Annotated in this window: 64 protein-coding genes and 1 tRNA gene (2 of these 65 cut by a window edge); 49 read left to right on the top strand and 16 right to left on the bottom strand. The window is 49.8% G+C overall.

The genetic code is table 11. The features are described 5' to 3' along the window. The 38 genes from rplA to rplQ form a co-directional block, all read left to right on the top strand. Positions 1–281, top strand: partial view of a 50S ribosomal protein L1 gene (gene rplA, locus ACT53G_RS08035; protein WP_194748742.1) — the 3' portion only. It extends 406 nt beyond the left edge of the window; 281 of the gene's 687 nt are visible here — the last part of the coding sequence; its start codon lies off the left edge, out of view; the stop codon is at positions 279–281. 276 nt (positions 282–557) lie between these two features. Next, complete coding sequence (gene rplJ / locus ACT53G_RS08040; RefSeq protein WP_194748741.1) at positions 558–1,055, top strand: 50S ribosomal protein L10; 498 nt, start codon at positions 558–560, stop codon at positions 1,053–1,055. A gap of 33 nt (positions 1,056–1,088) precedes the next feature. Then, the gene (rplL, locus tag ACT53G_RS08045; RefSeq protein ID WP_194748740.1) at positions 1,089–1,466 is read left to right on the top strand and encodes a 50S ribosomal protein L7/L12; all 378 of its coding nucleotides are present in this window, start codon (positions 1,089–1,091) and stop codon (positions 1,464–1,466) included. A gap of 243 nt (positions 1,467–1,709) precedes the next feature. Then, positions 1,710–5,882 (top strand): DNA-directed RNA polymerase subunit beta, encoded by a 4,173-nt coding sequence (gene rpoB, locus ACT53G_RS08050; RefSeq protein ID WP_313985441.1) that lies wholly within the window; start codon positions 1,710–1,712, stop codon positions 5,880–5,882. 23 nt (positions 5,883–5,905) lie between these two features. Further along, positions 5,906–10,165: a DNA-directed RNA polymerase subunit beta' gene (rpoC, locus tag ACT53G_RS08055; protein WP_194748738.1), complete on the top strand. Its 4,260-nt coding sequence runs from the start codon at positions 5,906–5,908 to the stop codon at positions 10,163–10,165. A 207-nt stretch (positions 10,166–10,372) separates the two neighbouring features. After that, positions 10,373–10,756 (top strand): 30S ribosomal protein S12, encoded by a 384-nt coding sequence (gene rpsL / locus ACT53G_RS08060; protein ID WP_194748737.1) that lies wholly within the window; start codon positions 10,373–10,375, stop codon positions 10,754–10,756. Between the two features lie 98 nt (positions 10,757–10,854). Further along, complete coding sequence (gene rpsG / locus ACT53G_RS08065) at positions 10,855–11,325, top strand: 30S ribosomal protein S7 (RefSeq protein ID WP_194748736.1); 471 nt, start codon at positions 10,855–10,857, stop codon at positions 11,323–11,325. 55 nt (positions 11,326–11,380) lie between these two features. After that, positions 11,381–13,474, top strand: coding sequence for an elongation factor G (gene fusA, locus ACT53G_RS08070; protein ID WP_476169136.1), 2,094 nt, complete (start codon positions 11,381–11,383; stop codon positions 13,472–13,474). A gap of 36 nt (positions 13,475–13,510) precedes the next feature. Then, positions 13,511–14,701 (top strand): elongation factor Tu, encoded by a 1,191-nt coding sequence (gene tuf, locus ACT53G_RS08075; protein WP_194748734.1) that lies wholly within the window; start codon positions 13,511–13,513, stop codon positions 14,699–14,701. A 58-nt stretch (positions 14,702–14,759) separates the two neighbouring features. After that, positions 14,760–15,068, top strand: coding sequence for a 30S ribosomal protein S10 (rpsJ, locus tag ACT53G_RS08080; RefSeq protein WP_018986280.1), 309 nt, complete (start codon positions 14,760–14,762; stop codon positions 15,066–15,068). Positions 15,069–15,205: 137 nt separating this feature from the next. Then, positions 15,206–15,856 carry a 50S ribosomal protein L3 gene (gene rplC, locus ACT53G_RS08085; protein WP_049637763.1) on the top strand — a complete coding sequence of 217 codons (651 nt, stop codon included), beginning with the start codon at positions 15,206–15,208 and terminating at the stop codon, positions 15,854–15,856. After that, the gene (rplD, locus tag ACT53G_RS08090) at positions 15,856–16,482 is read left to right on the top strand and encodes a 50S ribosomal protein L4 (protein ID WP_194748733.1); all 627 of its coding nucleotides are present in this window, start codon (positions 15,856–15,858) and stop codon (positions 16,480–16,482) included. The genes rplC and rplD overlap by 1 nt, the downstream gene beginning before the upstream one ends. Next, on the top strand, positions 16,479–16,793 hold the full coding sequence (rplW, locus tag ACT53G_RS08095; protein WP_018986277.1) for a 50S ribosomal protein L23: 315 nt from the start codon (positions 16,479–16,481) through the stop codon (positions 16,791–16,793). Before rplD ends, rplW begins: the two co-directional genes overlap by 4 nt. A gap of 11 nt (positions 16,794–16,804) precedes the next feature. Further along, complete coding sequence (rplB, locus tag ACT53G_RS08100) at positions 16,805–17,638, top strand: 50S ribosomal protein L2 (protein ID WP_194748732.1); 834 nt, start codon at positions 16,805–16,807, stop codon at positions 17,636–17,638. 5 nt (positions 17,639–17,643) lie between these two features. Then, positions 17,644–17,919: a 30S ribosomal protein S19 gene (rpsS, locus tag ACT53G_RS08105; RefSeq protein ID WP_018986275.1), complete on the top strand. Its 276-nt coding sequence runs from the start codon at positions 17,644–17,646 to the stop codon at positions 17,917–17,919. A 10-nt stretch (positions 17,920–17,929) separates the two neighbouring features. Beyond that, positions 17,930–18,268, top strand: a complete 339-nt coding sequence (rplV, locus tag ACT53G_RS08110; protein ID WP_194748731.1) for a 50S ribosomal protein L22 — start codon at positions 17,930–17,932, stop codon at positions 18,266–18,268. Position 18,269: 1 nt separating this feature from the next. After that, positions 18,270–18,986 (top strand): 30S ribosomal protein S3, encoded by a 717-nt coding sequence (rpsC, locus tag ACT53G_RS08115; RefSeq protein WP_194748730.1) that lies wholly within the window; start codon positions 18,270–18,272, stop codon positions 18,984–18,986. Continuing rightward, entirely contained in the window at positions 18,970–19,386 is a 417-nt protein-coding gene (rplP, locus tag ACT53G_RS08120) for a 50S ribosomal protein L16 (protein WP_055827127.1), read from the top strand. Before rpsC ends, rplP begins: the two co-directional genes overlap by 17 nt. A gap of 11 nt (positions 19,387–19,397) precedes the next feature. Beyond that, entirely contained in the window at positions 19,398–19,592 is a 195-nt protein-coding gene (gene rpmC / locus ACT53G_RS08125; protein ID WP_194748729.1) for a 50S ribosomal protein L29, read from the top strand. Further along, a complete protein-coding gene (gene rpsQ / locus ACT53G_RS08130) occupies positions 19,589–19,846 on the top strand; it encodes a 30S ribosomal protein S17 (RefSeq protein WP_275356359.1) in 258 nt (85 codons plus the stop codon). The genes rpmC and rpsQ overlap by 4 nt, the downstream gene beginning before the upstream one ends. A gap of 211 nt (positions 19,847–20,057) precedes the next feature. Then, positions 20,058–20,426: a 50S ribosomal protein L14 gene (gene rplN / locus ACT53G_RS08135; RefSeq protein WP_018986269.1), complete on the top strand. Its 369-nt coding sequence runs from the start codon at positions 20,058–20,060 to the stop codon at positions 20,424–20,426. A gap of 17 nt (positions 20,427–20,443) precedes the next feature. After that, complete coding sequence (rplX, locus tag ACT53G_RS08140) at positions 20,444–20,761, top strand: 50S ribosomal protein L24 (protein WP_194748728.1); 318 nt, start codon at positions 20,444–20,446, stop codon at positions 20,759–20,761. 8 nt (positions 20,762–20,769) lie between these two features. Further along, positions 20,770–21,309: a 50S ribosomal protein L5 gene (gene rplE, locus ACT53G_RS08145; RefSeq protein WP_194748727.1), complete on the top strand. Its 540-nt coding sequence runs from the start codon at positions 20,770–20,772 to the stop codon at positions 21,307–21,309. A 3-nt stretch (positions 21,310–21,312) separates the two neighbouring features. Continuing rightward, entirely contained in the window at positions 21,313–21,618 is a 306-nt protein-coding gene (rpsN, locus tag ACT53G_RS08150) for a 30S ribosomal protein S14 (RefSeq protein ID WP_194748726.1), read from the top strand. Positions 21,619–21,632: 14 nt separating this feature from the next. Next, positions 21,633–22,028: a 30S ribosomal protein S8 gene (gene rpsH, locus ACT53G_RS08155; protein WP_194748725.1), complete on the top strand. Its 396-nt coding sequence runs from the start codon at positions 21,633–21,635 to the stop codon at positions 22,026–22,028. An 11-nt stretch (positions 22,029–22,039) separates the two neighbouring features. Beyond that, positions 22,040–22,573: a 50S ribosomal protein L6 gene (rplF, locus tag ACT53G_RS08160; RefSeq protein WP_194748724.1), complete on the top strand. Its 534-nt coding sequence runs from the start codon at positions 22,040–22,042 to the stop codon at positions 22,571–22,573. A gap of 74 nt (positions 22,574–22,647) precedes the next feature. Then, positions 22,648–23,001 (top strand): 50S ribosomal protein L18, encoded by a 354-nt coding sequence (rplR, locus tag ACT53G_RS08165; RefSeq protein WP_194748723.1) that lies wholly within the window; start codon positions 22,648–22,650, stop codon positions 22,999–23,001. A 14-nt stretch (positions 23,002–23,015) separates the two neighbouring features. Then, complete coding sequence (rpsE, locus tag ACT53G_RS08170) at positions 23,016–23,525, top strand: 30S ribosomal protein S5 (protein WP_018986262.1); 510 nt, start codon at positions 23,016–23,018, stop codon at positions 23,523–23,525. Positions 23,526–23,527: 2 nt separating this feature from the next. Next, entirely contained in the window at positions 23,528–23,722 is a 195-nt protein-coding gene (gene rpmD / locus ACT53G_RS08175) for a 50S ribosomal protein L30 (RefSeq protein WP_019881237.1), read from the top strand. A gap of 2 nt (positions 23,723–23,724) precedes the next feature. Beyond that, positions 23,725–24,162, top strand: a complete 438-nt coding sequence (rplO, locus tag ACT53G_RS08180) for a 50S ribosomal protein L15 (protein ID WP_275356358.1) — start codon at positions 23,725–23,727, stop codon at positions 24,160–24,162. A 24-nt stretch (positions 24,163–24,186) separates the two neighbouring features. Then, complete coding sequence (gene secY / locus ACT53G_RS08185) at positions 24,187–25,500, top strand: preprotein translocase subunit SecY (RefSeq protein WP_018986259.1); 1,314 nt, start codon at positions 24,187–24,189, stop codon at positions 25,498–25,500. A gap of 3 nt (positions 25,501–25,503) precedes the next feature. Next, positions 25,504–25,722 carry a translation initiation factor IF-1 gene (infA, locus tag ACT53G_RS08190; RefSeq protein WP_194748721.1) on the top strand — a complete coding sequence of 73 codons (219 nt, stop codon included), beginning with the start codon at positions 25,504–25,506 and terminating at the stop codon, positions 25,720–25,722. Between the two features lie 24 nt (positions 25,723–25,746). Next, positions 25,747–25,860, top strand: coding sequence for a 50S ribosomal protein L36 (rpmJ, locus tag ACT53G_RS08195; RefSeq protein WP_081620790.1), 114 nt, complete (start codon positions 25,747–25,749; stop codon positions 25,858–25,860). Between the two features lie 108 nt (positions 25,861–25,968). Next, the gene (rpsM, locus tag ACT53G_RS08200) at positions 25,969–26,331 is read left to right on the top strand and encodes a 30S ribosomal protein S13 (protein ID WP_194748720.1); all 363 of its coding nucleotides are present in this window, start codon (positions 25,969–25,971) and stop codon (positions 26,329–26,331) included. 39 nt (positions 26,332–26,370) lie between these two features. Beyond that, a complete protein-coding gene (gene rpsK / locus ACT53G_RS08205) occupies positions 26,371–26,760 on the top strand; it encodes a 30S ribosomal protein S11 (RefSeq protein WP_018986256.1) in 390 nt (129 codons plus the stop codon). 47 nt (positions 26,761–26,807) lie between these two features. Further along, positions 26,808–27,437 (top strand): 30S ribosomal protein S4, encoded by a 630-nt coding sequence (gene rpsD / locus ACT53G_RS08210; RefSeq protein ID WP_194748719.1) that lies wholly within the window; start codon positions 26,808–26,810, stop codon positions 27,435–27,437. 56 nt (positions 27,438–27,493) lie between these two features. Beyond that, positions 27,494–28,480 (top strand): DNA-directed RNA polymerase subunit alpha, encoded by a 987-nt coding sequence (locus ACT53G_RS08215; RefSeq protein WP_194748718.1) that lies wholly within the window; start codon positions 27,494–27,496, stop codon positions 28,478–28,480. Between the two features lie 33 nt (positions 28,481–28,513). Then, complete coding sequence (gene rplQ / locus ACT53G_RS08220; RefSeq protein ID WP_476169137.1) at positions 28,514–28,900, top strand: 50S ribosomal protein L17; 387 nt, start codon at positions 28,514–28,516, stop codon at positions 28,898–28,900. A 42-nt stretch (positions 28,901–28,942) separates the two neighbouring features. Here the strand turns inward: rplQ and ACT53G_RS08225 are convergent, their stop codons facing one another. Continuing rightward, entirely contained in the window at positions 28,943–29,191 is a 249-nt protein-coding gene (locus ACT53G_RS08225; protein WP_338655395.1) for a glutaredoxin family protein, read from the bottom strand. A 78-nt stretch (positions 29,192–29,269) separates the two neighbouring features. On the opposite strand from ACT53G_RS08225, the gene mgtE reads away from it, so the two are divergent. Continuing rightward, positions 29,270–30,727 carry a magnesium transporter gene (gene mgtE, locus ACT53G_RS08230; RefSeq protein WP_194748715.1) on the top strand — a complete coding sequence of 486 codons (1,458 nt, stop codon included), beginning with the start codon at positions 29,270–29,272 and terminating at the stop codon, positions 30,725–30,727. 10 nt (positions 30,728–30,737) lie between these two features. Further along, complete coding sequence (locus ACT53G_RS08235) at positions 30,738–32,030, top strand: mechanosensitive ion channel family protein (RefSeq protein WP_476169138.1); 1,293 nt, start codon at positions 30,738–30,740, stop codon at positions 32,028–32,030. A gap of 68 nt (positions 32,031–32,098) precedes the next feature. On the opposite strand, the gene rpmG is transcribed toward ACT53G_RS08235, so the two are convergent. The 5 genes from rpmG to coaBC form a co-directional block, all read right to left on the bottom strand. Beyond that, a complete protein-coding gene (gene rpmG / locus ACT53G_RS08240) occupies positions 32,099–32,254 on the bottom strand; it encodes a 50S ribosomal protein L33 (RefSeq protein ID WP_013441158.1) in 156 nt (51 codons plus the stop codon). A 31-nt stretch (positions 32,255–32,285) separates the two neighbouring features. Next, positions 32,286–32,522 (bottom strand): 50S ribosomal protein L28, encoded by a 237-nt coding sequence (gene rpmB, locus ACT53G_RS08245; RefSeq protein WP_018986249.1) that lies wholly within the window; start codon positions 32,520–32,522, stop codon positions 32,286–32,288. A 95-nt stretch (positions 32,523–32,617) separates the two neighbouring features. Beyond that, a complete protein-coding gene (gene dut / locus ACT53G_RS08250) occupies positions 32,618–33,070 on the bottom strand; it encodes a dUTP diphosphatase (protein ID WP_194748713.1) in 453 nt (150 codons plus the stop codon). Positions 33,071–33,194: 124 nt separating this feature from the next. Further along, a complete protein-coding gene (locus ACT53G_RS08255; protein WP_476169139.1) occupies positions 33,195–35,375 on the bottom strand; it encodes a TonB-dependent receptor family protein in 2,181 nt (726 codons plus the stop codon). A 102-nt stretch (positions 35,376–35,477) separates the two neighbouring features. Then, positions 35,478–36,674, bottom strand: coding sequence for a bifunctional phosphopantothenoylcysteine decarboxylase/phosphopantothenate--cysteine ligase CoaBC (gene coaBC, locus ACT53G_RS08260; RefSeq protein WP_379074633.1), 1,197 nt, complete (start codon positions 36,672–36,674; stop codon positions 35,478–35,480). A gap of 100 nt (positions 36,675–36,774) precedes the next feature. On the opposite strand from coaBC, the gene ACT53G_RS08265 reads away from it, so the two are divergent. After that, on the top strand, positions 36,775–37,542 hold the full coding sequence (locus ACT53G_RS08265) for a hypothetical protein (protein ID WP_275356353.1): 768 nt from the start codon (positions 36,775–36,777) through the stop codon (positions 37,540–37,542). Between the two features lie 18 nt (positions 37,543–37,560). After that, positions 37,561–38,235, top strand: a complete 675-nt coding sequence (gene radC / locus ACT53G_RS08270; protein ID WP_338655367.1) for a RadC family protein — start codon at positions 37,561–37,563, stop codon at positions 38,233–38,235. A 24-nt stretch (positions 38,236–38,259) separates the two neighbouring features. Here the strand turns inward: radC and ACT53G_RS08275 are convergent. Further along, positions 38,260–38,335: transfer RNA gene (locus ACT53G_RS08275), tRNA-Val, on the bottom strand. A gap of 147 nt (positions 38,336–38,482) precedes the next feature. After that, the gene (locus ACT53G_RS08280) at positions 38,483–38,683 is read right to left on the bottom strand and encodes an ANTAR domain-containing protein (protein WP_228518840.1); all 201 of its coding nucleotides are present in this window, start codon (positions 38,681–38,683) and stop codon (positions 38,483–38,485) included. A 286-nt stretch (positions 38,684–38,969) separates the two neighbouring features. Here ACT53G_RS08280 and ACT53G_RS08285 point away from each other — a divergent pair, with 286 nt between their 5' ends. The 6 genes from ACT53G_RS08285 to ACT53G_RS08310 all read left to right on the top strand — a co-directional run bounded on the left by ACT53G_RS08285 (position 38,970) and on the right by ACT53G_RS08310 (position 44,905). Then, positions 38,970–41,024, top strand: a complete 2,055-nt coding sequence (locus tag ACT53G_RS08285) for a carbon starvation CstA family protein (protein ID WP_379074637.1) — start codon at positions 38,970–38,972, stop codon at positions 41,022–41,024. Between the two features lie 12 nt (positions 41,025–41,036). Beyond that, the gene (locus ACT53G_RS08290; protein WP_379074640.1) at positions 41,037–41,225 is read left to right on the top strand and encodes a YbdD/YjiX family protein; all 189 of its coding nucleotides are present in this window, start codon (positions 41,037–41,039) and stop codon (positions 41,223–41,225) included. After that, entirely contained in the window at positions 41,198–41,482 is a 285-nt protein-coding gene (locus ACT53G_RS08295) for a TIGR03643 family protein (RefSeq protein WP_228518839.1), read from the top strand. The genes ACT53G_RS08290 and ACT53G_RS08295 overlap by 28 nt, the downstream gene beginning before the upstream one ends. 103 nt (positions 41,483–41,585) lie before the next feature. Continuing rightward, on the top strand, positions 41,586–43,442 hold the full coding sequence (gene ilvD, locus ACT53G_RS08300) for a dihydroxy-acid dehydratase (protein WP_194748706.1): 1,857 nt from the start codon (positions 41,586–41,588) through the stop codon (positions 43,440–43,442). Next, positions 43,442–44,377 (top strand): D-hexose-6-phosphate mutarotase, encoded by a 936-nt coding sequence (locus ACT53G_RS08305; protein ID WP_194748705.1) that lies wholly within the window; start codon positions 43,442–43,444, stop codon positions 44,375–44,377. The genes ilvD and ACT53G_RS08305 overlap by 1 nt, the downstream gene beginning before the upstream one ends. A gap of 204 nt (positions 44,378–44,581) precedes the next feature. Further along, on the top strand, positions 44,582–44,905 hold the full coding sequence (locus ACT53G_RS08310) for a c-type cytochrome (RefSeq protein WP_194748704.1): 324 nt from the start codon (positions 44,582–44,584) through the stop codon (positions 44,903–44,905). Between the two features lie 75 nt (positions 44,906–44,980). On the opposite strand, the gene ACT53G_RS08315 is transcribed toward ACT53G_RS08310, so the two are convergent. From ACT53G_RS08315 to ACT53G_RS08350, 8 genes are all read right to left on the bottom strand, one after another. Then, on the bottom strand, positions 44,981–46,375 hold the full coding sequence (locus ACT53G_RS08315; RefSeq protein WP_275356348.1) for an amino acid permease: 1,395 nt from the start codon (positions 46,373–46,375) through the stop codon (positions 44,981–44,983). A 68-nt stretch (positions 46,376–46,443) separates the two neighbouring features. Beyond that, positions 46,444–47,748: a M18 family aminopeptidase gene (locus ACT53G_RS08320; RefSeq protein ID WP_313985528.1), complete on the bottom strand. Its 1,305-nt coding sequence runs from the start codon at positions 47,746–47,748 to the stop codon at positions 46,444–46,446. A gap of 1 nt (position 47,749) precedes the next feature. Further along, complete coding sequence (gene hemF / locus ACT53G_RS08325) at positions 47,750–48,664, bottom strand: oxygen-dependent coproporphyrinogen oxidase (RefSeq protein ID WP_194748701.1); 915 nt, start codon at positions 48,662–48,664, stop codon at positions 47,750–47,752. Between the two features lie 6 nt (positions 48,665–48,670). Further along, the gene (gene purD, locus ACT53G_RS08330; RefSeq protein WP_194748700.1) at positions 48,671–49,939 is read right to left on the bottom strand and encodes a phosphoribosylamine--glycine ligase; all 1,269 of its coding nucleotides are present in this window, start codon (positions 49,937–49,939) and stop codon (positions 48,671–48,673) included. A 110-nt stretch (positions 49,940–50,049) separates the two neighbouring features. Continuing rightward, positions 50,050–51,654, bottom strand: coding sequence for a bifunctional phosphoribosylaminoimidazolecarboxamide formyltransferase/IMP cyclohydrolase (purH, locus tag ACT53G_RS08335; RefSeq protein WP_476169140.1), 1,605 nt, complete (start codon positions 51,652–51,654; stop codon positions 50,050–50,052). A gap of 92 nt (positions 51,655–51,746) precedes the next feature. Further along, entirely contained in the window at positions 51,747–51,983 is a 237-nt protein-coding gene (locus ACT53G_RS08340) for a helix-turn-helix domain-containing protein (protein ID WP_194748698.1), read from the bottom strand. Next, positions 51,983–53,026 (bottom strand): tRNA dihydrouridine synthase DusB, encoded by a 1,044-nt coding sequence (gene dusB, locus ACT53G_RS08345; protein ID WP_275356345.1) that lies wholly within the window; start codon positions 53,024–53,026, stop codon positions 51,983–51,985. Before dusB ends, ACT53G_RS08340 begins: the two co-directional genes overlap by 1 nt. Positions 53,027–53,105: 79 nt before the next feature. Then, positions 53,106–53,732 carry a TetR family transcriptional regulator gene (locus tag ACT53G_RS08350; protein WP_194748696.1) on the bottom strand — a complete coding sequence of 209 codons (627 nt, stop codon included), beginning with the start codon at positions 53,730–53,732 and terminating at the stop codon, positions 53,106–53,108. Positions 53,733–53,930: 198 nt separating this feature from the next. On the opposite strand from ACT53G_RS08350, the gene ACT53G_RS08355 reads away from it, so the two are divergent. After that, on the top strand, positions 53,931–54,716 hold the 5' portion of the coding sequence (locus ACT53G_RS08355) for an efflux RND transporter periplasmic adaptor subunit (RefSeq protein WP_275356344.1). It continues 393 nt past the right edge of the window; 786 of the gene's 1,179 nt are visible here — the first part of the coding sequence; the start codon lies at positions 53,931–53,933; its stop codon lies beyond the right edge, outside the window.

The following is a 54,716-nucleotide window of genomic DNA, read 5'->3' on the forward strand; positions in this document are numbered from 1 at the left end:
ACCCAAAAGTGGGTACCGTGACACCAGACGCAGCGACTGCAGTTAAAAATGCTAAAGCTGGTCAAGTGCAATACCGTACTGATAAAGGCGGTATCGTTCACTGCACCATCGGCCGTGCTTCATTTACTGTTGAGCAACTGCAAGGCAACCTGTCTGCTTTGATCGAAGCATTGAACAAAGCCAAGCCAGCCAGCTCCAAAGGCGTATACCTGAAGAAATTGTCCGTCTCCAGCACCATGGGTCCTGGCGTACGTGTTGACCAAGCTTCAGTCGCTGCTTAAGCATTGAATCAAGTCCCGGTCCGTTAATGGATCGGGCAAGTACTTTGGGCTTGAGTGTTTATGCAATTTTGTAAGCACTCAAGAACATCAAAGACCGTTGGTGTTTTACTTAATTGAAAATTGAATGCAAATGGGTGAGCAATCCTCTGTTTGCAGCAGTTTGAAACCAACGCAGATGGCGATCCCCAACACAGGATATATCCATGCCCTGCACAAGGACGCCGTGAGTGGCCCGGTGATTTAACCGGGCTTTCATTAACGGAAGGAGAACAGACCTTGAGTCTTAATCTTACAGAGAAAAAAGAAGTCGTTGCCGAGGTTGCTGCGCAAGTAGCAAACGCACAAGCAATCGTACTTGCTGAGTATCGTGGTATTGGCGTAGCCAATATGACGAAACTGCGTGCTGATGCACGTAATGCAGGTGTGTATCTGCGTGTGTTGAAAAACACCTTGGTTCGTCGTGCAGTAGAAGGTACGCCTTTTGCCGCATTGGCTGACGACATGGTTGGGCCACTGGTGTACGGTATTTCTACCGATCCAGTTGCAGCCGCCAAAGTCATGAACAATTTCGCAAAAGATAACGAATTGTTCGTACTGAAAGCGGGCGCGATGCCTAATGAGCGTCTTGATGTGGCTGGCGTACAAGCGTTGGCATCTACATTGAGCCGTGATGAGTTGCTGTCCAAATTGGCTGGCACACTCAACGAAGTCCCAACCAAGTTTGCTCGAGCCGTTGCTGCAATACGCGACGAAAAAGAAAAGCAAGCGGCTTAATTTTTAATCAAATTATTTTAGGAAATTTATATCATGGCAATTTCTAATGCTGACATCTTAGATGCAATCGGTGGCATGACCGTATTGGAACTGACTGCGTTCATCAAAGAAATCGAAGAGAAGTTTGGTGTTTCTGCTGCTGCTGTTGCAGTGGCTGCTGGCGGCGCTGCTGCTGGTGCTGCTCCAGCTGCTGCTGAGCAAACTGAGTTCAACGTCATCTTGAACGGCGCTGGCGACAACAAAGTGAGCGTGATTAAAGCAGTTCGTGAACTGACAGGTTTGGGCTTGAAAGAAGCTAAAGACCTGGTAGACGGCGCACCTAAAGCGGTTAAAGAAGGCGTAAGCAAAGCTGACGCTGAAGCCGCTGTGAAAAAATTGATCGAAGCGGGCGCTACTGCTGAGATGAAATAATTCACAATTGTGAATCTGGCTGGGCTGACGGGAGACCGTCGGCCTTCGCCATTTCTGGCGTTGCAGATTGTAAATAAACTGTAATTGTCTGAAAGACTGTTGTAAAAGCGGTATTGTGGCCACATATAGATAAGCTAACCGGCTAATTTAAGTGGCTGATTTTAAATGCGAAGTTAGATGTCAAAACATTGCAGTGGATGAAAAGTGTTTTGTCTTCTACCCTCAAAAATTTCAGGAGACGCTATGAGCTATTCCTTTACCGAAAAGAAACGCCTTCGCAAAAGCTTTGCCAAGCGTGACAGCGTTCAAGAGGTACCTTATCTGCTGGCCATGCAGCTGGAGTCCTATAAATCATTCCTGCAGGAAAATGTACCAGCGGACCAACGTAAAAACGAAGGTCTAGAGTCGACTTTCCGTTCCATTTTCCCGATTGTGAGTCATTCAGAGAATGCCCGTCTGGACTATGTGAGCTACCAACTAGGCGCAGAGCCATTTGACGTGAAAGAATGTCAGCAACGTGGGCTGACTTACGCCGTGCCACTGCGTGTCAAGGTGCGTCTGACCATTATGGACCGTGAAGCGTCCAAACCAACCGTCAAAGAAGTCAAAGAACAAGAAGTCTACATGGGTGAATTGCCGCTCATGACCGAAAATGGCTCTTTCGTGATTAATGGTACCGAGCGTGTCATTGTGTCCCAATTGCACCGTAGCCCTGGCGTATTCTTTGAGCACGATCGTGGTAAAACCCACAGCTCCGGTAAGTTGTTGTTCTCTGCACGGATTATTCCTTACCGTGGCTCCTGGTTAGACTTTGAGTTTGACCCTAAAGATTATCTGTACTTCCGTGTGGATCGTCGCCGCAAGATGCCAGTGACCATCCTGCTGAAGGCATTGGGCTACACCCCAGAACAAATTCTGGAAACCTTCCACGACACCGACACTTTCCACATCGGCCCGAAAGGCGTGGAGTTTGAGTTGGTGGCAGACCGCCTGCGTGGTGAAGTTGCCAAATTCGACATTACTGACAAAGACGGTAATGTGCTGGTTGCCAAAGACAAACGTATCACCGTTAAACATATCCGTGACATCGAAAAAGCAGGCGTAACCACCATGGCGGTACCGACCGACTTTATGATGGGTCGCGCAGTTGCCAAAAACATTATTGATACTGAAACCGGTGAGCTGATTGCTAACGCCAATGATGAAGTGACACCATCATTGCTTGAAAAATTGGTCGCGGCAAAGATTTCAGAAATCGACACCATTTACACCAACGACTTGGATCATGGTAATTTCATTTCGCAAACATTGCGCAGTGATGAGATTCCTGACCAGTACAGTGCACGTGTAGCGATTTACCGCATGATGCGCCCAGGCGAGCCGCCAACCGAAGAGGCTGTAGAGGCCTTGTTTAATGGTTTGTTCTTCTCTGAAGATCGCTATGACCTGTCCGTAGTGGGGCGTATGAAATTCAACCGCCGTGCTTATCCAAGCAAGCTGGAAGAACGTTCAGCAACCTGGATGCGTCGTTTCTACGAAAAAGTCGGCCCACAAGGCGATACCGGTAGCAATGTGCTATCCAATGAAGATATCCTCGCTGTCATTGGCGTGCTGATTGAGTTGCGCAATGGCCGTGGCGAGATTGACGATATTGACCACTTGGGTAACCGTCGTATCCGTTCCGTGGGTGAATTGGCCGAGAACCAGTTCCGTGCCGGTCTGGTCCGTGTTGAGCGTGCCGTCAAAGAGCGTCTGTCACAGGCTGAGTCCGAGAATCTGATGCCGCATGACTTGATCAACGCCAAGCCAGTCTCCAGTGCGATTCGTGAGTTTTTCGGTTCTAGCCAGTTGTCGCAGTTTATGGACCAGACTAACCCATTGTCCGAGATTACGCACAAACGCCGTATCTCCGCTTTGGGCCCAGGTGGCTTGACCCGTGAGCGTGCCGGCTTCGAGGTGCGTGACGTACACACCACCCATTATGGCCGAGTTTGTCCAATTGAAACGCCTGAAGGTCCAAACATTGGTTTGATCAACTCACTGGCGCTGTATGCCCGTACCAACGAATATGGTTTCCTGGAAACCCCCTATCGTCTGGTTGAAGGCAACAAGGTGTCAGGCAAGATTGATTTCCTGTCAGCCATTGAAGAAAGCCAGTATGTGATTGCACAGGCTAACACCGAACTGTCTACAGACGGTGGCTTCAAGGAGGAATTGGTCTCTGCGCGTTTCCACAACGAATTTACCATGACGCAACCTGAGCGCGTGCAGTATATGGACGTCGCACCAGGCCAGATCGTGTCTGTTGCGGCTTCATTGATTCCTTTCCTGGAACACGATGACGCGAACCGTGCCTTGATGGGTGCCAACATGCAACGTCAAGCCGTGCCTTGTCTGCGTGCTGAAAAAGCCGTGGTCGGTACAGGCATTGAGCGTACAGTCGCGGTGGACTCCGGGACTGTCGTGACTGCCCGTCGTGGTGGCGTGGTCGATTACGTCGACTCAGGCCGTATTGTGATTCGTGTCCACGATGCTGAAGCGCAAGCCGGCGAAGTGGGTGTGGATATCTACAACCTGACCAAGTACACCCGTTCTAACCAGAACACCAATATTAACCAGCGTCCGCTGGTTAAAGTAGGCGATATCATTAGCCGCGGCGACGTGGTGGCGGATGGTGCTTCTACGGATATGGGTGAGTTGGCGCTGGGTCAGAACATGCTGGTTGGCTTTATGCCTTGGAACGGTTACAACTACGAAGACTCGATTCTGATCTCCGAGCGCGTAGTGGCTGATGACCGTTACACCTCCATCCACATTGAAGAGCTGTCAGTGGTGGCACGTGATACCAAACTGGGACCTGAAGAGATTACCCGCGATATTTCCAATCTGTCCGAGCGCATGCTGGGCCGTCTGGATGACTCCGGGATTATCTATATTGGTGCCGAGGTGGAAGCGGGTGACGTGCTGGTCGGTAAAGTGACCCCTAAAGGTGAAACCACTTTAACGCCAGAAGAAAAGCTGCTGCGTGCGATTTTCGGTGAAAAAGCGTCTGACGTGAAAGACACTTCACTGCGCGTGCCTTCTGGCATGACCGGTACTGTGATCGACGTACAAGTGTTCACACGCGAAGGTATCGACCGTGATGCCCGTGCGCAACAAATTATTGATGATCAGTTATCTCACTACAAGAAAGATCTGGGCGACCAGATGCGTATTGTAGAAGACGATACTTTTGGCCGCATCAGCCGTCTGTTGACGGGTAAAGTGGCCACAGGTGGTCCGAACAAGCTGAAAAAAGGCGACACCCTGACTCAGGAATATCTGGAGAGCGTGGGTCGTTATGACTGGTTTGACATCCGTTTGAGCGATGAAGAGGCTGCCCGTCAACTTGAGCAGTTGAAAGACAGCTTGAGCCAGGCCCGCATCGAATTCGATAACAAATTCGAAGAGAAGAAGCGTAAACTGACACAAGGTGACGAACTGCCACCAGGTGTACAAAAAATGGTCAAAGTCTATCTGGCCGTGAAACGTCGTATTCAGCCTGGTGACAAGATGGCCGGTCGTCACGGTAACAAGGGTGTGATTTCAAAAATCTGCCCGGTCGAAGACATGCCATACATGGCTGATGGTACACCGCTGGATATCGTGTTGAACCCGCTGGGCGTGCCTTCACGGATGAACATCGGTCAGATTCTGGAAACCCACCTGGGTTGGGCTGCCAAAGGTCTGGGCAAACGCATTGGCGATATGCTGCAAGCAGAAGCCAAAGTGGCCGAAATCCGAGGCTTCCTGGACAAGATCTATAACAGCAGCACTGGCAAGAAAGAAGACATTGCTGGTCTGACAGATGTGGAAGTGATTGACCTTGCGCAGAACCTGAAACACGGCGTGCCGTTCGCGACACCAGTGTTTGACGGTGCCGCTGAGTCTGACATTAAAGCCATGCTGGATCTGGCTTTCCCTGATGATGACGAGCACACCAAGAAATTGCAGTTCCACGCTGGCAAAACACAGGTCAAACTGTTTGATGGCCGTACCGGTGATGCGTTCGAGCGTCCAGTGACTGTCGGTTACATGCACGTGCTGAAACTGCACCACTTGGTCGACGACAAGATGCACGCACGTTCTACCGGTCCTTACAGCCTGGTGACACAGCAGCCGCTGGGTGGTAAAGCCCAGTTCGGTGGCCAGCGCTTCGGTGAGATGGAAGTGTGGGCACTGGAAGCCTATGGTGCGTCATACACCTTGCAAGAGATGTTGACCGTGAAATCAGATGACGTGAATGGCCGTACCAAAGTGTACGAAAACATCGTCAAAGGTGAGCACAAAATTGATGCGGGTATGCCTGAATCATTCAACGTGCTGGTGAAAGAAATCCGTTCACTGGCCATTGATATTGATTTGGACCGTAACTAAGCCCCGCCATTAGGAGAGTCTCTATGAAAGCGTTATTAGATTTATTTAAACAGGTTACGCAAGAAGAAGAGTTCGACGCGATCAAGATCGCGCTGGCTTCACCTGAAAAAATCCGTTCATGGTCCTATGGCGAAGTGAAAAAGCCAGAAACCATCAACTACCGTACCTTCAAACCTGAGCGGGACGGTTTGTTCTGCTCCAAAATCTTTGGCCCGATCAAAGATTACGAGTGCTTGTGCGGTAAATACAAGCGTTTGAAACACCGCGGTGTGATTTGTGAAAAATGTGGCGTTGAAGTCACACTGAGCAAAGTGCGTCGTGAACGCATGGGTCACATCGAGCTGGCTTCACCCGTGGCCCACATCTGGTTCCTGAAATCCTTGCCTAGCCGTTTGGGTATGGTGCTGGATATCGCTTTGCGCGACATCGAACGTGTGCTGTACTTTGAAGCATTCATCGTGATTGACCCAGGCATGACGCCGCTGACCCGTGGTCAGTTGCTGACTGAAGATGACTATCTGGCCAAGGTGGAAGAATACGGTGACGAATTCAACGCCGTGATGGGTGCTGAAGCCGTGCGTGAATTGTTGCGCACCATGGACATTGAGCGCGAGATTGAAACATTGCGTAGCGAACTGTCCGCGACCAGCTCTGAAGCCAAGATCAAGAAGATCGCCAAGCGTCTGAAAGTGCTGGAAGCGTTCCAGAAATCCGGCATCAAGCCAGAGTGGATGATCCTGGAAATCTTGCCAGTGTTGCCACCAGAGCTGCGTCCATTGGTCCCATTGGATGGCGGCCGCTTTGCGACCTCAGATCTGAACGACCTGTATCGCCGTGTGATCAACCGTAACAACCGCTTGAAGCGTTTGTTAGAGCTGAAAGCGCCTGAAATCATCGTCCGTAACGAAAAACGTATGTTGCAAGAGGCTGTTGACTCTCTGCTGGATAACGGCCGTCGCGGTAAAGTCATGACCGGTGCTAACAAGCGTCCGCTCAAATCGCTGGCAGACATGATCAAAGGTAAGGGCGGTCGTTTCCGTCAAAACCTGTTGGGTAAACGTGTGGACTACTCCGGCCGTTCCGTGATCGTGGTCGGTCCGCAGTTGAAACTGCATCAGTGCGGTTTGCCTAAGAAAATGGCGCTGGAATTGTTCAAGCCTTTCATTTTCCACAAGCTGGAAGTGTTAGGTCTGGCAACCACCATTAAAGCGGCCAAGAAGAAAGTGGAAGAGGAAGGACCAGAAGTCTGGGATATCCTCGAGGACGTGATCCGTGAGCATCCGGTGTTGTTGAACCGTGCGCCTACGTTGCACCGTTTGGGTATCCAGGCATTTGAGCCAGTATTGATCGAAGGTAAAGCGATCCAGTTGCACCCATTGGTGTGTTCAGCCTTTAACGCCGACTTTGACGGTGACCAGATGGCGGTACACGTGCCATTGAGTCTGGAAGCACAGATGGAAGCCCGCACGTTGATGCTGGCCTCCAACAACGTACTGTCTCCAGCCAACGGCGAGCCTATCATTGTGCCTTCGCAGGATATCGTGTTGGGTCTGTACTACATGACTCGCGAAAAAGTGGCTGCACGTGGCGAAGGCATGATCTTCAGTGACATCAAGGAAGTACAACGTGTGTACGACCAGGGGCTGATCGATTTGCACGCCAAGATTACGGTGCGTATCCGTGAGTTCGAGATGGATGTGACCGGTCACAAAACCGAGAAATTCAATCGGTATAACACTACCGTTGGCCGTGCTTTGCTGTCTGAAATTCTGCCACCAGGCATGCCATACAGCTACATTGACAAGGCACTGAAGAAAAAAGAAATTTCACGCCTGATCAACGCCAGCTTCCGTAAGGTAGGCATCCGTGAAACCGTGATCTTCGCGGATAAACTGATGTACACCGGTTACTCATACGCAACCAAAGCCGGTATCTCTATCAGCATCAATGACATGTTGGTGCCACCAGAGAAAGAGCAATTGATTGCGGCTGCCGATGCTGAAGTGAAAGAGATCGAAGACCAGTATGTCTCTGGTCTGGTGACACAGGGTGAGCGTTACAACAAGGTGGTCGACATCTGGGGTCGTGCTGGAGACAAAGTGGCTGAGGCCATGATGAAGCAGTTGCGCGAAGAAGATGTCAAGGACGCTGACGGCAACGTGGTCACCAAAGACGGTAAAGCTGTCCGTCAGGAATCCTTTAACGCGATTTACATGATGGCTGACTCTGGTGCGCGGGGTTCCGCAGCGCAGGTGCGTCAGCTGGCTGGTATGCGTGGCCTGATGGCGAAACCAGATGGTTCCATTATTGAAACGCCGATCAAGGCGAACTTCCGTGATGGCTTGAATGTGTTGCAATACTTTATTTCAACCCACGGTGCGCGTAAGGGTCTGGCCGATACGGCGCTGAAAACAGCGAACTCCGGTTACCTGACACGCCGTCTGGTAGACGTGACACAAGACTTGGTTGTGACCGAGACGGATTGTGGCACCACCGAAGGCTTGGTCACCAAGGCGCTGGTTAAAGGCGGTGAAGTGGTTGAGCCCTTGCATGACCGTATCCTAGGCCGTACCTCTGCTCTGGATATCTTGCATCCTGAAACACAGGAAGTGGTATTCGCAGCCGGTACTTTGCTGGGTGAAGACGAAGTCGAGAAAATTGATGCCCTGGGCATTGATGAAGTCAAAGTGCGTACTGCCCTGACTTGCGACACGCGTTACGGTATCTGCGCTAAGTGCTATGGTCGTGACCTGGGTCGTGGCAAGCTGATCAGTATCGGCGAGTCTGTCGGCGTGATTGCGGCACAGTCCATCGGTGAGCCTGGTACACAGTTGACCATGCGTACATTCCACATTGGTGGTGCGGTATCCCGTGCAGCTTCTGTGTCACAAGTAGAGAGCAAGTCTAACGGTACTGCTGGCTTCACTTCTACCATGCGTTACGTGACCAACTCACGTGGTGAGCAGATCGTGATTTCCCGTAACGGTGAGGTTGTGATTTCTGACGACAATGGCCGTGAGCGTGAGCGTCATAAAGTGCCTTACGGTGCGACGCTGACCATCAATGATGGTAAGACGGTTAAAGCGGGTCAGGCCTTGGCGACTTGGGATCCACATACTCGTCCGATTATTACCGAGTATGCGGGGCGCGTGAAGTTCGAGAACGTTGAAGAAGGCGTCACGGTTGCCAAGCAGGTGGATGAAGTCACTGGCTTGTCCTCACTGGTGGTGATTGATCCTAAACAAAGAGCGGGCTCGACTAAAGGCTTGCGTCCACAGGTGAAATTGCTGGATGCAAATGGTGTGGAAGTGAAAATTGCCGGTACTGAAACGCCGGTAAACGTCACCTTCCAGCTGGGTTGTATCATTACCGTGAAAGATGGTCAGGAAGTTGGTGTGGGTGAAGTGCTGGCACGTATCCCTCAAGAATCCTCCAAAACACGGGATATTACCGGGGGTCTGCCACGTGTGGCTGAGCTGTTCGAAGCACGTTCACCCAAAGATGCCGGCATGCTGGCAGAAGTGACCGGTACTGTGTCATTTGGTAAGGACACCAAGGGTAAGCAGCGTCTGGTCATTACTGACCTGGACGGTATTACCAGCGAGTTCCTGATTGCCAAGGACAAGCACGTGACCGCGCACGATGGTCAAGTGGTCACCAAGGGTGAAACGATTGTCGACGGCCCGGCAGATCCGCAAGACATCTTGCGTCTGCAAGGTCGTGAGGCACTGGCACGTTATATCATTGACGAAGTGCAAGACGTGTATCGTTTGCAGGGCGTGAAGATTAACGACAAGCACATTGAAGTCATTGTGCGTCAGATGTTGCGCCGTGTGAAAGTGCAAGATGCCGGTGATACCAGCTTCATCCCGGGTGAGCAGGTAGAACGTGCAGACTTGTTGACTGAAAACGAACGCGTCATTGCCGAAAACAAACGTCCGGCAACATTCGAGTACGTATTGCTGGGGATTACCAAGGCATCGCTGTCTACGGACTCCTTCATCTCTGCCGCCTCCTTCCAGGAAACGACAAGAGTGTTGACCGAGGCTGCGATCTTGGGCAAACGCGACGATCTGCGTGGCTTGAAAGAAAACGTGATTGTCGGCCGTCTGATTCCAGCCGGTACCGGTTTGGCGTATCACGAGTCTCGCAAGCGTGCAGCAATTGCGTCGTTGACGCCAAATGTCGCTGAGCCTTCAGAAGCGATGTTGGCCGCTGAAGCGATGTTTGCACCAGAAGAAGTGGTTGAAGAAACCGCAACGGACGACAACGCGACCGAGTAATTTTAGGCTTTTCCGGTCGTCAGGCCGGGTAATAAAACAAGGGGTGTTCAAGTGTGAATAATGCTTGACACCCCTTGACTCGTTTATTAAAATGCTGGGTTTCTCAGAATAGCCTTATTGTCTCAATAAGGTGTTATTGTTGATATGCTGCCAGTCCTGAGTTTCCTGCTCAGTTGGTGGATTTTTTAAGGTGAAGAGGTTAAGGCAATGCCAACCATTAATCAGTTAGTACGTAAACCACGCGTTAAAGTGGTAACCAAGAGCAAGGTTCCAGCCCTGGAATCTTGCCCACAAAAGCGTGGTGTATGTACCCGTGTGTACACCACTACTCCTAAAAAGCCAAACTCCGCGTTGCGTAAGGTTGCCAAAGTGCGCCTGACTAACGGTTACGAAGTTATTAGCTACATCGGCGGTGAAGGCCATAACCTGCAAGAGCACTCTGTGGTGCTGATTCGCGGTGGTCGTGTAAAAGACTTGCCAGGTGTGCGTTACCACATGGTGCGCGGTAGCTTGGATACGGCTGGTGTGAAAGATCGTAAACAGTCACGTTCCAAATACGGTGCTAAACGTCCTAAAGAAGCCAAAGCTTAATTTGTTAAGTTGGTTTCGGACATTGGTCCAATTTTTAATAGCGGCTGAAATGCCTTGCAGTGTTGTAGCTAGCAAAATTTAATTGAAAGAGAATAGTTATGCCTAGACGTAGAGAAGTCCCCAAACGTAATATCTTGCCGGATCCAAAATTTGGTAGCCAGGAAGTATCCAAATTCGTAAACGTACTGATGACAGGTGGTAAGAAATCTGTTGCTGAGCGTATTGTTTACGGTGCATTTGATCAAGTAGCCAGCAAGAGTGGCAAAGATCCGCTGGAATTATTCACCACAGCGTTGAACAATCTGCGCCCTATCGTTGAAGTGAAAAGCCGTCGCGTCGGTGGTGCTAACTATCAGGTGCCTGTTGAAGTGCGTCCTAGCCGTCGTAGCGCCTTGGCAATGCGTTGGTTGCGTGATGCAGCGCGCAAGCGTGGCGAAAAGTCCATGGGCTTGCGTCTGGCTGCTGAGTTGCTTGAAGCCTCAGAAGGCCGCGGCGCCGCAATGAAGAAGCGTGAAGAAGTTCATCGTATGGCAGAAGCCAACAAGGCTTTCTCACACTTCCGTTTTTAATTAAACGACCTCGTTCTTTAATAATTAGTTGAATTGATAGCAAAGGTAAAGCATCGTGGCACGTAAAACCCCTATTGAACGCTACCGTAATATTGGTATTTCTGCGCACATTGACGCAGGTAAAACAACCACGACAGAACGTATTCTGTTCTACACTGGTGTGAACCATAAAATTGGTGAGGTGCACGATGGTGCAGCGACCATGGACTGGATGGAGCAAGAGCAGGAGCGTGGGATTACCATTACTTCCGCTGCGACCACCTGTTTCTGGAAAGGCATGGACCTGTCTTTGCCTGAGCATCGATTCAATATTATTGATACCCCTGGGCACGTAGACTTCACGATTGAAGTTGAGCGTTCCATGCGTGTGCTGGATGGCGCCTGCATGGTGTACTGTGCGGTAGGTGGTGTGCAACCACAATCTGAAACTGTTTGGCGTCAGGCCAACAAATACAAAGTGCCTCGCTTGGCCTTTGTGAACAAAATGGACCGTTCTGGTGCCGACTTCTTCAAAGTGGTTGAGCAGATGAAAACGCGTCTGCGCGCAAGCCCAGTGCCTGTGGTGATCCCAATTGGCCGTGAAGATACTTTCACTGGCGTCGTTGATCTCATGAAAATGAAAGCCATCATCTGGGATGAGGCTTCTCAAGGCATGAAATTTACTTACGGTGAGATTCCGGTTGATCTGGTTGAGACTGCTAAAAAATGGCGCGAGCAGATGGTTGAATCTGCGGCTGAAGCCAGCGAAGATCTGATGAACAAATACCTGGAAAACGGTGATCTGGAAGAGAAAGACATCGTGTTTGGTCTGCGTACGCGTACCATTGCGGGTGAAATTCAGCCGATGCTGTGCGGTTCTGCCTTTAAAAACAAAGGCGTGCAACGTATGCTGGATGCGGTGATTCAGTTCCTGCCATCTCCAGTAGATATTCCTGATGTGACCGGTGAAGACGATGATGGCAAACCAGCCAGCCGTAAAGCCGATGACAAAGAAGGGTTCTCTGCACTGGCATTTAAATTGATGACAGACCCGTTTGTCGGTCAGTTGACCTTTATCCGTGTTTACTCTGGTGTGTTGAACAAGGGTGATACCGTGCTCAACTCTGTGAAGGGTAAAAAAGAGCGTATTGGTCGTATCGTGCAGATGCACGCGAATAACCGTGAAGAAGTGGATGAAGTGTTGGCAGGCGACATTGCAGCCTGTATCGGTTTGAAAGAAGTGACCACAGGTGAATCTCTGTGCTCTCCAGACAAGCCTATCATCCTTGAGCGCATGGTATTCCCTGAGCCAGTGATTCACGTGGCTGTTGAGCCAAAAACCAAGAGCGATCAGGAAAAAATGGGCTTGGCCTTGGGTCGTTTGGCACAAGAAGACCCTTCTTTCCGCGTGCGTTCTGACGAAGAGTCTGGCCAGACCATTATTTCCGGTATGGGCGAATTGCACCTGGAAATTCTGGTTGACCGTATGAAGCGTGAATTCAATGTTGAAGCCAACGTAGGTGCGCCACAAGTGGCTTACCGTGAAGCGATCCGTAAAGCGGTTGAGGTTGAAGGTAAATTCGTTAAACAGTCCGGTGGTAAAGGTCAGTACGGTCACGTATGGCTCAAAATGGAGCCAAATGAGGCTGGTAAAGGTTACGAGTTTGTGGATGCCATTAAAGGCGGTACTGTGCCACGTGAATTTATCCCTGCAGTGGATAAAGGGTTGCGTGAAACGATTCCAGCAGGTGTTCTGGCAGGCTTCCCAGTGGTCGACGTAAAAGTGACCTTGTTTGATGGTTCCTACCATGACGTTGACTCGAACGAAAACGCGTTCAAGATGGCTGCTTCTATCGGTTTCAAAGATGGTATGCGTAAAGCAGATCCAGTCTTGCTGGAGCCAATGATGGCGGTTGAAGTTGAGACGCCTGAAGAGTACATGGGTGATGTGATGGGTGACTTGTCATCTCGTCGTGGCATCATTCAGGGCATGGATGATATGCCTGGTGGCGGTAAAGCGATTAAAGCTGAAGTGCCGCTGTCAGAGATGTTTGGTTACTCCACTGTCGTGCGTTCCTTGTCACAAGGTCGTGCAACCTATAGCATGGAATTCAAACATTACGCAGATGCGCCGAAAAACGTTGCTGATGCAATCATCAACAAAAAATAATTGATTTTTAAAGTATTGAATTAAAGGAAAAACATCATGGCAAAAGGCAAATTTGAACGTACCAAGCCACACGTGAACGTTGGTACGATTGGTCACGTTGACCACGGTAAGACAACATTGACAGCTGCGATCACCACAGTGTTGACCAAGAAATTTGGTGGCGAAGCAAAAGCTTACGACCAAATTGACGCGGCACCAGAAGAAAAAGCACGTGGTATTACCATCAACACAGCACACGTTGAGTACGAGACTGCAAGCCGTCACTACGCACACGTTGACTGCCCAGGCCACGCCGACTACGTTAAAAACATGATTACCGGTGCTGCCCAGATGGACGGCGCGATTCTGGTATGTTCAGCAGCTGACGGCCCTATGCCACAAACACGTGAGCACATCCTGTTGGCACGTCAAGTTGGCGTACCATACATCGTTGTGTTCCTGAACAAAGCCGACATGGTTGACGACGCTGAGTTGTTGGAACTGGTTGAAATGGAAGTGCGTGACTTGCTGAGCAAGTATGACTTCCCAGGTGATGACACCCCAATCATCAAAGGTTCTGCTAAATTGGCCCTTGAAGGCGACCAATCAGAAATCGGCGAACCAGCGATCTTCGCATTGGCTGACGCATTGGACAGCTACATCCCAACCCCAGAGCGTGCCATTGACGGTACCTTCCTGATGCCAGTAGAAGACGTATTCTCTATCTCTGGTCGTGGTACTGTAGTAACAGGCCGTGTTGAGCGTGGTATCGTTAAAGTCGGCGACGAAATCGAAATCGTTGGTCTGAAGCCAACCTTGAAAACCACCTGTACTGGTGTTGAAATGTTCCGCAAACTGCTGGACCAAGGTCAAGCGGGTGACAACGTAGGCGTACTGCTGCGCGGTACCAAGCGTGAAGAGGTTGAGCGTGGTCAAGTGCTGGCTAAATCCGGTTCTATCAAACCACACACCAAGTTCACCGCTGAGATCTACGTGTTGGGTAAAGATGAAGGTGGTCGTCATACACCATTCTTCAACGGCTACCGTCCACAGTTCTACTTCCGTACCACTGACGTGACTGGTGCAGTTGAATTGCCAGCAGGTACCGAAATGGTGATGCCAGGTGATAACGTATCTATCACTGTGACATTGATCGCGCCTATCGCGATGGAAGATGGTCTGCGCTTCGCGATTCGTGAAGGTGGTCGTACCGTTGGTGCTGGCGTCGTTGCCAAAATCATCGAGTAATTCTTTTTATGAGCGGCAGGAGTATCCTGCCGCTTTTTGCTCTTTTTAAGGAAAAAACATGGCAGCTCAAAAAATTCGTATCCGTCTGAAAGCATTTGACTATCGTTTGATCGACCAATCTGCTTTGGAAATTGTGGATACTGCGAAACGTACTGGTGCAGTTGTAAAAGGTCCAGTGCCATTGCCAACACGTATCGAACGCTTTGACATTCTGCGTTCCCCACACGTGAACAAAACCTCCCGTGACCAGTTTGAAATCCGTACCCATCAGCGTTTGATGGATATCGTTGATCCTACAGACAAGACTGTAGATGCATTGATGAAATTGGATTTGCCAGCTGGCGTAGATGTAGAAATCAAGCTTTAATTTTTAAAGTTGTCATTAGAAATAACCTTTTCGAAAGAAAAGGTTATTGTCAAATCAAGAATAGTTCGGTATAATCCGCGCTCTTCGGTGGACGGTCAATTGTAATCGTTCACTTTAACTATTATAAGGAACTGATCATGAGCTTAGGGCTTATTGGTCGCAAGGTGGGCATGACCCGCATTTTTACAGAAGAAGGCGCAAGCGTTCCTGTGACAGTGCTGGAAGTGATTCCTAACCGCGTGACACAAGTAAAGACAGTCGCAACTGATGGTTATACTGGCCTTCAGGTTGCTTATGGTGAGCGTCGTGCTAGCCGTATCAACAAAGCGTTGACTGGTCATTATGCCAAGGCTGGCGTTGCTGCCGGTGCTGGTATTAAAGAATTCAATGTGGCTGAAGATGTATTGGCTAACTTCCAGGTGGGTGGCAATGTCACTGTAGACATTTTCTCCGTTGGTCAGTTGGTTGATGTGACGGGTACTTCCATCGGTAAAGGTTTTGCCGGTGCGATCAAGCGTCACAACTTCTCCTCTAACCGTGCATCTCACGGTAACTCACGTTCGCACAATGTACCGGGTTCTATCGGTATGGCGCAGGATCCAGGTCGAGTATTCCCTGGTAAGCGCATGCCTGGTCATTTGGGGGATGCTAAAGTCACAACCCAAAACCTGGAAATCGTCCGTGTAGACGTAGAGCGTAACCTGTTGTTGATTAAAGGTTCCGTGCCTGGCTCCAAAGGTGGCAATGTCGTTGTACGTCCAGCCATCAAAGCGAAAGGGGCTAAATAATGGAACTGAAACTTATCGATCAAAACGGCAAGGTTGCTAAAAAAGGCGTAGATGCCTCTGATGTGACGTTCGGTCGTGAATTTAATGAGTCATTGGTGCATGAGGTGGTGGTTGCTTATATGGCAAATGCCCGTACTGCAACCCGTGCTCAAAAAACACGTGCTACTGTTGCTCACACGACACACAAGCCATATGCACAAAAAGGTACTGGTAACGCCCGTGCCGGTATGGCATCCAGCCCGATTTGGCGTGGAGGCGGTCGTGCATTCCCAAATAGCCCTAACGAAAACTATAGCCACAAGGTGAACCGTAAGGCTTACCGTGCTGGTATGCAGACGATTTTGTCTGAACTGGTGCGTCAGGACCGTTTGAAAGTGGTAGACAGTTTCACTGTTGATACGCCAAAAACTAAACAATTCGTACAGAAAATCAATGCTCTGGGCATCGATGGCGGTGTTTTGCTGTTGACTGATGGTTTTGATGAGAATTTGTACTTGTCTTCCCGTAACCTGCCAAACGTATTGGTGGTTGAAGCGCAATATGCTGACCCAGTAAGTCTGGTGCGTTTCCCTAACGTTTTGGTCACAGCCGGTGCTGTGAAGAAACTTGAGGAGATCTTGGCATGATTACCGCAGCTACAAAAACACAAGATCGTTTGTTGCAAGTGATTTTGGCTCCACAAATTACTGAAAAAGCAACATTCATTGCTGACAAGCATCAGCAAATTGCTTTTAAAGTGCGTACTGATGCGACCAAGCCAGAAATTAAGGCGGCTGTTGAATTGGTGTTCAAGGTCGAAGTCGCTTCTGTGTCTGTGATTAATGTCGCAGGTAAAGTGAAGCGCGCTGGTCGTCGCATGGGTAAGCGTAGTGACTGGAAAAAAGCTTATGTGAGCTTGAAGCCAGGTCAAGAAATTAACTTCGCAGCTGGCGAATAAGGAGAGAAGACATGGCATTAGTTAAAGTCAAACCAACTTCCCCCGGTCGTCGCGGTGTATTGAAAGTCATTACACCAGATTTGCATAAAGGCAAGCCTTACGCGCCGCTGTTGGAAAGTCAAAGCAAGAACGCAGGTCGTAACAATAACGGCCGTATTACCACTCGTCATCAAGGTGGTGGTCATAAGCAGCATTACCGTATTGTCGACTTCCGTCGCAACAAAGATGGTATTCCTGCAACTGTTGAGCGTATCGAATACGATCCAAACCGTACAGCAAACATTGCTTTGTTGTGCTACGCGGATGGTGAGCGTCGTTACATCATTGCGCCACGTGGCATCGCTGCCGGTGCGCAACTGTTGAGCGGCTCTGAAGCGCCTATCCGTGCTGGTAATGCTTTGCCACTGCGCAATATTCCAGTTGGTAGCACGATTCACTGCATCGAGATTCAGCCAGGTAAAGGTGCCCAAATCGCCCGTTCAGCCGGTACTTCTGTACAGCTGTTGGCACGTGAAGGTTCTTATGCTCAGTTACGTTTGCGCTCTGGTGAAGTTCGCCGTGTGCACGTGGATTGCAAGGCAACCCTGGGTGAAGTGGGTAACGAAGAGCATTCATTGCGCTCTATCGGTAAAGCTGGTGCGATGCGTTGGCGTGGTATCCGTCCAACCGTACGTGGTGTGGTGATGAACCCGGTTGATCACCCGCACGGTGGTGGTGAAGGCCGTACTGCTGCCGGTATGAACCCTGTGTCACCATGGGGTCAGAAAACTAAGGGTTATCGTACTCGTAAGAATAAGCGTACCGATAACATGCGCGTAAGTCGTCGTCCGAGAAATGTAAGGTAATCGCTATGGCACGTTCTATTAAAAAAGGTCCATTTGTGGATGCACATTTGGCGAAGAAAGTCGAAACCGCTGTTGCGGGTCGCGATCGCAAACCAATCAAAACTTGGTCACGTCGCTCGACAGTTTTGCCAAATTTCATTGGTTTAACCATCGCAGTGCACAACGGCAGGCAGCATGTGCCTGTGTTGATTTCTGAAAACATGGTTGGTCACAAGCTCGGTGAATTTGCGTTGACACGCACATTCAAGGGTCACGCGGCTGATAAAAAAGCGAAGAAGTAAGGGGCTGATAATGCAAGTGACTGCAGTTTTAAAAGGCGTACACCTTTCTCCGCAAAAAGCGCGTTTGGTGGCTGACCTTGTGCGTGGCAAAAAAGTTGATCAAGCACTGAATATCCTGGCATTCACGCCCAAGCGTGGTGCTGAGATCATCAAAAAAGTGGTTGAGTCAGCCATTGCTAACGCTGAACATAACAATGGTGCTGATATCGATACGTTGAAGGTGACTTCAATTTATGTCGATAAAGGCTTGGTGATGAAGCGTATCCGTGCACGTGCAAAAGGTCGCGCTGGTCGTATTACGAAGCCAACCTGTCATATTCATGTGACAGTCGGTGACTCAAAGGAATAATATGGGACAGAAAATTCATCCAATTGGGTTCCGTTTGAGCGTTCAGAAAAACTGGGCCTCACGTTGGTACTCTAACAGCCAGAACTTCCCTGCGATGTTGCAAGGCGACATCAAAGTGCGTGAGTTCTTGAACAAGAAACTGGCAAGCGCTGCTGTAAGCAAAATTATTATCGAGCGTCCGGCTAAAAACGCAAAAATTACAATTCACAGTGCCCGTCCAGGTGTTGTGATTGGTAAAAAAGGTGAAGACATCGAGTCTTTACGTTCTACTCTGCAAGGGTTGATGGGCGTGCCTGTTCACCTGAACATTGAAGAAGTGCGTAAGCCAGAGTTAGATGCTACATTGATCGCACAGTCGATTGCTCAGCAATTGGAAAAGCGTGTGATGTTCCGTCGTGCCATGAAACGCGCCATGCAAAATGCAATGCGTTTGGGTGCACAAGGCATCAAGATTATGAGTTCCGGTCGTTTGAACGGTATCGAAATTGCACGTACAGAGTGGTATCGCGAAGGTCGTGTGCCTCTCCATACACTGCGTGCTGATATCGACTATGGTGTGGCAGAAGCTTCTACCACCTACGGTATTATCGGGATTAAAGTTTGGGTATTCAAAGGCGAGATTTTCGGTGACAACGCTGCTGCTAATGCTGCGGTTGCCGATGCTGAGCCAGAGAAAAAAGTAAGAAAGCCGAGGGCTAAAGATGCTGCAACCAGCTAGACAGAAATACCGCAAGATGCAAAAGGGTCGTAATAAAGGCATTGCGACTACTGGTAACAAGGTAAGCTTTGGTGAATTTGGTTTAAAAGCGATTGGTCGTGGTCGTTTGACCGCACGCCAGATTGAAGCTGCCCGTCGTGTGATGACTCGTCACATTAAACGTGGTGGTCGCGTTTGGATCCGTGTGTTTCCTGACCAACCAATCTCTAAAAAACCAGCTGAAGTGCGTATGGGTAATGGTAAAGGTAGTGTTGATTACTACATCGCTCAAATTCAGCCAGGCAAAATGTTGTACGAGATGGATGGCGTGAGCGAAGAGTTGGCTCGCGAAGCTTTCAAATTGGCTGCTGCTAAGTTGCCAATTGAAACTACATTCATGACCCGTCAAATTGGCAGTTAAGGAGTAGTTAAATGAAAGCTTCAGAATTCAGAGCAAAATCGGCAGATGAGCTCAATAACGAGTTGGTAGAGTTGCGTCGTGCGCAGTTTTCATTGCGTATGCAATTGGCGACTCAACAATTGAACAAAGTGGATCAGCTGGCTAAAGTGCGCAAAGATGTTGCTCGCGTCAAGACCGTGCTGGCTGAGAAGGCGAAACAGGCATGATGACTGAAAAAGCGAAAGTTGTACGCAGTTTGACTGGCCGCGTCGTAAGCAACAAGATGGATAAAACCGTGACTGTGCTTGTCGAGCGTAAAGTGAAACACCCTTTGATTGGTAAAGTGGTTGTGAAATCGAACAAGTTCCATGCACATGATGAAAACAATGCATGTAACGAAGGCGATGTTGTGACGATCACAGAAACCCGCCCATACTCCAAGACCAAAACTTGGATCGTAAGCAAAATCGAAGCTAAATAAGGCTTCAAATATATAAAACCGGAAAAACGCTTGTCATAAGCGTTTTTTTGGTTGTATAATGTTGGACTTTTCGGTGCCCGCCTTAGTTGGCATGTAGCTGGCACCCCAATACTGACCGTGGTCTATTGGCCTTAACGTGTTTTTTGGGCGCAAGTTCAAAAAGCGGGCGGCTGGTAGTGGTTATAACGGATTAAGTTGGAGATTATTTCTCATGATTCAAATGCAATCTCGGCTGGAAGTGGCCGACAACACTGGTGCGCGTTCCGTTCAGTGTATCAAAGTCTTGGGTGGTTCCAAGCGTCGTTACGCCAGCATTGGCGACATCATCAAGGTCAGCGTGAAAGATGCTGCGCCGCGTGGTCGCGTCAAGAAAGGTGAAATCTACAACGCTGTGGTTGTGCGCACTGCTAAAGGTGTTCGCCGTCCAGATGGTTCGTTAGTTAAATTTGATGCCAATGCTGCAGTGTTGTTGAACAACAAGCTGGAGCCGATTGGTACACGTATTTTTGGCCCTGTGACACGTGAATTGCGTAGTGAGCGCTTCATGAAGATTGTTTCACTGGCGCCTGAAGTGTTGTAAGGCTTGGAGACAATCAAATGAGCAAAATTCGCAAAGGTGACCAGGTCATTTTGAATACAGGTAAAGATGCAGGCAAAACAGGTACTGTTTTGAGCGTCTTGCCAAGCGGCCATGTAGTGGTTGAAGGTTTGAATGTAGTGAAAAAACACACTCGTCCTAACCCCATGCGTGGTATCACTGGTGGCATCATCAGCAAGGAAATGCCGGTTGACGGCTCCAATGTGGCGATTTACAACGCTGCAACACAAAAAGCTGATCGTGTTGGTTTTAAGGTACTGGAAGATGGTCGCAAGATTCGTGTATTCAAATCTAGCGGCGAGTCTATCGACGCATAGGAATAAATATGGCACGTTTAAAACAGTATTATAACGATACAGTAGTGGCCAAATTGACAGAACAATTTGGTTATACCTCTCCAATGCAGGTGCCTCGTATCGAAAAAATTACCCTGAACATGGGTGTGGGCGAAGCCGTTGCTGACAAGAAAGTCATGGAAAATGCGGTGTCTGATATGCAGAAAATTGCCGGTCAGAAACCTATTGTGACCAAGGCTAAAAAGTCTGTGGCTGCATTTAAAATCCGTGATGACTATCCTGTTGGTTGTAAAGTAACTCTGCGTCGTGAGCGCATGTATGAGTTTCTGGATCGCCTGATCACTGTGGCTATTCCACGTATCCGTGACTTCCGTGGTATTTCCGGCAAATCATTTGATGGCCGTGGTAACTACAACATGGGTGTAAAAGAGCAGATCATTTTCCCGGAAATCGAGTACGACAAGATCGATGCGCTGCGCGGGATGAATATCACAATTACCACAACAGCAAAAACAGACGAAGAAGCGAAAGCTCTTTTGGCTGCGTTTAGTTTCCCTTTCAGAGGTTAAGTCATGGCAAAAGTATGTATGACAGAGCGCGAGCAAAAGCGTCGCGAAACCGTTAAAAAATTTGCAGCTAAACGAGCTGAATTGGTTGCTACTGTGAATGACCAGTCTGCCAGTGTTGAAGATCGCATGGCTGCACGTTTGAAATTGCAAAGTTTGCCACGTAATTCCAGTCCTGTTCGCACACGTAATCGTTGTGCTTTGACTGGTCGTCCACGTGGTGTGTTTAGTAAATTTGGTATCGCACGTAACGAGTTGCGTAAATTGATGATGGCTGGTCACGTACCAGGTGTCACCAAGGCCAGCTGGTAACGGAGGAATAGAACATGAGTATGAGTGATCCGATTGCCGATATGTTGACCCGTATTCGTAACGCGCAACGTACGAATAAAACAACCGTTTCAATGCCTGCTTCCAAGTTGAAGGGTGCAATTGCAAATGTGTTGAAAGATGAAGGTTATATCGACGATTTCAACGTTCAAAACAATGACGGTAAGCCAGTTTTGAACATTAGCCTGAAATATTACGCAGGTCGTCCAGTGATTGAGAAGATCGAGCGCGTATCCAAGCCAGGTTTGCGTGTTTATAAAGGTAGCGAAAATCTGCCTAAAGTAATGAACGGTTTGGGTGTGACGATTGTTTCAACATCCAAAGGCGTGATGACCGATCGTAAAGCACAAGCTGCCGGTATTGGTGGCGAAGTTCTGTGCATCGTGGCCTAAGGAGAATCAATATGTCACGTGTTGCTAAAAATCCGATTGCAATTCCTGCGAAAGTAGAAGTTGTAATCTCAGCCTCAGAAGTCGCGGTGAGCGGCCCTTTGGGTAAGTTGACTCAAGCGTTGTCTGCTGATATTTCAGTGGTTCGCGAAGGTGAGCAGTTGTTGGTTCAAACGAATGGTGAAACACAGCATGCAAGAGCGATGTCAGGTACAACCCGCGCATTGCTGGCCAATATGGTGCAAGGTGTTTCTGCCGGGTTTACCCGTAAGCTGTCACTGATCGGTGTGGGTTACAAAGCCAATGCTCAGGGTTCTACCTTGAACCTGGAGTTGGGCTACTCCCACCCAATCAACCATAAAATGCCTGAAGGCGTGACTGTACAGACACCTACTCCTACTGAAGTAGTGTTGACAGGCGCCAACAAGCAAGTGGTTGGTCAAGTGGCTGCTCAAATTCGTGCTTACCGTGCACCAGAGCCTTATAAAGGTAAAGGTGTTCGTTATGCGGACGAAGTGGTGGTCATCAAAGAGACCAAGAAAAAATAAGTAAGACACTTGTAGGTTACAGCTCCTAATTAGAAGCTCGCCTGAACAGTGATTCAACATTAAAGGTAAATTCAATGAAAAACGTAAATAACCGCTTGCGCAGAGCACGTAAAACCCGTGCCAAAATCGCCGAGTTGAAAGTGACACGTTTGAGTGTACATCGCACCAACACCAATATCTACGCACAGATTATTGCTGAAACTGGCGATCGCGTGTTGGCGAGTGCATCCACCGTTGAGGCTGAAGTGCGTCAACAACTGAAAAATGGCGGCAACATCGAAGCTGCAACCCTGATTGGTAAGCGTATTGCTGAAAAAGCAGCAAAAGCAGGTATTACCACTGTTGCATTTGATCGTTCAGGCTACAAGTATCACGGTCGTATCAAGGCTTTGGCTGACGCTGCCCGTGAATCTGGTCTCAAATTCTAAGGGTGAGATAAAGAATGGCTAAAGATATTGAACAACAGCAGCAAACTGACGGTTTGCGCGAAAAGATGATTACCGTTAACCGTGTAAGTAAAACGGTTAAAGGTGGTCGCATCATGAGCTTCGCTGCGCTGACCGTGGTTGGTGATGGTGATGGCGCCGTTGGTATGGGTAAAGGTAAAGCACGTGAAGTGCCTGTGGCTGTACAAAAAGCCATGGACGAAGCCCGTCGCAGTATGGTTAAAGTGAACCTGAACAATGGCACATTGCACCATGCAGTGACCGGTGTTCACGGTGCCGCTAAAGTGCTGATTCAGCCAGCTTCTGAAGGTACCGGTATTATTGCTGGTGGCGCAATGCGTGCGATCTTCGAAGTAATGGGTGTGACTAACGTCGTTGCAAAGAGTATTGGTTCAACCAATCCTTACAACCTGGTTCGCGCGACCTTGAATGGTCTGGCATCCATGAATACACCGGCTGAAATCGCCGCTAAACGTGGTAAGACCGTAGAAGAAATCAGAGGTTAATCATGGCTAAAGCAAAAAAAGAAAGCGCTACTTTGAAAGTGACGCTGGTAAGAAGTTTGATTGGTCGTATTGAAGCACACAAAGCTACTGTTCGTGGCTTGGGTTTGCGTCGTATGCACCACACTGTAGAAGTGCAGGACACTCCTGAAATTCGCGGCATGATCAACGCTGTGAGTTATCTTTTGAAGGTTGAATAATCATGCAATTAAACACGATTAAGCCTGCTGCAGGCGCAAAAAAAGCACCTCGTCGTTTAGGTCGTGGGATTGGTTCTGGCTTGGGTAAAACTGGTGGCCGTGGTCACAAAGGTCAAAAATCCCGTGCTGGCGGTTTCCATAAAGTAGGTTTTGAAGGCGGTCAAATGCCTTTGCAACGTCGCTTGCCTAAACGTGGTTTTAACTCCCTGACTCATGCAGACACCGCACGTATTCGTACTAGCGAGTTGGCTTTGGTTGATGCTGAGGTGGTTGATATCTTGGCATTGAAAGCAGCGAAATTGGTTCCAGCTGCTGTGAAGGCAGTGAAAGTCTATCTGTCTGGTGAAGTTTCAGCCAAGGTGCAAGTGCAAGGGTTGTTGTTGACCAAAGGTGCTAAGGCAGCCATTGAAGCAGCTGGCGGCAAAGTGCTGGAAGTATAAACGTAGTCAAAAGAGAGTATCAGCTTGGCACAGGATAATATCTTAAGTTCCGTTGGCAAACTTGGCGAATTAAAAAGCCGTTTGTGGTTCTTGTTGGGTGCATTGGTGGTTTACCGCCTCGGTGCACATATTCCAGTGCCAGGCATTGATCCTACGGTGTTGAAGCAGTTGTTCGACACGCAGAAAGATGGCATTTTGGGCATGTTTAACATGTTCTCCGGTGGGGCGCTGTCGCGTTTTACCGTATTTGCCTTGGGGATCATGCCCTACATTTCTGCGTCGATTATTATGCAGTTGCTCACGGTGGTTTCACCACAGTTGGAGCAGCTGAAAAAAGAAGGTGAAGCTGGTAGACGCCAGATCACGAAGTACACGCGTTACGGCACGGTATTGTTAGCGACTTTCCAGGCGCTGGGTATTGCGATCGCACTTGAAGGTCAGGCTGGTCTGGTATTGGATCCTGGCTTTGCTTTCCGCATCACTGCAGTTACCACACTGGTGGCCGGGACGATGTTCCTGATGTGGTTGGGTGAGCAGATTACCGAGCGTGGCATTGGTAATGGTATTTCTATCATTATTTTTGCCGGGATTGTAGCGGGCTTGCCGCATGCAATTGGTAGCACCTTGGATTTGGCTAAAACAGGCGCATTCTCTATTCCATTAGTGATGTTCCTGTTTGTGGCAGTGATTTTAGTGACAGCGCTGGTGGTTTTTGTTGAGCGCGGTCAACGCAAAATCACAGTGAATTACGCAAAGCGTCAGGTTGGTAACCGCATTTACGGCGGTCAATCGACGCATTTGCCTTTGAAGCTAAATATGTCTGGTGTGATTCCACCGATTTTTGCTTCAAGTATTATTTTATTCCCGGCTACTTTAGCTGGTTGGTTTGGTAGCAGTGAGCACATGTATTGGCTCAAGGACGTCAGTGCAAAACTGTCGCCTGGTCAGCCCTTATATATCTTGTTGTTTGCTGCAGCGATTTTGTTTTTTGCTTTTTTCTACACGGCATTGGTGTTCAATCCCAAGGAAACTGCAGATAACCTGAAGAAGAGTGGCGCATTTGTGCCAGGTATTCGCCCAGGTGAGCAAACCGCAAAATATATTGACCGCATCATGGGTCGTTTGACATTGATTGGTGCGCTGTACATTACGCTGGTTTGTTTATTGCCAGAGTTTTTAGTGTTGAAATTTAATACCCCGTTCTATTTTGGTGGAACTTCATTGTTGATTATCGTTGTTGTGACGATGGACTTTATGACGCAGGTGCAATCTCATCTGATGTCGCAACAGTATGAAGGCTTGCTGAAAAAGGCAAACTTTAAGGGGACGGGTAAGTAGAAGATGGCAAAAGAGGATCGCATTGAGATGCAGGGGGAGATTGTTGAAAATCTCCCGAATGCAACTTTTAAAGTGAAACTGGAAAATGGTCATACAGTACTTGGTTACATTTCAGGCAAAATGCGTATGCATTACATCCGTATTCTGCCAGGTGACAAAGTCACGGTTGAGATGACCCCTTATGATTTAACCCGTGCGCGAATTACATTCCGCGCAAAGTAAGTGAATTAATTAAAGGAAAGTAAGATGAGAGTTCGCGCATCAGTTAAAACATTATGCCGTAACTGTAAAGTCGTAAGACGTCGCGGTGTTGTTCGCATTATTTGTACTGACCCACGTCATAAACAACGTCAAGGTTAATGGTAAACAATTGCTTGTGAGAGCATAGTGAAGCTGATATAATATGCGGCTTTTCTTTTCTACGCACAAGTTTGATCGTGAAAAACGATTGATTATTGGAGTTTAAGTATGGCTCGTATTGCCGGGGTAAATATCCCAAACCACAAACATGCAGAAATTGCGTTGACCTCTATTTATGGTATTGGTCGCGATACTGCGCAGAAGATCTGTGCTGCAGCTGGTGTTTTAACTACTGTAAAGGTTAAAGACTTGAGCGATGCAGAAGTAGAGAAGCTGCGTGACGAAGTGGCTAAATACACTGTAGAAGGTGATTTGCGTCGTGAAGTGACCATGAATATCAAACGTTTGATGGACTTGGGTTGCTACCGCGGTATTCGCCATCGTCGTGGTTTGCCAGTGCGCGGTCAGCGTACCAAAACCAATGCGCGTACACGCAAAGGTCCGGTTAAAGCGATCAAACAAGCTAAATAATCTTTATTGAACAAAAGTAAATATTAAGGACAGTACAACATGGCAAAAGCTAATGTACGCGTTAGAAAAAAAGTTAAAAAGAATATTGCCGAGGGTATTGCCCACGTGCACGCTTCTTTTAACAACACGATTATCACGATTACCGATCGTCAAGGCAATGCATTGTCATGGGCTACTTCCGGTGGTCAAGGTTTTAAAGGTTCACGTAAGAGTACTCCATTTGCTGCTCAGGTAGCTTCTGAGGTGGCTGGTAAAGCCGCTCAGGAGTCTGGTGTGAAGAATCTGGAAGTGCGTATTAAAGGGCCAGGTCCAGGTCGTGAATCTGCTGTGCGTGCGTTGAATGCTGCTGGTTTCAAAATCACTAGCATTACGGATGTGACCCCGGTACCTCATAACGGTTGCCGTCCACCGAAAAAACGCAGAATTTAATTCATTTCGCTGTCACAGATTAGCGAATCGATTACTGGAGAACTATTTTGGCTAGAAATTTAGACCCTAAATGCCGTCAATGCCGTCGTGAAGGTGAAAAGCTGTTTCTGAAAGCAGAAAAATGCTTTACAGACAAATGCGCGATCGAAAAGCGCAACTTCGCACCAGGTCAGCATGGTCAACGCCGTAACTCACGTTTGTCAGACTATGGTGTCCAACTGCGTGAGAAACAAAAAGTACGTCGTATCTACGGCGTATTGGAAGGTCAATTCCGTACTTACTACGCGGAAGCTGACCGTCAAAAAGGCATTACTGGTGAGAGCCTGTTGCAGTTGCTGGAGTCCCGTTTGGACAACGTTGCATACCGCATGGGTTTGGCTGGTTCTCGCTCAGAAGCACGTCAAGTGGTCCGTCATAACGCTATTTTGGTTAACGGCAAGCGCGTAAACGTTCCTTCCTATCAAGTGAAGGCTGGTGATGTGATTTCTGTGGCTGATAAAGCAAAAACACAATTGCGTATTAAAGCAGCTGTTGAAGCAGCTGAGCAGCGTGGTTTCCCTGAGTGGTTGGAAGTCGACGTCAAAGCATTGTCTGGTAAGTTTAAGGCTAAACCTCAGCGTGATGAGTTGCCTGCTACCATCAATGAATCATTGATCGTTGAATTGTATTCTAAGTAATCGCTTAGTCTAGGCTAAGGTTTATTTTTTAATACCCAATTACTTCAAGGAATTGTATGCAAAATAACCCTACAGATTATTTGAAGCCACGTGTTGTTGACGTTGAAGTGATAACGCCACTCCGCGCACGTGTGACTTTGGAGCCAATGGAACGTGGCTTTGGCTATACCTTGGGTAATGCGTTAAGAAGAGTCTTGCTCTCTTCCATTCCGGGTTTTGCCATTACTGAAGTAAAAATTGATGGTGTCGTACATGAGTACTCCACTATCGAAGGTGTGCAAGAAGATGTTGTTGATATCTTGCTCAACCTCAAAGGTGTTGCTTTAAAACTGCACAACAAAACTGAAACCATTCTGGTTTTGAGCAAAAGCGGTGAAGGGATTGTGACAGCGGGTGATTTTGAAGTGGGTCATGATGCTGAGATTGTGAACCCAAATCATATCCTTGCTAACATCACTAAAGGCGGTAAGCTGAACCTGGAAGTGAAAGTTGAAATGGGTCGTGGTTATCAACCTGTCCCAGCGCGTCAAAAAGCCAACGATGAAGACCGTGTGTTGGGCTTCATGATGGTGGATGCGTCTTTCAGCCCGATCAACAAAGTCAGCTATCATGTTGAAAGTGCCCGTGTTGAGCAGCGTACTGACCTCGACAAGCTGATTATGGATGTGGAAACCAACGGTATCATCGAGCCTGAGCAGGCGATTCGTGATGCTGCACGTATCCTGATTGGTCAGTTGTCTGTATTTGCGAACCTGGAAGGTGCTTCTGCTGACGTTGAAGTGAAAGCAGCTCCACAGGTAGATCCTATCCTGTTGCGTCCAGTAGATGATCTGGAATTGACAGTACGTTCTGCCAACTGCCTCAAAGCAGAAAACATTTTCTACATTGGTGATCTGATTCAGCGTACTGAAAACGAATTGCTGAAGGCGCCTAACCTGGGTAGAAAATCATTGAATGAAATTAAAGATGTGTTGGCCTCCAAAGGCTTAACACTGGGAATGAAGCTGGAAAACTGGCCACCTGTTGGCTTGGAAAAAGCTTAATTTCTAATAAGATAAATACTTAAGGAAATTACTATGCGTCACGGTAATAGCAATCGTAAATTGAACAGAACCAGCAGCCACCGTGCTGCCATGTTCCGCAACATGGTGACCTCTTTGCTGCGTCACGAAGTGATCAAAACAACTTTGCCAAAAGCAAAAGAGCTGCGTAAGTACGCTGAGCCTCTGATCACTTTAGGTAAAACACCTACACTGGCAAACCGTCGTTTGGCGTTCAGCCGTCTGCGTGACCGTGACATCGTTGGTAAACTGTTCGGTGAACTGGGTCCACGTTACAATGCACGCAATGGTGGTTATCTGCGTATTCTGAAATGTGGTTTCCGCAACGGTGACAATGCGCCTATGGCGTTTGTTGAGTTGGTAGGCCGTCCAGAAGTTGCAGAAGCACCAGCTGCAGAGTAAGTTCTGACGCATCAATAAAAAAGCCAGCAATCGCTGGCTTTTTTATTTGGTACGATGCGATAACAGCCATTGACTGACTTGTTCGCTATTAAAAGGCCAAGCCAGTATATTCTCCTGATCTGACGTGTTTTCTAACAATACTGGAATGCTGATTTGATAGCGTTCTAGCAATTTTTCATCTTCAATAATGTCTACGTATTGGTAAGGCAGTTTTAAGGCCTGCAAAATACGCTCTGCATCCTCACAGAGATGGCACCCAACGGTGCCAAATAATATCAATGGCTTTTGCATAAAAGTCTAGGTAGTGTCATCAACGCTTTGTACAATAATACCTGCAAAAAATAACGGCTGCTCAATATTGGATCCTGCATGACAGAAATTCACGAACATGATGAAAAAGTAATTGAAGGCAAAGAAAGCCTCAGTGAGACTTTGCAGCAAGTGATCCATTTATTGGGTAAACACAAGCTGGTTGAGCATGTTGTGCATAGGCAGGATATGCCGAATCATGATCTGGTTGAGACGCTGGTACACAAGCAGAATTTAAATGTGCTGCAGCACAAATTGGATCAGCTACATCCGGCCGACGTTGCCTATATCTTGGAATCGCTGCCATTAGACGATCGTTTAATGGTTTGGGACCTGGTAAAAGCAGAACGTGATGGCGAGATTTTGCTCGAAGTATCCGATGCGGTGCGCCAGACGCTGATTGCTGACATGGATAGCGAAGAGTTGCTCGCCGCCGCCGAGCAGCTTGATACCGATGAGTTGGCTGATCTTGCGCCTGATTTACCTAAAGATGTATTGCAGGACTTGCTGTATAGCCTGGATACACAGCATCGTGAGCGTTTGCAGTCTGCGCTGTCTTATCCTGATGATACGGTCGGTTCGATCATGGATTTTGATATTGTGACCATTCGGGACGATATCACGCTGGAAGTGGTCTTGCGCTATCTCCGCAGGTTACCTAAGTTTCCCGACCATACCGACAAGTTGTTTGTCATTAATCGCGATGACATCCTGCAAGGGGTGTTGCCACTCAAGCGTATTATTCTGAATGATCCGGAGACCAAAGTCGGCGATATCATGTCTACCGATGCTGTGGTGTTTCACCCTGAGGATATGGCGGACCAGGCGGCGATGGCGTTTGAACGTTATGACCTGGTGACTGCCCCGGTGGTAGATAATAATCGCAAGCTGGTCGGCAGGATTACCGTGGATACGGTGATGGATATCATTCGTGAAGAGGCAGAGGCGGATATGCTGTCTTTGGCTGGTTTGCGCGAAGAAGAAGACTTCTTTGCTTCTATCTGGAAGTCGGTGCAAAACCGTTGGGCGTGGTTGGCAATTAACTTGGTGACGGCGCTGGTTGCTTCCCGAGTCATTGGCTTGTTTGAGGGTAGTATTGAGCGAATTGTTGCGTTGGCTGCACTGATGCCGATTGTTGCCGGCATAGGCGGCAATTCCGGCAACCAAACCACCACCATGATTGTACGCGGTCTGGCTTTGGGGCAGATTTCTGGCTATCACATGAAGTCTCTGTTGCAAAAAGAGATGGGCGTGGCTTTGCTGAATGGCTTAATCTGGGGCAGTGTGCTCGGCCTGATCGCTTTTTGGCTCTATCATAGCGCGGCCTTGGGGCTGGTCATGATGTCAGCGATGACTCTTAATTTGTTGTTGGCGGCCATTATTGGCGTCACCATTCCTTTGGTGATGAATAAACTGGATCGTGACCCCGCCGTGGGATCCAGCGTCCTCATTACGGCAATCACCGACAGCGGCGGCTTTATGATTTTTCTCGGCCTGGCCACCATCTTCTTGTTATAAGCGGTAATACATGGATAGCGATATTGATATTCTCTGGAAAGAAATTGCGCACGACCTGAGCTCGGTGTCGGCGTTATGGCAATTATTCATCATTGGTGCCGTGCTTGCTGTCAGCGGGCTGTTAAATCTGCACTTACGCAAGCAAATTGCGGCAGGGCGCGTAAACATCGTGTACAAAATACTACTGGGCGGAATTGAGCGGCTGTTTTTTCCTCTGGTCGCATTTTTAATGTTACTGATTACCCGGCTCAGCCTGGAGCATTGGATGCATGTGGGGCTGATCAAGCTGTCAGTGCGCATGCTGCTGGCGATGGTGGTGATTCGCAGTTTTGTTTATGTATTGCGTTATGTCTTTTCACCTGGCGCCTGGCTGCATTCGTTTGAGCGCGTGATCGCCTGGTGTGTCTGGGTCATTGTTGCTTTGCATATCAGCGGTTTTCTCGATCCGGCATTGCAGGTTCTCGAAGACGTGAAATTCACTGTCGGCAAGCAGAAGCTGAACCTGTTGTTGCTGCTTCAAGGCAGTCTGACCATCATCATTACCATGCTGGTGGCATTGTGGCTGAGCCGCATTATTGAGATGCGCTTGATGGCTGCTACCAATATCAATGGCAACTGGCGCGTGATTATGGTCAAGTTGGTGCGCATGGTGGCGATTGTGATTGCCTTGCTGATGTCCATGGCGGCGGTGGGCATAGATGTCACCATGTTGTCCGTCTTTGGCGGCGCGCTCGGTGTTGGGTTGGGGTTTGGCTTACAAAAGATCGCCAGTAACTACGTGAGCGGCTTTATCATTTTGATGGATAAGTCTCTGCACATGGGTGACCTGATTACCATTGGGGAGCATCATGGTATTGTGCAAGAGTTGCGCTCTCGTTACATGATCCTGCAGAAGCCCGATTCGACAGAAATCATCATTCCTAACGAGAAGATGATTACGGATGTGGTAATCAATCATACCTCTGCAGTACATACAGCCAAGGTGCCTATTCCTATTCAGATCTCCTATGAAAGCGATCTTGATCTGGCAATACAGTTATTAAAAGAAATCGGCAGAACACATGAGCGCACCATACAGCATGATACGGCGGTAGATGTGACAATCAAGTCATTTGGTCAGAACGGCATTGATTTAGTATTGGCGGTTTGGGTTCCAAATCCTGAGGAAGGGACAGCCAAATTACAAAGTGACATTTATTATGAGATTTGGCGGCGCTTTAAAGCCAATAATATTCGGATTCCATATCCACAGCAGGAGGTCCGTATTATTTCCTCTTCAAACGCTGTTAATGGCGATGAATAAACTATGAATCACGGCCAATAAAAAAGCCTGCATATGCAGGCTTTTTTATTAAACATTTGAAACTAAAATTATTTTAATTTAGTTTCTTTGTACATGACATGCTTGCGAGCAACTGGATCAAATTTTTTGATCTCCATTTTCTCTGGCATGGTACGTTTGTTTTTAGTGGTGGTATAGAAATGACCTGTACCAGCACTGGATTCCAATTTGATTTTTTCACGCATGATATTGTCCTTTGCTCACTAGTGCTGCGAGTTAGATTTTTTCGCCAGCAGCGCGCAAATCAGCCAATACTGCATCGATACCATTTTTGTCGATGGTACGCAAAGCGGCGTTAGTAATGCGCAGGCTTACCCAGCGGTTTTCGCTCTCAACCCAAAACTTACGGTTTTGCAAGTTAGGCAAGAAACGACGTCTTGTTTTGTTTTGTGCGTGGGAAACGTTGTTACCCACCATTGGTTTTTTACCGGTTACCTGACATACACGTGCCATGGTTGTCTCCAAATACTTTTATCTTTTCAGAAAGAGCGAGATTATAGATTGAAATCTATGATCAAAGCAAGCAATTATTGCAACTTTTCAAATAATTAGTGCTTGCCTGTGCTGCCAAAGCCGCCTTCACCGCGCTCACTGCTGGTAAATTCATCCACGATATGAAAATCTGCCTGCACTACCGGCACAATCACCATCTGCGCGATCCGTTCCATCGGGTTCAAAATAAACGGTTCTTTACTGCGGTTCCAGCACGAGACCAGCAGCTGCCCCTGGTAGTCAGAGTCAATCAGGCCTACTAAGTTGCCCAATACGATGCCATGTTTATGGCCCAAGCCAGAGCGCGGCAGAATCATGGCAGCGTAATAAGTGTTATCGATATGAATCGCCATACCAGTTGGGATCATGATGGTCTCCCCCGCTTGTATGGTTTGCGTATGTTCAATACACGCTCTTAAATCCAGCCCTGCAGACCCAGGTGTCGCGTAACTTGGCATCATATGATGCAAACGAGGATCAAGGATTTTAAGGTCTACGGTAATTGACATGCGACTGGCTCCAGAAACTGATTGCGCTATTAAACACGAAATGGCGTCGAAAATCACTAATCGCGGCAAGGCTATTCAATAAAAAAGCCAGCGGATGCTGGCTTTTTAAGCGGCGCTTAATGGATTAAAACTTGTACTGAGCGCTCAAGCCCAGCAAATAATTGCGACCAGCGGCAGGCTCAAAGAATAAGCCATTGCCATCATTGACGCGTACCGCCCCTATATAATTTTTGTCGGTGATGTTTTCAAGGCGCAAATATTCTTTAAATCTCCAGTTGCTGAGGGTTTGCTCGAAACCTGCACGCACATTGAAGATTGTGTAAGAAGGCGCTTTGTCGGAGTTGATGTCGTTGACATACACCTGGCTATTGTAGCGGCCTTCCAGGGCCGAGAAGAATCCCAGCGCAGGATGTCTCCATGCAAGTTCGCCATAAACTTGTGACTTGTAAGTACCTGGAATGCGGTTGCCAGCGTTCACTGTTCCTGTTGTCCCAGCTGCATTAATCACAGTGGTGAATGGATCTTCAAATTTTGCATTGAGCAGGGTATAGGATGCGAAGGCTGTAATATTGTTTTCAAGATTAGCATCTAGCGAAGCTTCAATCCCGGTACGTTTTGTATGCCCTGCATTTTGGTAGCTTGATCTGCCGGAGACTGTCTGTCTGGTAACGATTTCGTTGTCAGTATCCACCTTAAATAGCGTTAGGTTCGCTCTGACGTTATCAGTAATAAAGGCTTTAGCACCTAACTCAATATTACGGCTTTCGGCAGCTTTCAAGGTAAGGTTGGGTTTACTGGCAACACCTGTAGTCACATTGTCGAAAGCAGCTTCAATAAATGTCGGTGTTTCAAAGCCCTTGCCAAAGTTGGCATACAAGTTAATTTTTTCATTGGCTTTCCATATCACGCCAATGACAGGCGTTGTTTTTTGATAGTCAACTGAGCCACTGTTATCACCATTCACACTTAATAGCTGGTCTTTGACCTGCAGTCTGACTTTTGTATGGCGTGCGCCTGCATGAATGTCCAATGTTGGACTCAGGCTCAAGTTGGTTTGAATGTATTGATCGAAGTTGCTGACCTCGTTGACTTCATCCCGATTGAGGCTATTGACATTAAAACCATTGTTCAGAATATTCGTATCCAAACGATCATCAGAAGATTTTCCATAGGTCATCCCCAAACTCAGCTTGTAAGGAAGATTGGCCAAATAACCGCTATTGTCCCATCTTGCATCTGTGCCGTAGAACTCTCTATTAATTGTACTCAATCTTGCGCAGGTGCCACGAAGTGGATCAGATGAACTACAAAAGTTTGTGGCTGAGCCTGATCCACGTAAAACAGTAGCTGTTGCAGTTGTTGTTAAAATTTGCGCATTATTTCTGTTGCCAACGTAGGGCGTGACTGTGATTTTATTATTTGCGTTAAACGCATGCTCAATATTAAATCCCACTTGGGTGTGGTCTCTTTTCACACTGGTATTAGCGAATAAAGCAGCGGGGACCACGTCTTTACGTGTTGAGTTTGAGAATGCACGCGCACGATCCAATCCCAGAGGGTCCTGTGCTTCCTGATCGAACCAGTTAACTAAAGTGGTGACTTTGGTATCTTCTGTGAGGTTGAATTTGAATTTGGCAGTAGCCATCTGCTTGTTGCTTGCGCTATTCGCTCTGTAACCATCAGACTCAAAGTTAGAAACATTCAGCATGTATTCCATCCCTTCAAGCTGGCCGGAGGCTTCGAGGATGTTGCGTTTGGTGTCATAGCTGCCAAACATTGCGGTTGCACCTAGTGTTGGCGTTGCAGGGGCATCTTGGGTGAACATTTGAATTACGCCACCGGACGAGTTGCCGTAAAGCGAAGAGAATGGCCCGCGCATGACTTCTATACTTTTAATTGCTGACAGGTCAACTACGCCGGGTTGGCCTTGGCCATCTGGCATGGTCAGCGGGATGCCGTCGACATAAATACGAATGCCGCGCACCCCAAACGATGAACGTGCACCAAAACCCCGGCTGGAAATTTGTGGATCTTGCGCCTGCTGCGTGCGATTTTGCGCGGTAATGCCAGGTACGCGAATCAGACTTTCCGAGAGGTTGATTTGCAGTTGGCCATCTTTGATGTTTTTTTGCTCTACGACGTCAATCGCGACCGGGAGGTCAAAGCTGTTTTGTGCTTGTCGGGTGGCTGTGACCACAATCGGAGACAGGGTGACGGCTTTTTCTTCATCTGCCAATCCACTGGTTGGGGCGGTGAAGGCGGTTGCGATGGCCATCGATAAAGGCGTGAAGCGGAATACGCGCATGTTCAAACTTTCTACTTAAAATCGAATCGCGCGATTGTAAGCTGTGCGTAAGCTTTCCCTCCTCAGTATTTTCATGAAAATACTGAGGAGGCCTGAAGATATTTAATGTGGATCAAGTCTCGCATGCAGGTGGCAGAGAATCTCGAACGCGATATTGATTTTTTCATCAGCTTGCAGGGGTGTTTCAGCTTGATCATCTATGATGGTCACCGTGTTGTGGTCGCTGCCCATGGCCGAATTGGCATGATTCGCCACAATCATGGGAATCCGCTTCGCCAGCCGTTTTTGTCGGGCGTGTTCGAGTATTTGTTCTGACTCTGCTGCAAAACCGACACAATAAGGCGGATTAGGCAAGGACGCGATATCTGCCAGAATGTCTTTGTTTTTGATCAGCGCTAAGGTGAGTGTAGACTCACTCTTTTTCAGTTTCTGTTCTGATATTTGTTGTGGCCGGTAGTCGGCCACGGCGGCGACGGCAATAAATACATCTTGGTTGGCTATATGCTGCATCACGGTTTGATACATCTCACCGGCGCTGCCCGCGAAGCAGGCTTGGCTGACTTCGGGAGGCGTGACTTGATGGTGACCATAGACTAGCGTGACCGTTGCGCCCATGCGGGTGGCGGCTTGCGCCAGAGCAAAGCCCATTTTGCCACTGCTCAGGTTGGTGATGCCACGTACCGGATCCAGCATTTCCATGGTCGCACCTGCGGTTATCAGGATGTTTTTTCCAGCCAATAACTTGGGTGTGAAAAAACGGGTGAGGGCCTCCAGCAGGTGATCCGGCTCCAGCATTCTGCCTTGTCCGACTTCGCCACATGCCTGCTCACCGCTATCCGGCCCCAGGACGGTGACGCCATCTTGCCTGAGTTGTTGCACGTTGCGCTGGGTCGCCGCATTCTCCCACATTTGTCTGTTCATGGCGGGTGCAACCAGAAGTGGGCACTCACGTGCAAGGCATAAGGTGGAGAGCAGGTCGTTGGCAAAGCCATGCGCCAGTTTGGCCATAAAATCGGCACTGGCTGGTGCAACCAGGATGGCATCTGCCTGACGGCTGAGCTCAATGTGCGGCATGCCATTGGCGATACGCTGATCCCAGCTATCTATAAACACAGGTTGCCCGGACAAGGCTTGCAAGGTGGTTGGGGTGATAAAGTGGGTGGCTGCTTCAGTCATCACCACTTGTACACGGTGGCCTTGTTTAATCAGCAAGCGCACCAATTCTGCTGTTTTGTAAGCAGCGATGCCGCCAGTGACGCCCAGTAGAATATTTAAAGGTTTTGCGTAGATCGCGTTCATGGCAAGTATTTTAACTGCAAAAGCGCGCATCGAAGCATTTTTGAGCGCCGCCGGCTGTCTTTAAACATGTTAACATCTATCCATCCTTTGGGTGGCAGGCATGATAAAGACAGTCCGAATTTTCTTTTGGGTAGTAGTGGTGAGTGCGGCTTTATTGCAGCTTTGGCAAGAGTACGAAGTCCTGCAATGGCGGCATCCGCTCAAGGTGGCTTTATATCCGGTCAATGCCGATGGCTCTGCGACTTCAGCCGCGTATATTGCCAGTTTGCGGGCTGAGGATTTTGAACAGTTGGCGGCCTTTTTCTCGCGGGAGGCTGCCAAATATCAATTGCCCTTGAGGCGGCCAATCACGTTTTATCTTGGCCCGGAAATTCATCAGGTGCCGCCTGCGCCACCTGCAGTGAGTGCGCCGTTGCATGAGATTATTTTGTGGAGTCTGCAATTTCGCTGGTTTGGCTGGCGGCATCAGCCGGAGGTTGGTGTCCCGCTAGACATCAAGTTGTATTTGCTCTATCACGATCCGGCCCGGCAACGGCATTTACGTCACTCCACCGCCTTGCACAAAGGCCGCATCGGCCGTGTCAATTTGTTTGCCGAAAACAGCCAGCACTCTGTGAATGCTGTCATTGTGGCGCATGAGCTGCTGCATACCCTGAGTGCCACAGATAAATACGACCTCAACACCCATCAGCCCCAGTTTCCGCAAGGATATGCAGAGCCCTATGCCCAGCCGCTGTATCCGCAATCCATGGCCGAGCTGATGGCGGGCCAGATCCCTCAATCTGCGCAAACCTCGCGCATGGCAAAAAGTTTGGATGAAGTGGTGATTGGTCGACCGACAGCACGTGAGATCGGTTGGCTGCATTAGGCGATAAAGGGGGGCAACATGGCAATTACAGATTGGCCGGAACAGGAACGGCCACGCGAAAAATTGCTGCGCACCGGCGCAGTGTCATTATCGGACGCAGAATTATTGGCGATTTTCTTGCGTGTTGGGGTGGCTGGTAAAACCGCTGTGGATTTGGCGAGAGAGTTGTTGCAACATTTTCATAGCCTGAATGGCGTGTTTTCAGCAGATCTTAAACAGATGTCACGGGTGTCTGGCATGGGGGTGAGTAAATATTGCCAGTTGCAGGCGGTGCTGGAAATGAGCAAGCGGGCCTTGGGCGAAACCTTGCAGCAAAATGACAGTTTTCGCTCGCCACGCCAGGTGAAGGATTATTTGCAGTTACAACTGTCGGCCTTGCAGCGCGAAGTGTTTGGTATTTTGTTTTTAGATGCGCAAAATCGGCTGATCGCCTATGAAACCTTATTCGAAGGCAGCTTGATGCAAACCAATGTTTATCCGCGTGAGGTGGTTAAACGCGCGCTGGCGCTCAATGCGGCCGCGGTGATCCTGAGCCATAATCATCCCGGTGGGGTCGCCAGTCCGAGTCGAGCCGATGAGCAATTAACCCACAGTTTGAAAGAAGCGTTGATGCTGGTGGATGTGAAAGTGCTGGATCACATTATCGTCGCCAAGCAGGAGACGTTTTCTTTTAGCGAACAGGGGATGATTTGAAGCTGATCTGCTGAAGGCTGGGAGTGGTGGGTGCTAACGGGGTCGAACCGCTGACATTCGCCTTGTAAGGGCGACGCTCTACCAACTGAGCTAAGCACCCGTGCCTTGCAACGAAGCGCGCATTATACCGAAACTCTTTTTTAGTGCAAGCAGTTGCCCGGAATAAATGTGAAAGACTGCAGATGTTGACGCGGCTGATGGATCACCCGAAACCGTCAAGGACGATTCAGGCGCAAGGATGGTGGCTTTAGGTGGTGAGTCGTTTGGTGATGTTAACTAACTGTAGCGAAATATCGGCGATGCCGGTTTTACGCTTAAAAGCCATTTCAGCCAGGAGTGAATAAGCCTGGTCTTCGCTGAGATCGCGCTGATGCATGAGAATGTCACGCGCGCTATCCACCAACTTCTGGTCTTCAAGACTCAGAATGTCGCGTGGAACGGGAGGCATGCCAGAAGCCATAACAGAATTGGGTGGTCTCATTGATCGTTTAATCAGATTATTACTGCTAGAGTTTTAGCAAACTGTATGCCAGCTGGATAAGCTTTGATAACAATATGATTCTAATCAGGAAACAGGCGGGACCTTTCTTTTTTGATGGCGGTGCTGTTCTAACTAGTCTGCACCACCGCAGTGCAGTTGCACCAGTTCGCAAGGGGGAGTGGGCCTGTGTAGAGTTTTGCGCAGATGAGCGCTTTTTGTTACAGTGCAGAGATTAAAAAAGGGAAGAAATGGCATGTTAAAAGGGTTGTTGGGGCAGGTGTTTTGGGGATTGCTGGCACTCTTGGGGGCTACCGCTTTTGCACAAATTGCCTGGTGGCGTGGAGAAACATTGAATGCACTGTGGCTGATCACGGCGGCAGTGTGTGTTTACCTGATTGCCTATCGTTTTTATGCGGCCTGGATTGCGGTCAAAGTGCTGAGTATTGATGCCACCCGGGCCACGCCGGCCGAGCGGTTGAATAATGGCCGCGATTATGTGCCCACGCATCGCTGGGTGGTCTTCGGTCATCACTTTGCGGCCATTGCCGGGCCAGGTCCTTTGGTTGGGCCTACCCTGGCTGCACAATTCGGATTTTTGCCAGGCACCTTATGGATACTGATCGGGGCCGTGCTGGGCGGCGCAGTGCAGGATATGGTCACGCTGTTTTTATCTACCCGCCGCGATGGCCGCAGTCTGGGGCAAATGGCGCGAGATGAAATCGGCGCTATTGGTGGAACCGCCGCCATGATTGCAACGTTGGTCATCATGATTATTTTGATCGCAGTGCTGGGTCTGGTCGTGGTCAACGCCATGAAACACAGCCCCTGGGGCACGTCGACGGTTGCCGCGACCATTCCTATTGCCATGGTCGTCGGTGTCTATATGCGTTATCTGCGTCCGGGTCGTGTGCTTGAGGCGTCGTTGTTGGGCGTCGCTTTGCTGCTTGGTTCAGTGGTGTTGGGTGGCTGGGTTGATCATCATCCGACCCTGGCGGCGCTGTTTGACCATGAAGGCTTGCCATTGGCGTTTAGCGTGATTGCCTATGGCTTTGCCGCGGCTGTGTTGCCGGTGTGGTTGTTGCTGGCCCCCCGCGATTATTTATCGACTTATATGAAGCTGGGCACGGTCATGATGCTGGCTGTGGCGATTTTATGGTTACGGCCCGAGATACACATGCCCGCGATCACACCGTTTATTGATGGTACGGGACCGATTTTTGGCGGCAAGTTGTTTCCGTTTGTGTTTATTACGATTGCCTGCGGCGCGATTTCTGGCTTTCATGCCTTGATTGCCAGCGGTACCACGCCCAAGCTGATTTCCAGTGAGGGCGATATCCGCATGATCGGTTATGGCGCCATGTTGCTCGAGAGTTTTGTTGCCATCATGGCCATGATCGCGGCAACGGTGTTGGAGCCTGGCGTCTATTTTGCGATTAACAGCCCGGCAGGCGTGGTCGGTAAAGAGGCGCTGGATGCTGTGAATACCATCAGCAGTTGGGGCTATCCAGTCACGGTGGAACAGATGCAGCATCTGGCAAGTGCGATGGGGGAAACGACCTTGTTTGCCCGCACCGGGGGCGCACCTAGCCTAGCGGTGGGCATGGCCAGTATTCTGGGCACGGTATTCGGGGAGCATTTGCTGGCCTTGTGGTATCACTTCGCCATCATGTTTGAGGCGATCTTCATTCTCACCACGCTCGATGCAGGCACACGCGTGGGTCGCTTTATGCTGCAAGATGTGTTGGGTAACTTGCATCCCAAGTTAGGGGAAACCTCCTATACGCCGTCAGTGGTGTTAACCAGCGCGTTGATCGTCTCTGGCTGGGGTTATTTCCTCTATATCGGGGTGATTGACCCGAATGGCGGGGTCAATATTTTATGGCCGCTGTTTGGGATAGCCAACCAGATGCTGGCCGCGATTGCCTTGTCGGTTGCCACCGGGATCTTGATCAAGTCTGGCCGCGCGAACAAAGCCTGGATCACTGCGTTGCCCTTGGTCTGGTTGCTGGTGGTGACCACCAGTGCGGCTTACGAGAAGATTTTTAGTCAGGATATCCGGGTCGGTTTTTTTGCGGCTGCGAATGATTTGGCGCAGAAGCTGTCTACAGGGGTATTGCCGCCAGAAAAGGCGGCTGTTGCGCCGCAACTGATTTTTAACCAGCAGTTAGATGCCTGGCTCACCTTGTTTTTTGTGACCATGCTGTGGGTGGTGGTAGTGGATATGGTCAGGATGAGTAGACGTAGCCTGGCCGGTTTGCCCGTGAGTGCAAGTCATGAAGCGGCGTACGTGGCGACTAAACTGGGCTAGAGGAGGAACATCATGCGATTGCTCAAGCAAATATGGCAGCGTGTCAGACAGCTTTCTGGCGATGATGCCTATGAACGCTATCTGGCACATTATGCCGAGCATCATGCGTATTTGCCTGATGCGCCGCCTCCGCTAGGGCGGGCAGCATTTTTCAAACAATGGCAGGATCAGAAATGGACAGGCGTCAAACGGTGTTGCTAGCTGAAATGGATCCAGGCGATATTTCGCGCATTATTGAGATGGCGTGGGAGGATCGTACGCCGTTTGAGGCGATTGCCAGCCAGTTTGGGCTCAGGCAGGCAGACGTGATTATCCTCATGCGGCAGCAACTAAGTTCGGCTGCATTTATTGCCTGGCGTAAACGTACGCGTGGCCAACATACCAAGCACCAGGCGCTACGCAGCCCGGCGGTGAGCCGGCATTGCTCGTCCTATCAACACAAGCAATACCGACCTTAGCATTTTTTATCGCGCGCCGCGAATGTAACAAAGCTGTTTCAGCCGCACATGCGGCTACGGATTCAGTTAAAATAGGATTTTAACGTCAATCCTAGTGTTTCCCATGCCTAAATACCGTTCTCACACGACTACTCAAGGTCGTAACATGGCTGGTGCCCGCGCCTTGTGGCGTGCCACTGGTATGAAAGATGAAGATTTTTCCAAACCGATTATCGCGGTGGCTAACTCGTTTACGCAGTTTGTTCCTGGCCATGTGCATTTAAAAGATCTAGGCCAACTGGTTGCCCGTGAAATTGAAAAAGCGGGTGGCGTAGCCAAAGAATTTAACACAATTGCTGTCGATGACGGTATCGCCATGGGGCATGGAGGCATGCTCTACAGCCTGCCTAGCCGTGATTTGATTGCTGACAGTGTTGAGTATATGGTGAATGCGCACTGTGCGGATGCGCTGGTGTGTATCTCCAACTGTGACAAGATCACGCCGGGCATGTTGATGGCGGCATTACGCTTGAATATCCCTGTCGTATTTGTATCTGGTGGCCCTATGGAAGCCGGTAAAGTGAACTGGCAAGGCCAGATACGCAAGCTGGATTTGGTCGATGCCATGGTCGAAGCCGCGGATAGTCATGTCAGTGATGAAGAGGTGGCAGAGGTAGAACGTTCTGCGTGCCCAACCTGCGGTTCCTGTTCGGGCATGTTTACCGCCAACTCGATGAACTGTCTGACTGAAGCCTTGGGGTTAAGTTTGCCAGGCAATGGTTCTACACTCGCCACCCATGCTGCGCGCAAGCAGTTGTTCCTGCAAGCGGGTCGACTGATTGTTGAGCTGGCAAAACGCCACTACGAGCAGGATGATTACAGTGTGTTGCCACGCAATATCGCGACCATGCAAGCGTTTGAGAACGCCATGAGTCTGGATGTGGCCATGGGCGGCTCTACCAATACCGTCTTGCATTTGCTGGCGGCTGCGCATGAAGCCGGTGTCGATTTCACCATGAAAGACATCGACCGCATCTCACGTCAGGTACCGTGCGTTTCCAAAGTGGCACCTGCAACCAGCAAATATCACATGGAAGATGTGCATCGTGCCGGTGGCGTGATGGGCATCCTGGCCGAACTGAATCGTGCCGGTGTCATCCATACGGGCGTGCCAACCGTTCATAGTGCAACCATGGGCGAAGCACTGGCCAAATGGGACATTATGACCACGCAGGATGAGGACGTGAAAAAGTTTTATCGTGCTGCGCCTGGTGGCATTTCAACCACCATCGCGTTTAGCCAGAGCATGCTGTGGCCAGAGCTGGATAATGACCGTGAAAATGGCTGTATCCGCGACAAGGCGCATGCCTACTCGCTGGATGGAGGGCTGGCCGTGCTCTATGGCAATATTGCGCAAGATGGCTGTATCGTGAAAACAGCAGGCGTGGATGACAGTATTCTTAAATTCACCGGGCGCGCCCGTGTATTTGAAAGCCAGGACTCTGCCGTGGAAGCCATTCTTAACGACAAGATTGTGGCCGGGGATGTCGTGGTGATTCGCTATGAAGGGCCACGTGGCGGGCCGGGCATGCAAGAAATGCTTTATCCGACCTCTTACCTCAAGTCCAAAGGATTGGGTAAAGCTTGTGCCTTGCTGACTGATGGCCGTTTCTCAGGCGGTACATCCGGCCTGAGTATTGGGCATGCCTCGCCAGAAGCTGCTGAAGGCGGTGCGATCGGCCTGGTGCAGGAAGGCGACACCATAGAAATTGATATTCCGAATCGCACCATACACCTGGCGGTGACTGATGAAGAAATGGCGCACCGCCGAGCCAATATGGAGGCCAAAGGCGCCCAGGCATGGAAACCGCTGAACCGTGAGCGTCTGGTCTCACCTGCCTTGCGCGCTTATGCCGCCATGAGCACCAGTGCCGCCAAAGGCGCCGTGCGTGATGTGACCCAGATCGAAAGGGGAAGATAATGAACGACGAATGTAGCATCCTCGCCAAAAGCATGGAAATGACCAAGCGCATGAAGTTGCATGCGCATGTCAATCAATGGCAAGACGAAAACGGTCTGCAATATCTCGAAATTGATAATCCGCTGGCGACCGGCAAGATTGCCTTGCAGGGCGCACATGTCATGCACTGGCAACCCAAGTTCCTTTCACACCCGGTTTTATGGTTGTCCAGCAATGCGCGTTATGTCAAAGGGCGTTCTATCCGCGGTGGCGTCCCCATTTGCTGGCCGTGGTTTGGCGCACACCCTACCGACAGCACTTTGTGTCCGCATGGCTTTGCGCGCGTGATTCCCTGGCGAGTCATGGATATTGACGCGACGCCAACCGGTGCCACCCGCATCATTCTCGAAATGCAGCAAACGCCAGAAGCACAACGTCAGTTGTCCTATCCTTATGAGCTGACGCTGACCATTACTATTGGCCGCCGCTTGCGGATTGATCTGGCGACCACCAATCTGGCTGAGCATCCATTTGTGATTAGTGAAGCCTTTCACACCTATTTTAATGTCAGTGATTTATCCAATATCAAAATTACCGGCATGCAAGATTTGGTTTATCTGGATAAGCTACTCAAATACGAGCGCAACGTCGAGCACAACCCATTGAGCTTTGACGGCCACGAATATGACCGTGTTTATGTCGATCACAGCTCTGATTGTTCTATCCATGACAGCGGCTATAATCGCATCATCCATGTGTCCAAATCCGGCAGTGATACCACGGTTGTCTGGAATCCTGGTGCCGATAAGGCTGCGACCATGGGCGATATGGGCGTGGGCGAAGAGTGGCGCAAGACCATTTGTGTGGAAACAACCAACGCGCTGGATAATATGGTGGTGATTAATCCAGGCCGCAAACATGTCCTGAGCGCCGAGTATTCGATCGAGACCCTGTAACCTTGTTGTGACACGTGTCAACCATCTTGTTTCACGTGCGTTTTTAGGGTGTTGGCAAAACGCCAAACTGGTTCAAATTATCAATACGGCCTCGTATTTTAGCGGTTTTACTATTGTAGATTTTGGCTGGTCAGGTAAGATGCCACATGCACGAAAATTGCATTTCGGGGTTCTATTTATTTAGAGGATATTCAAGGAGATCGCATGAAAGTTTTATTATCCGCAATCGCAGCAGCGACCATGTTGATGGCAGGTTCTGCTCACGCTGTTGACGCTGCCGCTGCTAAAGCATTGGCACAAAAAAGCGGCTGTTTGGCTTGCCACAGTGTGGATGCTAAAGTATTGGGCCCAGCTTACAAAGATGTTGCTGCTAAATACAAAGGCGACAAAGGTGCTGAAGCTAAATTGATCGCTAAAGTTAAAGCGGGTGGTAGCGGTGTTTGGGGCAATATTCCAATGCCAGCAAACAGCCCACAAGTGAAAGACGAAGACATCAAAACCATTGTTGAATGGGTATTGTCTCTGTAATTCCAGCGTTGCTGTGAATCAAAAAAGCCGACTCAATCGTCGGCTTTTTTATTGCTGCTCGCGCGGGCTAAATTGTTAGCGCAAGCGGCTGTGTCTGAGTGAGTAAACAAAATAGAACACCACGCCCACCACCGCCCACAAGCCAAAGCGATGCCAGGTTGAGGCGGGTAAAAACGACATCAGCGCACCGCAGGTGATGACACCTCCGAGTGGGATCAGCGGATTAAAAGGATTTTTGAACGGCCGCGGTAAGTCTGGATGGGTCTGACGCAAGCGGATCACGCCAATGCAGACCATAATGAAACTGGCTAGCGTCCCGATATTGACCGTTTCTGCCAATTCGCCGAGCGGGATAAAACCGGCCACGATGGAAACCACCGTTCCGCAAAGCAAGATAATTTTACTGGGTGTTTGGCGGTCAGGATTCACTGCTGAAAATACCGGGGAAATCAGGCCGTCGCGGCTCATGGCAAATAAAATACGTGTCAGGCCGTAGAGCAGCACCAGCAGCACAGTAATCAAGCCAGCCAGCACGCCAGTCGCCACCAGTGTGGATGACCAGGTATAACCCAGTTTGGTCAATGCATAAGCCACGGGTGACGAGGTATTCAGCTCGTGATAAGGAATCACACCGGTCAGCGTGCCAGAGACGATGATATAAATAATGGTACAAAATGATAGTGAAGCGATCAGCCCAATCGGTAAGTCGCGTTGTGGCAGTTTGCATTCTTCGGCCGCGGTTGACACAGCATCAAAGCCAAAATAGGCAAAAAAGACCAGCGAGGCGCCAGCCAGTACGCCAATATTTTTGCCATTGTCCAGCGTTTCAAACCAGCCAAACGGCATAAATGGCAGCCAGTTTTCGGTGTGAATATGACCCACGGACAAGGCGAGAAAAATCGCAATCGTGGACAGTTTGATAATCACCATCAGGTTATTGGCTCGCGCACTTTCCTTGACGCCGACCATGAGTAGCAGGGTCAGTACCCAGATAATGGCAAAGGCTGGCAGGTTGATGGTGCCGCCTAACACCGGTGCCTTGGTCAGGTGCGCTGGCAAGTGTAGCCCGAGGTTGCTCAAGGTGTTTACAAAGTAACCTGCCCAGCCATTGGCAACCGCTGCAGCGCCAACGCCATACTCCAGTAATAGCATCCATCCCATCATCCATGCAGCAAACTCGCCAAACGCGACATAGCTGTAACCATAGGCGCTGCCAGAGCCGCCAACTGAAGACGAGAGTTCGGCATAAGATAACGCCGCAAATCCTGCAGCGATGGCCGCAATAATAAATGAAAGGACGACGGCAGGGCCAGATTGGGTCGCGGCCGCGATACCGGTCAGGACAAAAATGCCGGTACCGATGGCGCCACCGATGCCTAGCAAGGCCAGGTCAAAGGCGGTTAAACATTTTTTCAGGCCGGTATGCGCATGTGGTTGGATAGGTTTTTTGCGCAATAATTGTTCTAGCATTGATTGTTTCTCCCCATGTCTGCCTAGGGTAAAGCAATCGTTGTACCAGCGTCAATGCTGCTGATGGATTAGCTCGCGTAATGCCGGCTGAGTGTGGCAATCATGTAGCCATGATCGAGCACACCCGCACTTTCGCGCAGGCTGTGCATGGCCCACATCGGGTTACCGACATCGACGGTGGCGATGCCTAATTGCGCTGCCATGATGGGCCCTATGGTGCTGCCGCAGCCTAAATCGGTGCGGTGCGCATATTGTTGATAGGGGACCTCCGCTTGTTCACACAAGTGGATAAAGCGCGCAGCCGTGACGGCATTGGTGCTGTAGCGCTGGTTGGCATTGGTTTTAATGACCGGGCCCTGGTTGACTTGCACATGGTGACACGGTTCATAGCTGCCGGCATGATTGGGGTGAAAGGCATGTGCCATATCGGCACTGATAAAAAAACTGTTGGCAAAGCTGCGCAGTTTGTCTTCTGGCGTGAGATGAGTGCTATGACAAATTCGCTCAATCACATCCAGCAAAAAACTGCCACCCGCCCCCGTGGCGCTTTCAGAGCCCACCTCTTCGTGGTCAAACAGTGCACAAATAGAGGTCGCCTGCGGCGTTTCGGTGCCTAACAGGGCTTCCAACGCGGCATGGCACGAGGCCAGGTTGTCCAGTTGGCTGTTGGCAATAAATTCTTGTTCCATGCCCCAGAAACTGCCGCGCTGGGTGTCATAAAAAGTGAGATCCCAGCCAGCAATGACGTCTGCGGGCACGGCCAGTTTGCCGGCGAGTGTATCAATCAGCAATTGTTTGGCTTCGGTGCTGTTGGCTGCGTGACCAAAAATCAGGGGCAGACCGGTTTGCTTGTTGAGTACCAGGCCTTTTTCATTCACTTCGCGGTTCATGTGTATGGCCAGATTGGGCAGACGCGCCATCGGCTGCTCCAATTTGACCAGACGCGTTTGCAGGCCCTCAGGGGTGCGGAGCACCACACGACCGGCCAGACTCAAGTCGCGGTCGGTAAAAGTGGCCAGAATGGGGCCGCCATAGACTTCTACCCCTAGTTGCGCCAGACCTTCTGTGCTGTAAGCTGCATGCGGTTTCAGGCGCAGGCCGGGTGAGTCGGTATGCGCGCCGACAATGCGCAGGCCGCTGTCGGGAAGGGCTTGTTGACCAAGTACAAAGGCAATGATGGAGCCGCCATCACGCACCACGAAATATTTACCCCCTGCCTTGAATTGCCAAGGTTCGTTTTCACGCAGGTTTTTAAAGCCATGCGCTTTGAGTCGGCTTGCGACCGTGTCTACCGCGTGCCAAGGGCTGGGGCTTTGATCAATAAAATCCAGCAGGGCTTGCGCGTGTTGTCTGGCTTCTACTGAAACTCGCATATTAAACCCAGTCCTTTTCAATCAAAAAGTCAGTATACAGTTTGGCCTCTGCGCTACGGGCTTCAGGTTTCCAGTCATAGCGCCATTTAACGATGGGCGGCATAGAGAGCAAGATGGACTCTGTACGGCCATTGGACTGTAACCCAAAGATCGTGCCGCGATCAAAAATCAGGTTGAACTCAACATAACGGCCTCTGCGATAAGCCTGGAAATCGCGTTCGCGTTCGCCATAAGGCGTCTCTTTACGCCGTTGCACAATGGGCAAATAGGCATTGATAAAGGCATCACCCACCGCACGTTGCAAGGCAAAGCTTTTTTCAAAGCCCAATTCACTAAAGTCATCAAAAAAGACACCGCCGATTCCGCGCGGCTCCTTGCGATGCTTGAGGAAAAAGTAAGCATCACAGTCTTTTTTGAATTTGGGGTAATAATCGGCGCCAAAGGCAGCCAGCGCTTCTTTATTAACGCGGTGAAAGTGGATGCAATCGTCTTCAAAGCCATAGTAAGGCGTCAGATCCATGCCGCCGCCAAACCACCAGATATCCTCTTCACCCGCCTGTTGCGCCCGGGCGACAAAAAAACGCACATTCATGTGTACGGTCGGCACATAGGGGTTGTGCGGGTGAAACACCAGGGAGACGCCCATGGCCTCCCAGGGGCGGCCCGCTGCTTCGGGATGTGCGACGCTGGCCGCAGGCGGTAGCTTGTTGCCGAGCACATGTGAAAAGCCAACCCCAGCTCGCTCAAACACGTTTCCGCCTTCGAGCAGGCAAGAGTTCCCGCCCCCACCTTCAGGGCGCTGCCAGCTATCCTGCAAAAAGGTTTTGCCATCGACGAGTTCAATGGCTTCGACAATACGGGCCTGCAAGCCTTGCAGGTAATCAAAGACGGCCTGGGGTTGGATCTGGTTTGTCATGACAGCTTAGTTTTTGATGGCGCGGTAACCGATATCTTTACGGTACTGAGCACCGTCGAACTGGATTTGTTCCAGTACTTTATAAGCTTGCTGTTGCGCAAACTTGACCGTTTCGCCCAAGGCCGTCACACACAAGACGCGACCGCCACTGGTGACTACCTTGCCGTCCTTGAGGGTGGTGCCAGCGTGGAACACATGACCATCCTGTACGTCTTTAGGCAAGCCATGAATTTCATCGCCCAATCTGGGGGTATCCGGGTAATTGGCGCTTGCCATCACCACACCCAAGGCAAAACGTCTGTCCCATTCTGCTTGTGCCTGGTCCAGCGTGCCATTGACTGCGTGTTCAGCCAGTTCGACCAGATCTGATTTCAGGCGCATCATGATGGGCTGCGTTTCGGGATCACCCATGCGGCAGTTGAACTCCAGTGTTTTCACATCGCCTGCCGGGGTAATCATCAACCCGGCGTATAGAAAGCCGGTATACGGGATGCCATCTTTGGCCATGCCTTCAACGGTAGGCACAATAATCTCGCGCATGGCTTTGGCGTGGATCTCTGGCGTCACCACTGGCGCAGGCGAGTAAGCGCCCATGCCGCCGGTGTTGGGGCCTTGGTCGGCATCAAGCAGGCGTTTGTGGTCCTGGCTGGTGGCGAGTGGCAAGATGTTTTTGCCATCGACCATGACCATGAAGCTGGCTTCTTCGCCAGTCAAAAATTCTTCAATGACTACGCGTGCACCGGCATCGCCAAGCTTATTGTCAGCCAGCATTGCATCGACGGCGGCATGCGCTTCTTCCAGTGTCATGGCAACCACCACGCCTTTGCCGGCCGCCAGGCCGTCCGCCTTGATAACGATGGGTGCGCCATTGGCATCAATGTAGGCATGCGCTGGTGCGACCTCGCTGAAGGTCTGGTATTTGGCGGTAGGGATGTTGTGGCGGACCATAAATGCTTTGGCAAAATCCTTGGAACTTTCCAATTGTGCCGCTGCTTTAGTCGGGCCAAAAATCTTCAGGTCAGCGGCGCGGAATGCATCGACCACGCCTTGCGATAACGGGGCTTCCGGGCCAACAATGGTCAGGGCAATCTGCTCATCTTCGGCAAATTTCACCAACTCATCGATTTTGGTTATCGGCACATTGATCATGTCAGGATTTGTCGCGGTGCCTGCATTACCGGGAGCAACATAAACGCGGCTCACTGCTTTGTTTTGTGCGGCTTTCCAGGCCAGTGCGTGCTCACGACCGCCAGAACCAATCACTAAAATTTTCATCTTTTATTACCTGATTAAGTTTGAGCCACAGAGAACTCAGAAGACACAGAGTAGCAATCAATAGCGGAATGCTTTGAAGATGTTTTTTGTGTTCTCTGTGGCAAATAGAATTAATGTCTAAAGTGGCGAATGCCGGTCACGACCATGGCCAGGCCGCGTTCATCAGCCGCGGCAATCACTTCCTCATCGCGCATGCTACCACCGGGATGGATCACGCAACTCGCGCCTGCATCGGCCAGTACGTCTACGCCGTCCCGGAACGGGAAAAATGCGTCAGAAGCGACCACTGAACCTTGCAGGCTCAAGCCGGCATTTTGCGCCTTGATGGCGGCGATTTTGGTACTGTCGACACGGCTCATCTGGCCTGCACCCACGCCTAAGGTCATGCCATTGCCACAGAACACGATGGCATTGGACTTGACGTATTTAGCCACGTTCCAGGCAAACAGCAGGTCTTGCATTTGTTGTGGCGTTGGTTGCAGTTTGGTGACCACTTTCAGGTCAGCCATATGCATCTCATGGTTGTCGGCAGATTGCAGCAAAATACCTGAGCCTACGCGCTTCGAATCGACGGCATTGCGGCCTTGTTCCCAAGGGTTATTGCCTCCTTGGGGCAAGGCGATTTTCAGCACGCGTACGTTGGCTTTGGCGGTGAAAATGGCCAGGGCTTCTGGCGTAAAATCGGGGGCAATCAGCACTTCGACAAATTGTTTGGAAACGGCTTCGGCAGCTGCGCCATCAAGCGTGCAGTTGAAGGCAATGATGCCACCAAAAGCCGAGGTCGGATCGGTTTTGAAGGCTTTGCTGTAGGCTTCCAGTGCGTTCACGCCCAGGGCTACACCGCAAGGGTTGGCGTGTTTGACAATTACGCAGGCCGGGCCGGTGAAAGATTTTACTGCTTCCCAGGCCGCATCTGCATCGGCGATGTTGTTGTAGCTCAGTTCTTTGCCCTGCAATTGTTGCGCGGTGGCCAGGCTGCCTGGGGCAGGGTAGAGGTCACGGTAGAAGGCGGCTTGCTGATGGCTGTTTTCACCATAACGCAGGTCTTGTACTTTGATAAAATTGCTGTTCATCTGGCCTGGGAACTGGCTCAGGACTGGCTTGCCTGCCGCTTCGGTTTCGGTGAAGTCAATGGCGGACAAGTAGTTGCTGATGGCGGCATCGTATTGGGCAATGCGGTTAAATGCGGCCACAGACAATTTGAAACGTGTTGCTTTGGACACGGCGCCCTGATTGGCTTTCAACTCGTTGACCACTTCAGTGTACTGGGCAGCGTCTGTCAGTACGGCGACATCGTTCCAGTTTTTGGCTGCGGAACGCACCATGGCCGGACCGCCGATATCAATGTTTTCAATCGCATCTTCAAGCGTGCAGTTGGGCTTGGCCACCGTCGCTTCAAACGGATAGAGATTGACGGCGAGCAAGTCGATATTCTCAATGCCATATTGCTGCATGGCCGCCACATGTTCAGGCAGGTCGCGGCGTCCCAGCAGGCCACCGTGCACCTTGGGGTGCAGCGTTTTGACCCGGCCATCCAGCATTTCTGGAAAACCGGTAAAGTCGCTCACTTCTTTGACGGGAATGTGGTTGTCACGGAACAGTTTTGCAGTGCCCCCCGTGGAAAGGATTTCTACACCCAGTTGGTGCAGGGATTGTGCCAGTTCCAGCACACCGGTTTTATCGGAAACACTGATAAGCGCGCGTTTAATCGTCATAATGAGTTTGAATGGAGTTGCAAAATAAAAAATGAAAAGGCTTAAAAAATGAAAAGGTCTGATGTTGGGATGTCATCAGACCGGGGTCATGCTTATTCGAGGCCGTAGGCGGCCATTTTTTTTCTTAGGGTATTGCGGTTAATGCCCAGCATGTCGGCGGCTTTGCTCTGGTTGCCGCCCACTTTGTTCAGTACGTATTCCAGCATGGGCTTTTCCACGCAGCCAAGCACCATTTCGTAAATCGCATGCGGCGGTTGCCCATCCAGATGCATGAAATAGTCGTCCAGAGACTCGCGTACGGCGAGACTTAATTTACTATCAGTTTGCATTAGGCTGCGAGCTCCTGGGTGCCTGGGTGCTCTTGATCCAGTTCAGTCTCCTCGGCGTAGACCAGACGGTCGTTTTTCGCACGGAGCTCGGTAAAGAAGTCATTGATGGCTTGTAATTGTAATTCTATGGTTTGCAAGGTATTCATATTGTGACGGAAGGCAGCAGAGCCAGATAAGCCCTTGGTATACCAGGAAATATGCTTGCGTGCGACGCGCATGCCAGTGAGGTCACCATAAAAAGCATACAAGTCATGCAAGTGCTCCAGCATCACCTGGTGAATTTCATCTACGGTCGGCGGCAGCATGTGCTCGCCAGTCTTCAGAAAGTGCTCGGTTTCGCGGAAGATCCAGGGGCGGCCTTGGGCTGCACGGCCGATCATGACGGCGTCGGCCTGGGTGTAATCAAGCACAAATTTGGCTTTTTCTGGCGTGGTGATATCGCCATTGGCAATCAGCGGAATCTTGATTTGCTGCTTGACGGCGGCAATCGTGTCATATTCGGCGTCGCCATGGTAAAGGTCATTGCGCGTGCGGCCATGAATCGTCAGCGCCTGGATGCCGATGTCTTCTGCCATTCTGGCAATCTGGATGGCATTTTTGTTTTGTCTATCCCAGCCGGTACGGATTTTCAGGGTGACTGGCACATCCACCGCATTCACCACAGCCTTGAGGATTTGGGACACCAGCGGTTCGTCTCGCAGCAGGGCAGACCCAGCCATGACGTTACAGATTTTTTTGGCCGGGCAACCCATGTTGATGTCGATGATTTGTGCACCATTGTCGACGTTATGTTTGGCGGCCTCGGCCATCATGGCCGGTTCTGCGCCGGCAATTTGTACCGAGATCGGGCTGACTTCGCCTTCATGGTTGGCGCGGCGCTTGGTTTTTTCACTGCCATACAATAAGGAATTGGAGGTGACCATTTCGGAGACGGCCAGCCCTGCCCCCATTTTTTTGCACAACATGCGGAAAGGACGGTCGGTCACGCCCGCCATAGGGGCAACCACCAGGTTGTTCTTAAGTTGATGCGGTCCGATTTGCATGCTTGGATAAGTCAGTGAAAAGACTGACTATTTTAACTGCAAATCGCAGACGAGGGAATGTTTAAAGTAGCATTTTTGCTTATTTTTTACGCAGATTAATGTGTGTGTTGATTAGTTGCATGGCGCGGTCGCGGAATAACGTTCCTTCGGTGTCTTTGACCCACATGTGCATTAGGCCTGAGAAAAACAGGTGGGTGTCCCAGGCGAGTTCTTGCGGACTAAGCTGGGTGCCGACCTGGCCGATTTCCTGTGCTTTGGCGTAGGCCTGTTCCATTTTGTGCACGAGTCCGCTACAGTTACCTAAAATAGATTTCAGTACATCGGCAAACTCATCCACGTATTCACACTTGGTCATCATGACTTCATAAGTTGCGCGCGTGGTGGTGTCGTCATTAAGAATCTGTACGGTGTTTTCGAGGTGTTTGCGAATGCGGCCCAGCGGGTCAATATTGGACTCTTCCGCGTTCCCGAGTAGGGTGTCATCCATGCGGTCTATCAGTGGCAAATACACTTCTTCGCGCATGGCATGAAACAAATCTGCCTTGTTCTGGAAATGCCAATAGACGGCGCCGCGCGTAACATTGGCATGGGAGGCAATCTGTTCCAGGCTGGTGCGGCTAACCCCTTTTTGCAGAAACATCTGTCGCGCAGCATCAATAATGTGTTGGCGCGTGATGGCGGCATCTTCTTTGGTTTTACGTACCATAAGTATTTATCGCTCTTTCATAAATTCATGAATGTTTCATTTGAATGTCGTATTTTATCAGCGGTCACTGGCAACTTGTGACGGCTCGAGATGGGCAAATTTTTTGCAAAACCCATTTACATACATTCGTGTTTGTATATAATATACATCCAATGATGTATGTAATCAAGTCTATTTTAAAACTAAACAGAGGATAACATGTTGATTTCACAGACTATCCAGCCTCGTCATGCCTTGCTCGTGCTTGCTTTAAGCCTGGGATTGAGTGCTTGCGGAAAATCTTCACAGCAGCAAAATCCAGCCGCAGGCGGCATGCCTGCGATGCCAGTCACCGTGCAAACCGTCGCCGCTGAAACCATCCCAGTGCAGACTGAGGTGGTTGCGCAAACCGAGGGCGCCAAGCAAATTGAAGTGCGTCCCCGCGTCGGTGGCATTGTGCTTAAACGCCTGTATCAAGAAGGCGATGCGGTCAAGGCCGGGCAGGATATGTTCTTGATTGATCCTGTTCCGTACCAGTTGCAGGTAGATCAGTCCAAGGCGCTGATTGCACAGCAAAAAGCCCGCATTGAGCAAACGGCACGTGAGGCGCAACGTCTTAAGGGTTTGCTGGAGAGCCACTCTATCAGTCAGCGTGAATATGATAATGCGGCCTCTGATAACTCTGTTGCCGCAGCGACTTTGTTGCAATATCAGGCGCAACTGCGTGAAGCAGAGCTGAATCTGTCTTATACGCATGTCAAAGCGCCAGAGAGTGGGATTGCCGGTCGCTTTGTGTTGTCAGAAGGGGCGTTGGTCAGTGCCAACACTACCTTGTTGAGCACCATCGTACAATTGTCGCCGATTTGGGTCCGCTTCAGCCTGTCCGAGTCCGAGCTCACAGCGTTGGGCGGGCATTTGCGCCCAGGCCGCGTGCAGGATGTACGATTGATCCTGGCAGATAATACTGAATATCGTTATTCAGGCAAGATTAACTTCTCTGCCAGT

The sequence above is a fragment of the Methylophilus sp. DMC18 genome, assembly GCF_056314005.1.

What these genes read in the sequence shown, in the direction of transcription:
- ilvD (WP_194748706.1), top strand. Translation starts at nt 41,586, where the DNA reads ATGCCTAAATACCGTTCTCACACGACTACTCAAGGTCGTAACATGGCT.
- ACT53G_RS08225 (WP_338655395.1), bottom strand. Translation starts at nt 29,191, where the DNA reads ATGCAAAAGCCATTGATATTATTTGGCACCGTTGGGTGCCATCTCTGT.
- rpsJ (WP_018986280.1), top strand. Translation starts at nt 14,760, where the DNA reads ATGGCAGCTCAAAAAATTCGTATCCGTCTGAAAGCATTTGACTATCGT.
- rplW (WP_018986277.1), top strand. Translation starts at nt 16,479, where the DNA reads ATGATTACCGCAGCTACAAAAACACAAGATCGTTTGTTGCAAGTGATT.
- dut (WP_194748713.1), bottom strand. Translation starts at nt 33,070, where the DNA reads ATGTCAATTACCGTAGACCTTAAAATCCTTGATCCTCGTTTGCATCAT.
- rplP (WP_055827127.1), top strand. Translation starts at nt 18,970, where the DNA reads ATGCTGCAACCAGCTAGACAGAAATACCGCAAGATGCAAAAGGGTCGT.
- rplB (WP_194748732.1), top strand. Translation starts at nt 16,805, where the DNA reads ATGGCATTAGTTAAAGTCAAACCAACTTCCCCCGGTCGTCGCGGTGTA.
- ACT53G_RS08255 (WP_476169139.1), bottom strand. Translation starts at nt 35,375, where the DNA reads ATGCGCGTATTCCGCTTCACGCCTTTATCGATGGCCATCGCAACCGCC.
- ACT53G_RS08310 (WP_194748704.1), top strand. Translation starts at nt 44,582, where the DNA reads ATGAAAGTTTTATTATCCGCAATCGCAGCAGCGACCATGTTGATGGCA.
- rpsM (WP_194748720.1), top strand. Translation starts at nt 25,969, where the DNA reads ATGGCTCGTATTGCCGGGGTAAATATCCCAAACCACAAACATGCAGAA.
- rpsG (WP_194748736.1), top strand. Translation starts at nt 10,855, where the DNA reads ATGCCTAGACGTAGAGAAGTCCCCAAACGTAATATCTTGCCGGATCCA.
- rpsN (WP_194748726.1), top strand. Translation starts at nt 21,313, where the DNA reads ATGGCAAAAGTATGTATGACAGAGCGCGAGCAAAAGCGTCGCGAAACC.
- rplC (WP_049637763.1), top strand. Translation starts at nt 15,206, where the DNA reads ATGAGCTTAGGGCTTATTGGTCGCAAGGTGGGCATGACCCGCATTTTT.
- ACT53G_RS08295 (WP_228518839.1), top strand. Translation starts at nt 41,198, where the DNA reads ATGGACAGGCGTCAAACGGTGTTGCTAGCTGAAATGGATCCAGGCGAT.
- purD (WP_194748700.1), bottom strand. Translation starts at nt 49,939, where the DNA reads ATGAAAATTTTAGTGATTGGTTCTGGCGGTCGTGAGCACGCACTGGCC.
- radC (WP_338655367.1), top strand. Translation starts at nt 37,561, where the DNA reads ATGGCAATTACAGATTGGCCGGAACAGGAACGGCCACGCGAAAAATTG.
- rplR (WP_194748723.1), top strand. Translation starts at nt 22,648, where the DNA reads ATGAAAAACGTAAATAACCGCTTGCGCAGAGCACGTAAAACCCGTGCC.
- hemF (WP_194748701.1), bottom strand. Translation starts at nt 48,664, where the DNA reads ATGACAAACCAGATCCAACCCCAGGCCGTCTTTGATTACCTGCAAGGC.
- purH (WP_476169140.1), bottom strand. Translation starts at nt 51,654, where the DNA reads ATGACGATTAAACGCGCGCTTATCAGTGTTTCCGATAAAACCGGTGTG.
- ACT53G_RS08215 (WP_194748718.1), top strand. Translation starts at nt 27,494, where the DNA reads ATGCAAAATAACCCTACAGATTATTTGAAGCCACGTGTTGTTGACGTT.
- rplE (WP_194748727.1), top strand. Translation starts at nt 20,770, where the DNA reads ATGGCACGTTTAAAACAGTATTATAACGATACAGTAGTGGCCAAATTG.
- rpsE (WP_018986262.1), top strand. Translation starts at nt 23,016, where the DNA reads ATGGCTAAAGATATTGAACAACAGCAGCAAACTGACGGTTTGCGCGAA.
- tuf (WP_194748734.1), top strand. Translation starts at nt 13,511, where the DNA reads ATGGCAAAAGGCAAATTTGAACGTACCAAGCCACACGTGAACGTTGGT.
- rpsH (WP_194748725.1), top strand. Translation starts at nt 21,633, where the DNA reads ATGAGTATGAGTGATCCGATTGCCGATATGTTGACCCGTATTCGTAAC.
- rplO (WP_275356358.1), top strand. Translation starts at nt 23,725, where the DNA reads ATGCAATTAAACACGATTAAGCCTGCTGCAGGCGCAAAAAAAGCACCT.
- rplX (WP_194748728.1), top strand. Translation starts at nt 20,444, where the DNA reads ATGAGCAAAATTCGCAAAGGTGACCAGGTCATTTTGAATACAGGTAAA.
- ACT53G_RS08285 (WP_379074637.1), top strand. Translation starts at nt 38,970, where the DNA reads ATGTTAAAAGGGTTGTTGGGGCAGGTGTTTTGGGGATTGCTGGCACTC.
- rpmG (WP_013441158.1), bottom strand. Translation starts at nt 32,254, where the DNA reads ATGCGTGAAAAAATCAAATTGGAATCCAGTGCTGGTACAGGTCATTTC.
- rplL (WP_194748740.1), top strand. Translation starts at nt 1,089, where the DNA reads ATGGCAATTTCTAATGCTGACATCTTAGATGCAATCGGTGGCATGACC.
- ACT53G_RS08320 (WP_313985528.1), bottom strand. Translation starts at nt 47,748, where the DNA reads ATGCGAGTTTCAGTAGAAGCCAGACAACACGCGCAAGCCCTGCTGGAT.
- ACT53G_RS08235 (WP_476169138.1), top strand. Translation starts at nt 30,738, where the DNA reads ATGGATAGCGATATTGATATTCTCTGGAAAGAAATTGCGCACGACCTG.
- dusB (WP_275356345.1), bottom strand. Translation starts at nt 53,026, where the DNA reads ATGCAAATCGGACCGCATCAACTTAAGAACAACCTGGTGGTTGCCCCT.
- ACT53G_RS08305 (WP_194748705.1), top strand. Translation starts at nt 43,442, where the DNA reads ATGAACGACGAATGTAGCATCCTCGCCAAAAGCATGGAAATGACCAAG.
- rplV (WP_194748731.1), top strand. Translation starts at nt 17,930, where the DNA reads ATGCAAGTGACTGCAGTTTTAAAAGGCGTACACCTTTCTCCGCAAAAA.
- rpsQ (WP_275356359.1), top strand. Translation starts at nt 19,589, where the DNA reads ATGATGACTGAAAAAGCGAAAGTTGTACGCAGTTTGACTGGCCGCGTC.
- rpmD (WP_019881237.1), top strand. Translation starts at nt 23,528, where the DNA reads ATGGCTAAAGCAAAAAAAGAAAGCGCTACTTTGAAAGTGACGCTGGTA.
- ACT53G_RS08280 (WP_228518840.1), bottom strand. Translation starts at nt 38,683, where the DNA reads ATGCCTCCCGTTCCACGCGACATTCTGAGTCTTGAAGACCAGAAGTTG.
- rpmJ (WP_081620790.1), top strand. Translation starts at nt 25,747, where the DNA reads ATGAGAGTTCGCGCATCAGTTAAAACATTATGCCGTAACTGTAAAGTC.
- ACT53G_RS08265 (WP_275356353.1), top strand. Translation starts at nt 36,775, where the DNA reads ATGATAAAGACAGTCCGAATTTTCTTTTGGGTAGTAGTGGTGAGTGCG.
- rpsK (WP_018986256.1), top strand. Translation starts at nt 26,371, where the DNA reads ATGGCAAAAGCTAATGTACGCGTTAGAAAAAAAGTTAAAAAGAATATT.
- infA (WP_194748721.1), top strand. Translation starts at nt 25,504, where the DNA reads ATGGCAAAAGAGGATCGCATTGAGATGCAGGGGGAGATTGTTGAAAAT.
- rpmC (WP_194748729.1), top strand. Translation starts at nt 19,398, where the DNA reads ATGAAAGCTTCAGAATTCAGAGCAAAATCGGCAGATGAGCTCAATAAC.
- ACT53G_RS08290 (WP_379074640.1), top strand. Translation starts at nt 41,037, where the DNA reads ATGCGATTGCTCAAGCAAATATGGCAGCGTGTCAGACAGCTTTCTGGC.
- rplD (WP_194748733.1), top strand. Translation starts at nt 15,856, where the DNA reads ATGGAACTGAAACTTATCGATCAAAACGGCAAGGTTGCTAAAAAAGGC.
- ACT53G_RS08340 (WP_194748698.1), bottom strand. Translation starts at nt 51,983, where the DNA reads ATGCAAACTGATAGTAAATTAAGTCTCGCCGTACGCGAGTCTCTGGAC.
- rpsL (WP_194748737.1), top strand. Translation starts at nt 10,373, where the DNA reads ATGCCAACCATTAATCAGTTAGTACGTAAACCACGCGTTAAAGTGGTA.
- rplF (WP_194748724.1), top strand. Translation starts at nt 22,040, where the DNA reads ATGTCACGTGTTGCTAAAAATCCGATTGCAATTCCTGCGAAAGTAGAA.
- coaBC (WP_379074633.1), bottom strand. Translation starts at nt 36,674, where the DNA reads ATGAACGCGATCTACGCAAAACCTTTAAATATTCTACTGGGCGTCACT.
- rpoB (WP_313985441.1), top strand. Translation starts at nt 1,710, where the DNA reads ATGAGCTATTCCTTTACCGAAAAGAAACGCCTTCGCAAAAGCTTTGCC.
- rpsC (WP_194748730.1), top strand. Translation starts at nt 18,270, where the DNA reads ATGGGACAGAAAATTCATCCAATTGGGTTCCGTTTGAGCGTTCAGAAA.
- ACT53G_RS08350 (WP_194748696.1), bottom strand. Translation starts at nt 53,732, where the DNA reads ATGGTACGTAAAACCAAAGAAGATGCCGCCATCACGCGCCAACACATT.
- ACT53G_RS08315 (WP_275356348.1), bottom strand. Translation starts at nt 46,375, where the DNA reads ATGCTAGAACAATTATTGCGCAAAAAACCTATCCAACCACATGCGCAT.
- mgtE (WP_194748715.1), top strand. Translation starts at nt 29,270, where the DNA reads ATGACAGAAATTCACGAACATGATGAAAAAGTAATTGAAGGCAAAGAA.
- rpoC (WP_194748738.1), top strand. Translation starts at nt 5,906, where the DNA reads ATGAAAGCGTTATTAGATTTATTTAAACAGGTTACGCAAGAAGAAGAG.
- rpmB (WP_018986249.1), bottom strand. Translation starts at nt 32,522, where the DNA reads ATGGCACGTGTATGTCAGGTAACCGGTAAAAAACCAATGGTGGGTAAC.
- rplQ (WP_476169137.1), top strand. Translation starts at nt 28,514, where the DNA reads ATGCGTCACGGTAATAGCAATCGTAAATTGAACAGAACCAGCAGCCAC.
- rplN (WP_018986269.1), top strand. Translation starts at nt 20,058, where the DNA reads ATGATTCAAATGCAATCTCGGCTGGAAGTGGCCGACAACACTGGTGCG.
- rpsS (WP_018986275.1), top strand. Translation starts at nt 17,644, where the DNA reads ATGGCACGTTCTATTAAAAAAGGTCCATTTGTGGATGCACATTTGGCG.